56 protein-coding genes and 3 pseudogenes are annotated in these 57,671 nt (G+C 42.7%); 39 read left to right on the forward strand and 20 right to left on the reverse strand.

Annotated elements, in window-relative coordinates; genetic code table 11:
• Together CKO50_RS12280 and CKO50_RS12285 are read left to right on the forward strand one after the other, a co-directional pair.
• Positions 1-372, forward strand: a 372-nt coding sequence (locus CKO50_RS12280) for an integrase core domain-containing protein (protein WP_141240142.1), incomplete at its 5' end; no start/stop codon positions are given.
• A gap of 42 nt (positions 373-414) precedes the next feature.
• Positions 415-918: a hypothetical protein gene (locus CKO50_RS12285; RefSeq protein WP_095728390.1), complete on the forward strand. Its 504-nt coding sequence runs from the start codon at positions 415-417 to the stop codon at positions 916-918.
• A 94-nt stretch (positions 919-1,012) separates the two neighbouring features.
• On the opposite strand, the gene CKO50_RS12290 is transcribed toward CKO50_RS12285, so the two are convergent.
• From CKO50_RS12290 to CKO50_RS12300, 3 genes are all read right to left on the reverse strand, one after another.
• Positions 1,013-1,360, reverse strand: a complete 348-nt coding sequence (locus tag CKO50_RS12290; protein WP_045963633.1) for a RidA family protein — start codon at positions 1,358-1,360, stop codon at positions 1,013-1,015.
• 176 nt (positions 1,361-1,536) lie between these two features.
• Positions 1,537-2,262 carry an ABC transporter substrate-binding protein gene (locus CKO50_RS12295; protein WP_095728391.1) on the reverse strand — a complete coding sequence of 242 codons (726 nt, stop codon included), beginning with the start codon at positions 2,260-2,262 and terminating at the stop codon, positions 1,537-1,539.
• Positions 2,263-2,281: 19 nt separating this feature from the next.
• Positions 2,282-3,022, reverse strand: coding sequence for an ABC transporter substrate-binding protein (locus tag CKO50_RS12300; RefSeq protein ID WP_255229676.1), 741 nt, complete (start codon positions 3,020-3,022; stop codon positions 2,282-2,284).
• Between the two features lie 246 nt (positions 3,023-3,268).
• Between CKO50_RS12300 and CKO50_RS12305 the strand changes: the two genes are divergently transcribed.
• From CKO50_RS12305 to CKO50_RS24650, 8 genes and pseudogenes are all read left to right on the forward strand, one after another.
• A complete protein-coding gene (locus tag CKO50_RS12305) occupies positions 3,269-3,943 on the forward strand; it encodes a GntR family transcriptional regulator (protein ID WP_176474655.1) in 675 nt (224 codons plus the stop codon).
• Between the two features lie 14 nt (positions 3,944-3,957).
• Complete coding sequence (gene prpB / locus CKO50_RS12310) at positions 3,958-4,836, forward strand: methylisocitrate lyase (protein ID WP_095728393.1); 879 nt, start codon at positions 3,958-3,960, stop codon at positions 4,834-4,836.
• Positions 4,837-4,914: 78 nt separating this feature from the next.
• Positions 4,915-6,036, forward strand: coding sequence for a 2-methylcitrate synthase (gene prpC, locus CKO50_RS12315; RefSeq protein ID WP_095728394.1), 1,122 nt, complete (start codon positions 4,915-4,917; stop codon positions 6,034-6,036).
• 74 nt (positions 6,037-6,110) lie between these two features.
• Positions 6,111-8,705: a Fe/S-dependent 2-methylisocitrate dehydratase AcnD gene (gene acnD, locus CKO50_RS12320; protein WP_095728395.1), complete on the forward strand. Its 2,595-nt coding sequence runs from the start codon at positions 6,111-6,113 to the stop codon at positions 8,703-8,705.
• A 2-nt stretch (positions 8,706-8,707) separates the two neighbouring features.
• Complete coding sequence (gene prpF / locus CKO50_RS12325; RefSeq protein WP_095728396.1) at positions 8,708-9,889, forward strand: 2-methylaconitate cis-trans isomerase PrpF; 1,182 nt, start codon at positions 8,708-8,710, stop codon at positions 9,887-9,889.
• Between the two features lie 137 nt (positions 9,890-10,026).
• Positions 10,027-10,626 carry a LysE family translocator gene (locus CKO50_RS12330; RefSeq protein ID WP_255229677.1) on the forward strand — a complete coding sequence of 200 codons (600 nt, stop codon included), beginning with the start codon at positions 10,027-10,029 and terminating at the stop codon, positions 10,624-10,626.
• Between the two features lie 159 nt (positions 10,627-10,785).
• Positions 10,786-11,316: a GNAT family N-acetyltransferase gene (locus CKO50_RS12335; RefSeq protein WP_255229678.1), complete on the forward strand. Its 531-nt coding sequence runs from the start codon at positions 10,786-10,788 to the stop codon at positions 11,314-11,316.
• Positions 11,317-11,340: 24 nt separating this feature from the next.
• A pseudogene (locus CKO50_RS24650) lies at positions 11,341-11,603 on the forward strand (2OG-Fe(II) oxygenase); the annotation flags it as partial.
• Positions 11,604-11,859: 256 nt separating this feature from the next.
• Here the strand turns inward: CKO50_RS24650 and adhP are convergent.
• Together adhP and CKO50_RS25140 are read right to left on the reverse strand one after the other, a co-directional pair.
• Positions 11,860-12,873: an alcohol dehydrogenase AdhP gene (adhP, locus tag CKO50_RS12345; protein ID WP_095728399.1), complete on the reverse strand. Its 1,014-nt coding sequence runs from the start codon at positions 12,871-12,873 to the stop codon at positions 11,860-11,862.
• 144 nt (positions 12,874-13,017) lie between these two features.
• On the reverse strand, positions 13,018-13,122 hold the full coding sequence (locus CKO50_RS25140) for a GlyGly-CTERM sorting domain-containing protein (RefSeq protein WP_095728434.1): 105 nt from the start codon (positions 13,120-13,122) through the stop codon (positions 13,018-13,020).
• Between the two features lie 162 nt (positions 13,123-13,284).
• On the opposite strand from CKO50_RS25140, the gene CKO50_RS12355 reads away from it, so the two are divergent.
• The 13 genes from CKO50_RS12355 to CKO50_RS12415 all read left to right on the forward strand — a co-directional run bounded on the left by CKO50_RS12355 (position 13,285) and on the right by CKO50_RS12415 (position 25,828).
• Positions 13,285-14,574 (forward strand): class I SAM-dependent methyltransferase, encoded by a 1,290-nt coding sequence (locus tag CKO50_RS12355; protein ID WP_095728400.1) that lies wholly within the window; start codon positions 13,285-13,287, stop codon positions 14,572-14,574.
• A gap of 53 nt (positions 14,575-14,627) precedes the next feature.
• Complete coding sequence (locus CKO50_RS24655; protein WP_255229679.1) at positions 14,628-14,915, forward strand: hypothetical protein; 288 nt, start codon at positions 14,628-14,630, stop codon at positions 14,913-14,915.
• A gap of 102 nt (positions 14,916-15,017) precedes the next feature.
• Entirely contained in the window at positions 15,018-15,617 is a 600-nt protein-coding gene (locus CKO50_RS12365; RefSeq protein WP_095728401.1) for a Crp/Fnr family transcriptional regulator, read from the forward strand.
• A 71-nt stretch (positions 15,618-15,688) separates the two neighbouring features.
• Positions 15,689-16,135, forward strand: a complete 447-nt coding sequence (locus CKO50_RS12370; RefSeq protein ID WP_095728402.1) for an isoprenylcysteine carboxylmethyltransferase family protein — start codon at positions 15,689-15,691, stop codon at positions 16,133-16,135.
• 24 nt (positions 16,136-16,159) lie between these two features.
• Positions 16,160-16,321, forward strand: coding sequence for an I78 family peptidase inhibitor (locus tag CKO50_RS12375; protein ID WP_095728403.1), 162 nt, complete (start codon positions 16,160-16,162; stop codon positions 16,319-16,321).
• Positions 16,322-16,392: 71 nt separating this feature from the next.
• Entirely contained in the window at positions 16,393-16,677 is a 285-nt protein-coding gene (locus tag CKO50_RS12380; RefSeq protein WP_095728404.1) for a hypothetical protein, read from the forward strand.
• A gap of 20 nt (positions 16,678-16,697) precedes the next feature.
• Positions 16,698-16,901: a DUF1289 domain-containing protein gene (locus CKO50_RS12385; RefSeq protein ID WP_095728405.1), complete on the forward strand. Its 204-nt coding sequence runs from the start codon at positions 16,698-16,700 to the stop codon at positions 16,899-16,901.
• A gap of 200 nt (positions 16,902-17,101) precedes the next feature.
• Entirely contained in the window at positions 17,102-18,352 is a 1,251-nt protein-coding gene (locus tag CKO50_RS12390; RefSeq protein WP_095728406.1) for an efflux RND transporter periplasmic adaptor subunit, read from the forward strand.
• A 12-nt stretch (positions 18,353-18,364) separates the two neighbouring features.
• Positions 18,365-19,081, forward strand: a complete 717-nt coding sequence (locus tag CKO50_RS12395; protein WP_095728407.1) for an ABC transporter ATP-binding protein — start codon at positions 18,365-18,367, stop codon at positions 19,079-19,081.
• A 1-nt stretch (position 19,082) separates the two neighbouring features.
• Positions 19,083-21,479, forward strand: coding sequence for an ABC transporter permease (locus CKO50_RS12400; protein WP_095728408.1), 2,397 nt, complete (start codon positions 19,083-19,085; stop codon positions 21,477-21,479).
• A gap of 4 nt (positions 21,480-21,483) precedes the next feature.
• Positions 21,484-22,866: a sigma-54 dependent transcriptional regulator gene (locus CKO50_RS12405; protein ID WP_095728409.1), complete on the forward strand. Its 1,383-nt coding sequence runs from the start codon at positions 21,484-21,486 to the stop codon at positions 22,864-22,866.
• Between the two features lie 13 nt (positions 22,867-22,879).
• Positions 22,880-24,136 (forward strand): PAS domain-containing sensor histidine kinase, encoded by a 1,257-nt coding sequence (locus CKO50_RS12410; protein WP_095728410.1) that lies wholly within the window; start codon positions 22,880-22,882, stop codon positions 24,134-24,136.
• Between the two features lie 177 nt (positions 24,137-24,313).
• Entirely contained in the window at positions 24,314-25,828 is a 1,515-nt protein-coding gene (locus tag CKO50_RS12415; protein ID WP_095728411.1) for a cell surface receptor IPT/TIG domain-containing protein, read from the forward strand.
• A 317-nt stretch (positions 25,829-26,145) separates the two neighbouring features.
• Here CKO50_RS12415 and CKO50_RS12420 read toward each other — a convergent pair whose 3' ends face one another.
• From CKO50_RS12420 to CKO50_RS12435, 4 genes and pseudogenes are all read right to left on the reverse strand, one after another.
• The gene (locus CKO50_RS12420; RefSeq protein WP_095728412.1) at positions 26,146-26,715 is read right to left on the reverse strand and encodes a hypothetical protein; all 570 of its coding nucleotides are present in this window, start codon (positions 26,713-26,715) and stop codon (positions 26,146-26,148) included.
• Positions 26,716-27,227: 512 nt separating this feature from the next.
• Positions 27,228-29,257, reverse strand: a pseudogene (locus CKO50_RS12425) (prolyl oligopeptidase family serine peptidase).
• Between the two features lie 333 nt (positions 29,258-29,590).
• Positions 29,591-30,631 (reverse strand): methionine synthase, encoded by a 1,041-nt coding sequence (locus CKO50_RS12430; RefSeq protein WP_095728413.1) that lies wholly within the window; start codon positions 30,629-30,631, stop codon positions 29,591-29,593.
• Between the two features lie 28 nt (positions 30,632-30,659).
• Positions 30,660-31,637 (reverse strand): DUF1852 domain-containing protein, encoded by a 978-nt coding sequence (locus CKO50_RS12435; RefSeq protein ID WP_095728414.1) that lies wholly within the window; start codon positions 31,635-31,637, stop codon positions 30,660-30,662.
• Positions 31,638-32,102: 465 nt separating this feature from the next.
• On the opposite strand from CKO50_RS12435, the gene CKO50_RS12440 reads away from it, so the two are divergent.
• Positions 32,103-32,912 carry a sulfite exporter TauE/SafE family protein gene (locus tag CKO50_RS12440; RefSeq protein WP_095728415.1) on the forward strand — a complete coding sequence of 270 codons (810 nt, stop codon included), beginning with the start codon at positions 32,103-32,105 and terminating at the stop codon, positions 32,910-32,912.
• Between the two features lie 24 nt (positions 32,913-32,936).
• A pseudogene (locus CKO50_RS12445) lies at positions 32,937-33,239 on the forward strand (N-acetyltransferase family protein); the annotation flags it as partial.
• A 179-nt stretch (positions 33,240-33,418) separates the two neighbouring features.
• On the opposite strand, the gene CKO50_RS24660 reads toward CKO50_RS12445, so the two are convergent.
• The 3 genes from CKO50_RS24660 to CKO50_RS24670 are packed head-to-tail and all read right to left on the reverse strand — an operon-like array spanning position 33,419 to position 34,314.
• Positions 33,419-33,733: a LysR substrate-binding domain-containing protein gene (locus CKO50_RS24660; RefSeq protein ID WP_255229680.1), complete on the reverse strand. Its 315-nt coding sequence runs from the start codon at positions 33,731-33,733 to the stop codon at positions 33,419-33,421.
• Positions 33,727-34,050 carry a LysR family transcriptional regulator gene (locus CKO50_RS24665; RefSeq protein ID WP_255229682.1) on the reverse strand — a complete coding sequence of 108 codons (324 nt, stop codon included), beginning with the start codon at positions 34,048-34,050 and terminating at the stop codon, positions 33,727-33,729. Before CKO50_RS24665 ends, CKO50_RS24660 begins: the two co-directional genes overlap by 7 nt.
• Before the next feature lie 27 nt (positions 34,051-34,077).
• Positions 34,078-34,314 (reverse strand): hypothetical protein, encoded by a 237-nt coding sequence (locus tag CKO50_RS24670; RefSeq protein ID WP_255229683.1) that lies wholly within the window; start codon positions 34,312-34,314, stop codon positions 34,078-34,080.
• Positions 34,315-34,826: 512 nt separating this feature from the next.
• Between CKO50_RS24670 and CKO50_RS12460 the strand changes: the two genes are divergently transcribed.
• The 3 genes from CKO50_RS12460 (at position 34,827) to CKO50_RS12470 (ending at position 38,550) form a co-directional block, all read left to right on the forward strand.
• Positions 34,827-36,320, forward strand: a complete 1,494-nt coding sequence (locus CKO50_RS12460) for a serine hydrolase (protein WP_095728416.1) — start codon at positions 34,827-34,829, stop codon at positions 36,318-36,320.
• A gap of 123 nt (positions 36,321-36,443) precedes the next feature.
• Positions 36,444-37,424, forward strand: a complete 981-nt coding sequence (locus CKO50_RS12465; RefSeq protein ID WP_255229685.1) for an amidohydrolase — start codon at positions 36,444-36,446, stop codon at positions 37,422-37,424.
• A 127-nt stretch (positions 37,425-37,551) separates the two neighbouring features.
• Complete coding sequence (locus CKO50_RS12470) at positions 37,552-38,550, forward strand: LLM class flavin-dependent oxidoreductase (RefSeq protein WP_095728417.1); 999 nt, start codon at positions 37,552-37,554, stop codon at positions 38,548-38,550.
• Between the two features lie 109 nt (positions 38,551-38,659).
• Here CKO50_RS12470 and CKO50_RS12475 read toward each other — a convergent pair whose 3' ends face one another.
• Positions 38,660-38,842, reverse strand: a complete 183-nt coding sequence (locus tag CKO50_RS12475) for a hypothetical protein (protein ID WP_095728418.1) — start codon at positions 38,840-38,842, stop codon at positions 38,660-38,662.
• A gap of 369 nt (positions 38,843-39,211) precedes the next feature.
• On the opposite strand from CKO50_RS12475, the gene CKO50_RS12480 reads away from it, so the two are divergent.
• The 5 genes from CKO50_RS12480 to CKO50_RS12500 are packed head-to-tail and all read left to right on the forward strand — an operon-like array spanning position 39,212 to position 42,123.
• Complete coding sequence (locus tag CKO50_RS12480; protein WP_217989653.1) at positions 39,212-40,132, forward strand: polysaccharide deacetylase family protein; 921 nt, start codon at positions 39,212-39,214, stop codon at positions 40,130-40,132.
• A gap of 50 nt (positions 40,133-40,182) precedes the next feature.
• Positions 40,183-40,593 (forward strand): NUDIX hydrolase, encoded by a 411-nt coding sequence (locus tag CKO50_RS12485; RefSeq protein WP_095728420.1) that lies wholly within the window; start codon positions 40,183-40,185, stop codon positions 40,591-40,593.
• A gap of 20 nt (positions 40,594-40,613) precedes the next feature.
• Positions 40,614-41,054 carry a DUF2214 family protein gene (locus CKO50_RS12490; RefSeq protein WP_095728421.1) on the forward strand — a complete coding sequence of 147 codons (441 nt, stop codon included), beginning with the start codon at positions 40,614-40,616 and terminating at the stop codon, positions 41,052-41,054.
• On the forward strand, positions 41,051-41,467 hold the full coding sequence (locus CKO50_RS12495; RefSeq protein WP_010603775.1) for a VOC family protein: 417 nt from the start codon (positions 41,051-41,053) through the stop codon (positions 41,465-41,467). The genes CKO50_RS12490 and CKO50_RS12495 overlap by 4 nt, the downstream gene beginning before the upstream one ends.
• Positions 41,464-42,123, forward strand: a complete 660-nt coding sequence (locus CKO50_RS12500) for a YoaK family protein (RefSeq protein WP_095728422.1) — start codon at positions 41,464-41,466, stop codon at positions 42,121-42,123. Before CKO50_RS12495 ends, CKO50_RS12500 begins: the two co-directional genes overlap by 4 nt.
• 123 nt (positions 42,124-42,246) lie before the next feature.
• Here the strand turns inward: CKO50_RS12500 and CKO50_RS23710 are convergent, their stop codons facing one another.
• Positions 42,247-42,435: a hypothetical protein gene (locus CKO50_RS23710; protein ID WP_141240143.1), complete on the reverse strand. Its 189-nt coding sequence runs from the start codon at positions 42,433-42,435 to the stop codon at positions 42,247-42,249.
• A gap of 208 nt (positions 42,436-42,643) precedes the next feature.
• Between CKO50_RS23710 and CKO50_RS12505 the strand changes: the two genes are divergently transcribed.
• Both CKO50_RS12505 and CKO50_RS12510 read left to right on the forward strand, forming a co-directional pair.
• Positions 42,644-43,780 carry an MFS transporter gene (locus CKO50_RS12505; RefSeq protein WP_095728423.1) on the forward strand — a complete coding sequence of 379 codons (1,137 nt, stop codon included), beginning with the start codon at positions 42,644-42,646 and terminating at the stop codon, positions 43,778-43,780.
• Between the two features lie 491 nt (positions 43,781-44,271).
• Entirely contained in the window at positions 44,272-45,312 is a 1,041-nt protein-coding gene (locus tag CKO50_RS12510; RefSeq protein ID WP_255229688.1) for a ChuX/HutX family heme-like substrate-binding protein, read from the forward strand.
• A 149-nt stretch (positions 45,313-45,461) separates the two neighbouring features.
• On the opposite strand, the gene CKO50_RS12515 is transcribed toward CKO50_RS12510, so the two are convergent.
• The 5 genes from CKO50_RS12515 to CKO50_RS12540 all read right to left on the reverse strand — a co-directional run bounded on the left by CKO50_RS12515 (position 45,462) and on the right by CKO50_RS12540 (position 49,990).
• Complete coding sequence (locus tag CKO50_RS12515) at positions 45,462-46,343, reverse strand: NAD(P)-dependent oxidoreductase (RefSeq protein WP_095728424.1); 882 nt, start codon at positions 46,341-46,343, stop codon at positions 45,462-45,464.
• Between the two features lie 107 nt (positions 46,344-46,450).
• Entirely contained in the window at positions 46,451-47,389 is a 939-nt protein-coding gene (locus tag CKO50_RS12520) for a DMT family transporter (RefSeq protein WP_095728425.1), read from the reverse strand.
• A 99-nt stretch (positions 47,390-47,488) separates the two neighbouring features.
• Positions 47,489-48,196: an AraC family transcriptional regulator gene (locus tag CKO50_RS12525; RefSeq protein ID WP_039496473.1), complete on the reverse strand. Its 708-nt coding sequence runs from the start codon at positions 48,194-48,196 to the stop codon at positions 47,489-47,491.
• 649 nt (positions 48,197-48,845) lie between these two features.
• Positions 48,846-49,337, reverse strand: a complete 492-nt coding sequence (locus tag CKO50_RS12535) for a hypothetical protein (protein WP_095728427.1) — start codon at positions 49,335-49,337, stop codon at positions 48,846-48,848.
• Between the two features lie 509 nt (positions 49,338-49,846).
• A complete protein-coding gene (locus CKO50_RS12540) occupies positions 49,847-49,990 on the reverse strand; it encodes a hypothetical protein (RefSeq protein WP_255229690.1) in 144 nt (47 codons plus the stop codon).
• A 305-nt stretch (positions 49,991-50,295) separates the two neighbouring features.
• Between CKO50_RS12540 and CKO50_RS12545 the strand changes: the two genes are divergently transcribed.
• From CKO50_RS12545 to CKO50_RS12560, 4 genes are all read left to right on the forward strand, one after another.
• On the forward strand, positions 50,296-50,538 hold the full coding sequence (locus CKO50_RS12545; protein ID WP_255229691.1) for a helix-turn-helix transcriptional regulator: 243 nt from the start codon (positions 50,296-50,298) through the stop codon (positions 50,536-50,538).
• Positions 50,531-51,772 (forward strand): type II toxin-antitoxin system HipA family toxin, encoded by a 1,242-nt coding sequence (locus tag CKO50_RS12550; protein WP_095728429.1) that lies wholly within the window; start codon positions 50,531-50,533, stop codon positions 51,770-51,772. Before CKO50_RS12545 ends, CKO50_RS12550 begins: the two co-directional genes overlap by 8 nt.
• A 326-nt stretch (positions 51,773-52,098) precedes the next feature.
• A complete protein-coding gene (locus tag CKO50_RS12555) occupies positions 52,099-54,210 on the forward strand; it encodes a TonB-dependent siderophore receptor (protein WP_095728430.1) in 2,112 nt (703 codons plus the stop codon).
• Between the two features lie 117 nt (positions 54,211-54,327).
• Positions 54,328-55,494: a DUF1624 domain-containing protein gene (locus tag CKO50_RS12560; RefSeq protein ID WP_095728431.1), complete on the forward strand. Its 1,167-nt coding sequence runs from the start codon at positions 54,328-54,330 to the stop codon at positions 55,492-55,494.
• 149 nt (positions 55,495-55,643) lie between these two features.
• Here CKO50_RS12560 and CKO50_RS12565 read toward each other — a convergent pair whose 3' ends face one another.
• Entirely contained in the window at positions 55,644-56,282 is a 639-nt protein-coding gene (locus CKO50_RS12565; RefSeq protein WP_095728432.1) for an EcsC family protein, read from the reverse strand.
• Between the last annotated feature and the right edge of the window lie 1,389 nt (positions 56,283-57,671).

Here is a 57,671-nt window from a genome sequence, read left to right on the forward strand (position 1 = left end):
GCGATTGAGGTCGATACAAGCTTAACTTCTGAACGAGTTATTAGAACGCTACAACAAATTATTGCTTGGCGCGGTAAACCAAAGCAGATTAGAGTGGACAATGGCCCAGAATTTACTTCAACGGCACTCGAAGATTGGGCAATGAAAAATGACATCAAGTTGGAATTTATAGAGCCAGGCAGTCCTTACCAGAATGGTTTTGTGGAAAGGTTTAACCGAAGTTACCGTGAAGAAGTGCTCGATTTATACTTGTTTGAGTCGCTGCAAGAAGTACGTGAAATCACTGATGAGTGGTTAGATATTTATAATTATGAGCGACCTCATGATTCACTAGGCGATATGACACCAATTGGTTATCTTGAGGCTGCATAGAATTCTACGAAATAGCTGTACTAAATTGGGTGGAGTTACAGAATGGTCGATAAGCATAACGCGGAGAACTTTTATAAGAATCTATCGAGTGAGTTAGGCGGTGAACTTGTATCTACAGAGCCTAGTAAGACCTATTATCTTGATGAGAGGCAAACTAATCGCTTTGGCCTAATTGGATTGATCGGTACTGGTGTTGGCATTATCGTTCCATTCATTCTTGTAGCTGCTATGTTGATGGTGGCCTTGTATATAATCAGAACAAAAATGGAAGTAGTACAAATTTTTGATAAGCACGTAGAAATTAAAAAAATTCCGGGTGCTAATAAACTTTTCATTAAAAAAGACGATTTTACGCACTTTCAACACGATGAATCTGCGATCCGCTTTACCTATATCACTGACAACGGAGAGAAAAAGTCCCAAGAAATTCCTTTGATGTTTATTCAAGAGGATAAACGTCAAGAGCTTGTTGAACAGTTGCAAAGTGTTGTGCATACAAGTGCGAATTACGCCGAACAAACGATGGAAGAAGTTGCTCAGTCGTAAGTTAGCAAGCAAGATAATCACTCTCAGATTTACTTATGCAAGTCTGAGAGTGAAATTCATCGGCTTCAATTTACGCCTGGTTTATCATGGTCTGTTATAGCTCCGCAGCGACCACTGAAATCTCAACAAGCAATGCATCACGAGCCATGCTCGCTTCTACACAAGCGCGAGCTGGTGCATAACCTTCAGGCACCCATGCATCCCACACTTCGTTCATTTCTGCAAAATATTTCATGTCTTTAATATAAATTGTCGCAGAAAGAATGTGTTTACGGTCGCTACCTGCTTGAATAAGTAGCTCATCAACTTTCTCAAGCATGGTTTCAGTTTGTTCCTTAATTCCTTGCTCGGCGTCCTTACACACTTGGCCACATAAATAAATAGTACCATTATGTTTTACAATACGGCTCATTCGTTGTTTGGTGTCAATTCGTTCAATCACTGTTTTTCCTTTCAAATCGTTACTGTAATCGGCAGGTTTAGGCTGAAATGTTATCTCTTTTTAATAAGATGAGCTACTTGCTTGGTATTGGCTTTTATGAAAAGTAACGACGGTTAAGTGCTCTAATACAAGGTAAGATACGTGAGAGTATTTTGAATTAAAGCAATTGGGTTTAGCTAGGGCTCTAATACCTTACGGTAAGCTTCTGTTTTACTTATCTTAGTAAATGCACTACGTAGTTTCTCAACGATGGCTAAAGGAAGCTGGTTATTCGTTGCAAGGTAACCTTTTACTGAGAGTGCTTCCACATCGTATAAAAAGGCAAAGTGGTCGGCTGGAAGGTTAAGCTCCGCGGCCATAGTTTTGATATAACGCGGGTCATCAATCACTAAATCAACACGATTTGCGACGAGTAATTCATATGACTTTTCGATGTCGCTGGTTTGAACAAAGTTAAACCCAAGTGCTTTTAGTGTGCCTTCTGCGATATCACCACGCTGAACCGCTATTTTGTATTGTTTGGCATCCTCAAGTGATTGGATTTTAATGTCCTCACGGTAGCGATTGGTAACAAACCCTAAATGAAATACGGCAACAGGGCCAATCCAATGAAAACTGTCTTCTCTCGCCGGGGTCTTTGCGATGCTATAAATTAAGGTATATTTGTCATGCTGTGCTAATTTAAAAGCTCTAGCCCAAGGGTAAATTGAAAACTGTCCCTCGAGCTCAGCTGCTTTTAAAATCGCTTTGACCAGATCAGTACTTGAGCCTGCAACTTGGTGGTTTTCTATGGTTTGATTGGGTGGAGAAAGTTCCGTAACAATCTGTAATTTCGCCCATAACGGCAACGGGCTAATCAGCAAAATAAACAGTAGTAGACGTCCAACAACAGCATTCGTCATTACCAAACAACTCCACACGTTAATGCGTTAATCTATATTTAGCATAGATGGATTTTATTTTTCCGTCATTAACCATTCGTCGCAAGGCGATATTTATTTCCGTTTGTAACTCAGTTAGATGAGGCTGCAAGCGCATATGTACGGGTAATCGGCTTATTTCATAGCAAGACTGAAATTTGCGATACTTTGGTTGTTGTGAAATATAGTAGTCTGCTGTCACCGAACCAATCATGATGTAGTCTAAACGCTCATGTTCAAGCTGTGCTAGCAGTTCTTTCTCCGATACATTTTCATAAACCACTATCTTGCCTTCGCCTAAGTGCGCTTCAAAATTATCGTAACGATATCCTCTTACTTTGCCGACTAACGCGCCATAGAACTGCTCGGGCTCATGCTTGCCTACACAGCGAGATTGATACCCAAGCAGCACCTCCGTTGAGAAAGCATAGTCGATGCTATAGATCCCAGGGACGTCCGCTTCAGCCCGCCACGCTTTATTGATCCCAGGTTCAATATCTATTTTTCCTTGGCCGAAATAGCGCTGTCCTCTGGCGACAGAGAGCGGCATAAACTCAAATTGGTGTGAAGTCAGTTTTGCCAACTCTTGAAAAATGTCGACAAAAATACCCTTGGGTTTTCCCTGCTCTTCAAAATAGTAGGGAGGATTGGCACCGTGATAGACTAATACGGTATAGGTGTTCGCCTGCGCTAATCCGGTAACTAACAACAGGGTAAGCATTACTAATTGAAAACACCGCATCGCAATCTTCAGGCTAAAGTAAAGGTATCTTCATAATATGCATGATTTTTGGGCGATGCAATTAATCCTTTCCTGATACCGTATCGAGATAAATACATCAGGCTGATTATTTGTCACAAGCTATAAATATGGTGAATACTACCTATATTGAAAATTGTCGACAATTTGTGGCGAGGCTGGTTGACGTGCGCGTCAACCAGCACTATATTGTCTACAACTTAAATTACAAAGACTGGCTAACTAATGATGAGCTTTTTTGACGAGCAAGCGGTTACTTCTTCTGATAAAGCATTCTTTCGTATGCGTAAGGAAATTGTAGAAGGGGAAATAGCGGCAGGTTCTAAGCTCAGCGAAATGGAATTGTCGACAAAGTATGAAGTCAGCAGAGCGGTTGTTCGTGAGGCAATTAACCGCTTGGAGTCATGTCACCTTGTTGAGCGTAAAGCTAACGTAGGGGCGCGCGTTGTTACTCTCACACCGGAAGGGTTAATGGAGCTTTATCAGATCCGCGAAGCACTCGAAGGTATGGCGGCAAGGCTTGCAGCGCAGCACATGACTGACACTGAAATTCAAGACTTAGAAGGTTTGTTGTCGAGTCAATTCGATGAAGTCAAAAACCAACATTCTTATTATCAAGAAGCGGGCGATCTCGATTTTCATTACCGCATTATTCTTGGCAGTAAAAATGCGAGTCTTATCTCTATGCTAGTCAATGGACTTTACCACTTGGTACGTATGTATCGTGTGCAGTTAGGGATGGCCGGTCCCCGCGTCACCACGGCATTTGACGAGCATAAACATATCGTTCGGGCGATCAGTAACCGCGACCCAGAACTGGCAGAAATACTGATGCGTCGACATATTCAATATTCTAAAAATAATATCGCAACCAAGTTAGCAAGCAATCAATCACACTTTTAAGAGAGAACATCATCATGAGCGCAGGAAAAAAATTTCGTGAAGCACTAAAAGTCAATAAACCGCTTCAAATCGTCGGCACTATCAATGCATATAGCGCGATGATGGCAAAGAAAATCGGTCATCAAGCTATCTATCTTTCTGGTGGTGGCGTCGCTAATGCATCTTATGGTTTACCTGACTTAGGAATGACATCTCTAAATGATGTAATTGCAGATGTAAGTCGCATTACCTCGGCTTGTGATCTACCTTTAATGGTCGACATTGATACTGGATGGGGCGGCGCTTTCAATATTGCAAAAACCATCCGAGATATGGAAAAAGCAGGTGCCGCTGCAGTACATATGGAAGATCAAGTAGCGCAAAAACGCTGTGGTCACCGTCCAAATAAAGAAATCGTGTCGACCGAAGAAATGGTTGACCGTATTAAAGCAGCAGTTGATGCGCGCACCGATCCTGACTTTTTCATTATGGCAAGAACAGATTCGTTTGCACAAGAAGGGCTAGAAGCGGCAATTGAGCGTGCAAAAGCCTATGTCGCGGCAGGCGCTGATGGCATTTTTGCAGAAGCGGTACAAACTGAAGAACACTATCGCGCATTCAGCGAAGCACTTGATGTGCCCATCCTCGCGAATATCACTGAGTTTGGTAAGACAGAACTTTGGAACAAAGCTGAGCTGGGTGAGTGGGGCGTAGATATGGTGCTTTACCCATTGAGTGCGTTCAGAGCGATGAACAAAGCGGCGGAGCTGGTGTATCAGTCTATTTTAGAAAATGGGGACCAGAAAGCGGTACTCGATACCATGCAAACCCGAATGGATTTGTATGATTACCTTGGCTATCACGATTATGAGCAAAAGCTCGATGCATTATTCGCCGAAGGTAAAAATAAGTAAAAAATTAAAGCTGTTGAGGGTTGCTCAGCAGCACAAAATATCAATACCCAGCAGGTAAAAAATTCAGGAGACAATAATATGGCTAAAGTACTAAGTGGCGCGGGCCTTCGTGGTCAAGTGGCAGGAAAAACAGCACTCTCAACGGTAGGTAAGTCGGGCTCAGGTTTGACTTATCGCGGCTACGATGTAAAGGATCTAGCTGAAAATTGTCAGTTTGAAGAGGTAGCTCACCTTATCCTTAAAGGTAACTTACCAAATCAAGCTGAACTAGACGCTTATAAAAGCGAGCTAAAAGCGATGCGCGGTTTGCCGCAGGCGTTAAAAGAGGTATTAGAACGTATTCCTGCTGATGCACACCCAATGGACGTATTACGTACGGGTTGTTCAATGCTTGGCAATCTTGAAGGTGAAGCAAGCTTTGATGAGCAAGGTAAAGTAACCGATCGCATGCTGGCAAGTTTCCCAAGCATTATTTGTTATTGGTATCGCTTTAGCCATGATGGCGTTCGTATCGATGTAGAGACGGATGACGATTCAATCGGTGCACATTTCTTACACTTATTGCACGGCGAAAAACCAAGTGAGCTATATGAGCGTGTGATGCACGTATCACTTATCCTTTATGCAGAGCATGAGTTTAACGCATCAACCTTTACAGCGCGTGTTTGTGCCTCAACGCTTTCTGACATGCACTCATGTATTACTGGTGCGATTGGTTCTCTACGTGGTCCACTTCACGGTGGCGCAAACGAAGCGGCAATGGAAATGATTGAGCGCTTTGAATCTGCGGATCACGCAGAGCAAGAAATGATGGGTATGCTTGAGCGTAAAGAAAAGATCATGGGCTTTGGTCACGCTATCTATTCAGAATGTGACCCTCGTAACGAAATCATCAAACGTTGGTCTGAAAAACTAGCAGCAGATGTGGGTGACACGGTACTTTACCCTGTGTCTGTACGCTGTGAAGAAGTCATGTGGCGCGAGAAAAAACTATTCTGTAATGCCGATTTCTTCCATGCATCAGCTTATAACTTCATGAAGATCCCAACTAAATTGTTCACACCAATCTTTGTTATGTCACGCTTAACAGGTTGGGCTGCACACGTTATGGAGCAGCGCGCAGATAACCGTATCATTCGTCCATCGGCGGAATACACTGGTGAGGAGCTACGCCCAGTTCCTGCCATTTCTGAGCGTTAATCGAACACTGTTCGAACCTATTCTGGCGGTCACCATGGCCGCCTGTTCTCCGTCACAGATTGTTGGAAGTTGTTATGAATACTCAATTCCGTAAACGTTTACCTGATTCTGAGCTTTGCTATTACGATACAAAAGAAGCGGTAGAAGCTATTAAACCAGGTAGCTACGAGACTTTACCTTATACTTCACGCGTTCTTGCTGAAAACTTAGTACGCCGCGCTGAGCCTGAAAAACTCAATGATTATCTTGAACAGATCATCGAGCGTCGTCGCGATTTGGACTTCCCGTGGTTTCCTGCTCGCGTGGTTTGCCATGATATTTTGGGCCAAACAGCACTAGTCGACCTTGCGGGTTTACGTGATGCTATCGCTGAAAAAGGCGGCGATCCGGCTAAAGTCAACCCAGTCGTACCGACTCAACTGATTGTGGATCACAGCTTGGCTGTAGAGCACGCCGGTTATGAAGAAGATGCATTTGAGAAAAACCGCGCGATTGAAGACCGTCGAAATGACGACCGTTTTCACTTTATCAACTGGACCAAAACGGCATTTAAAAACGTTGATGTGATCCCGCCAGGCAACGGTATTTTGCACCAAATCAATTTGGAAAAAATGTCGCCAGTTATTCAAGCGCGCGACGGTGTTGCTTTCCCTGATACGCTTGTTGGCACCGACAGCCACACGCCACACGTTGATGCACTCGGTGTTATTGCCGTTGGTGTGGGTGGCCTTGAAGCAGAAAGCGTGATGCTTGGCCGTGCTTCATACATGCGATTGCCGGATATTGTTGGTGTTGAAATCATTGGCAAACGCCAACCAGGGATCACCGCAACGGATATCGTCCTGGCGATCACTGAGTTTTTGCGTAAAGAACGGGTAGTTTCTAGCTACTTAGAATTCTTTGGTGAAGGTACGCAAGATCTTAATTTAGGTGACCGTGCGACAATTTCAAACATGACACCAGAGTATGGTGCAACCGCGGCCATGTTCTACATCGATGAGCAAACCATTGATTACTTGAAGCTCACCGGCCGTGATGACGAGCAAATCAAGTTGGTGGAAAAATACGCTAAGCTAACAGGGCTTTGGGCTGATTCTTTACAAAACGTACAGTACGAGCGTGTACTTAAGTTCGATTTGTCGACGGTGACGCGTAATATTGCCGGTCCTTCAAATCCCCATCGCCGAGTTGCAACTAACGACCTTGCTAATCAAGGTATCGTTAAAGAGATTGAAGCGCCAAAAGATGGCTTGATGCCAGATGGCGCGGTGATCATCGCTGCTATCACCAGCTGTACGAATACCAGTAATCCACGCAACGTAGTTGCTGCTGGCTTGCTCGCACGTAATGCCAATAAATTAGGTCTTGCTCGTAAACCTTGGGTGAAAACGTCTTTTGCACCGGGATCAAAAGCGGTACGTTCTTATATGGAAGAGGCAAAGCTCCTACCTGAGCTTGAACAGCTCGGTTTTGGTGTTGTAGCCTTTGCTTGTACGACTTGTAATGGCATGAGTGGCGCACTTGATCCAAAAATTCAACAAGAAGTGATTGACCGTGATTTATACTCAACGGCAGTGTTATCGGGTAACCGTAACTTTGACGGTCGAATTCACCCTTACGCAAAACAAGCCTTCTTAGCTTCACCACCGTTGGTTGTGGCTTATGCAATTGCAGGCACCGTGCGCTTTGATATTGAAAATGGTGTTTTAGGTCGCGATCAAGAGGGCAATCCGGTCACGCTTAAAGATATCTGGCCAAGCGATGAAGAAATCGATGCGGTGATCAAAGAAAGTGTTAAACCAGAGCAGTTCCGCGCCGTTTATGAGCCAATGTTTGACCTCACGGTAGACTATGGTGAAGACAACGACCCACTTTATCAGTGGCGTCCAACGAGTACCTATATTCGTCGCCCTCCTTATTGGGAAGGGGCACTCGCGAGCGAGCGTACCATGAGAGGCATGCGTCCATTAGCGATTTTAGGTGACAACATCACGACTGACCATTTATCGCCATCGAATGCGATTTTAGCAAGCAGTGCGGCGGGTGAATATCTGGCCAAAATGGGCTTACCAGAGGAAGATTTCAACTCATACGCGACACACCGAGGTGATCACTTAACGGCGCAGCGTGCGACATTCGCCAACCCCAAACTGTTAAACGAAATGGTGGTAGAAAACGGTGAAGTAGTACAAGGGTCACTGGCGCGTGTTGAGCCTGAAGGCAAAGTCACCAGAATGTGGGAAGCCATCGAAACCTATATGGAGCGTAAACAACCGCTGATCATCGTTGCTGGCGCAGATTACGGCCAAGGTTCGTCTCGTGACTGGGCTGCAAAAGGTGTTCGATTAGCTGGAGTTGAAGTTATCGCAGCGGAAGGCTTTGAACGTATTCACCGTACCAACTTAATCGGTATGGGAGTATTACCGCTTGAGTTTAAAGCGGGCACGACCCGTAAAACGCTTGAACTTGACGGTACAGAAACCTATGACGTTGAGGGTGAACCGGCACCAGGCGCTACTTTAACTCTTGTGATTAATCGTCAAAGTGGTGAGCGTGTAGAGGTGCCTGTGACTTGTCGATTAGATACCTTTGAAGAAGTATCTATTTACTCTGCTGGCGGCGTGTTACAACGCTTTGCTCAAGACTTCCTCGAAGCGGAAGGCGTATAAACATGAGTCAATTTAAGCCGCAAATTAAAATTCCCGCCACTTATATGCGTGGCGGCACCTCTAAAGGGGTGTTCTTTAATTTAACAGATTTACCCGAGTACGCGCAGCAACCGGGTGAAGCGCGAGATAACTTGCTGCTACGTGTGATTGGCAGCCCAGATCCCTATGGTAAACATACCGATGGCATGGGCGGTGCAACTTCCAGTACCAGTAAAACGGTGATCTTAAGTAAAAGCGACAAAGCCGACCATGACGTGAATTATCTTTTTGGTCAGGTTGCTATCGACAAACCATTTATTGATTGGAGCGGAAACTGTGGCAATTTAACTGCTGCGGTGGGCGCATTTGCAATCAGCAATGGCTTAGTCGACGCGAATAAAGTGCCAGTGAACGGTGTTGCTGTCGTTAAAATCTGGCAGGCAAATATTAGCAAAACCATAGTGGCGCATGTTCCAATCAGAAATGGAGAAGTGCAAGAGACGGGCGACTTTGAACTGGATGGCGTAACTTTCCCAGCAGCAGAAGTGGTGGTTGAGTTTATGGATCCAAGCGACCCAGATGTTGATATGTTTCCGTCGGGCAATCTCGTCGATACGTTAACTGTGCCTGATGAAGGCACCTTTGAAGTGACCATGATAAGTGCCGGGATCCCAACGCTTTTCTTCCGTGCTTCTGATTTAGGTTATGAAGGTACAGAGTTACAAGATGCGATTAATGGAGACTCAGCTGCACTAGAGCGATTTGAAAAGATCCGTGCTTATGGCGCAGTTAAAATGGGTTTAATAGGTCATATTGACGAAGCGAAAGTTCGCCAACATACCCCAAAAATTGCCTTCGTTGCACCTGCTAAATCTTATGCAGCATCGAGCGGTAAAGCAGTGGAAGCCAATACCATCGACTTAAACGTTCGCGCCTTATCTATGGGTAAGTTGCACCATGCGATGATGGGAACTGCTGCTGTGGCGATAGCAACCGCGGCGGCAATTTCTGGCACCCTAGTTAACGAAGCAGCAGGTGGCGGTGATCTTAATTCCGTGACTTTTGGACACCCATCAGGCACCTTAAAAGTTGGCGCGGAAGCACTGCAGGAGTCTGGCCGCTGGCAAGCCAAAAAAGCCGTCATGAGCCGCAGCGCTCGCGTGCTAATGGAAGGCCGAGNTCCCAGAGGCGTAGCGCCATACTAAATTAAAGGCTCTGTTCTCAAGAGCCTTATTCTCTACATAATAAAACTCCCGAGTTGTTGCTTGGTCTTGAAGGTGTGCCTGCCATTCGGCTTCTTCTTTGATTTCCACCATGCAGACTTGTAATTCATAAGGACGATATGATGTTTGAAGCTTTACTTTCTGTGGCAATCACAACCGCGGTGTTACTTGGCTCACCCGGTCCCGCGCCACTAGCACTGGCTGCGACGGGGGCGAGTCAAGGTGTTAAAAAAGGTTTCCCGTTTTTAGCTGGTATTTTGGCAGGATTGCTTGTCGCGGTGATCTTCGCAGCCACTGGGGTTGCAGGGTTACTGGTGAGTCAGCCCCAAGTGACGCTCGTGCTTAAATGGCTTGCAGCCGCCTACTTAATTTACGTCGCCTATAAAATTGCAGCAAATAACGCTGCACTTGGCAGTGCAGGTGTGCAGCTACCGAGCTTTAAAGATGGGTTTATTCTTAACCTCCTCAATCCCAAAGCCTATGCGGCTTGTATCGCTATTTTTGCGACGGCTTCGGTGCCAGCAAGTTCAAACCTAGTTGCTACGCTACTTGCCGCTAGCGTGTGCTACGTGGTGGCGATAGGGGTTGACACGATGTGGTTGGTATTAGGTGGTGTGATTTTTAAAACACTGAATGATGAGACTGTACTCAAGCGGATCCGAGTTGGTTTTGCGTTGACTTTGGTTGTGCTTGTTCTTTACGGCTTATTTGTTGTTTGAGTTTAATGGGAAGTCACAGGCATAGCTTTTAGACTTGAATAGGTGTGATAATTTGAGTCACGCATTAGTCACTCAGAAAAGCCAATAATCGTCCCATCAGGTGAAAGTAACGTCCCCATAAGTGATATCCGTGTTGAATTTTCGGACTCAGCGTTTGCTTTGAGAACGTTAAGAGCGGGTGAATATCAACGATTGGAGGGTCTGTTTTCGCTCAGGTATGGTGATGAATATGAGGCTCAAGAATTATTACAGTTACGACAACAAAGAGTGCTAGTACCTTTTTTACAAGCAGCTGAAGATAAATCAAAGCACTGTATTTGTGTTCGACAAACTCAAACGCGCGAAATGCTTGGCATGATCTTAATTACAGTCGATGACTCAGCGGCCAAAAAAGTATTGGTAGAAGAGAGTTGGGTTATCCACGATACTCTGTTCGACAAGGTGTTTGGTTTATTCGTGACAGAGTATTTGAATACGCTAGGCTTCGCTTTGGTTGAATTTAGAGTCAACGAGCGTAATGATTTAGTACGCCGGTTGGTTGAGCAACTTGGTGCGCACTTTGATGGCATATTACGTCGCGCAGGTGTTTATCGGAACGAGTGCTTCAACCTTGCTGTGTACTCTATTTCTCAGGAAGAGTGGCAGTGTGTTGTTCCTCTGTATTCTATTTACAAAGCGCTGCCGCAATAATAATGAAGCTTAGAGTGTGCATTGATGGAAAGTAAACCAACGTATGTTCGTTGGCAACTTGGCAGGCAACAGTCGGGTTATCAAAAATGTTACTCGTAACCGCGATGTGGCCAGTTAAGTTTGATATGTATTTACTGAAGTTTCCGACTGGATGCGAAGTACCACCGCACACCGATAAAGTCGTTTCAGGGAAACATTTCAGGCTAAATATTGTGTTAAAGCGGGCGAAGTTAGGCGGTGAATTTAAGTGTAAAGATCCGCTCTATAGCAGTAGTCGCATTAAACTTTTGAACCTGAACTTGGGATAAGAAGTGAGTTAATTCACTAAAGTACCTAAGTTCAAAAGCGTAATATCACTCCAGCCAGAAGTTATTTCTTAATACAAGGTAAATTTGTGCGTCAATAGCTGGCCTATTGCAAGCAAATCTAATGCAGTAGTAAGGGATAACAGCTGCAAGAGAACAACTTGCTCTTGGCTTTTGTCACTTTGCCGAAGTAAGAAAGCAGCCAAATGGTTATCAAGTATTTGGCTGCTTGATGGGTCTAGTCGAAAGTAAGTACGATTCTGCCGTTAATGTCGCTATTGAGCATATCGTCAAATATATCGTTGATTTGCTCAAGTGGTTTGGTTTCAATAATGGCCTTTACTTTGCCCTCAGCGGCAAACTGCAAGCATTCAGTGAGGTCTTGACGGGTACCAACGATGCTACCAACAACACTAATACCTTTAAGAACGGTATCAAAGATAGGAATAGGCATTTCCTCCGGTGGTAGACCAACGAGTACGCAAGTACCACCTCGCTTCACGCTGTTAAATGACGTCGTAAATGCTGGTTTTGAGACCGCGGTACAAACTACGGCTTGGACTCCACCTAGCTTATTTTGCATCAACTTTGCGGGATCGTTGTGCTTAAAGTCGATACATAAATCGGCGCCAAGATCTTTTGCCAGTGCTAACTTTGATTCGCCAGTGTCAACCGCAACTACATTCAGCCCCATTGCTTTGGCGTATTGCACTGCTAAGTGACCAAGGCCCCCTACACCAATAATGGCAACCCATTCACCGGGTTTGGCTTTCGATACTTTTAGTGCTTTATAGGTGGTGACGCCCGCGCAGAATAGAGGTGCGGCATCGACAAATGACAAGCCTTCGGGGATTTTTACCACGTAGTTGGCATCGGCTTTACAGTACTGTGCGTAACCGCCGTCGACGGAATAGCCACTATTTAACTGCTCTGGGCATAAGTTTTCGTCGCCTTTTAGGCAGTGTTCACAATGACCGCAGGCGCTATGAAGCCAAGGTACACCCACTCTATCACCAACGGCTAGGTGTTTAACATCGTCTGCTTTTGCGATAACAATACCCACACCTTCGTGACCAGGCACTAGTGGTAATTTAGGCTTAACTGGCCAGTCACCATGGCAGGCGTGTAAGTCGGTGTGACAAACACCACAGGCGGCTATTTCAACGATGACCGATCCTTGAGTAAGTTGCGGTTTCTCAATTTCTTGAATTTCTAACGGTTGTTTAAATTGGTGCACTAACGCTGCTTTCATCTTTTTGCTCCTTGATTGAATCGATAGTAGCTTAGCAGCTATAACTAGAAACAATTTGATCCGAAACAATGAATAAGATGAGAGTAAACAAAAATGGCGAACACAATGCTCACATATCATTAATTAGTTATAAAAAGTAAGTAATTACTTTCTTCTACGCAACAGCGTAAGTGGTGCAGCTAATAATAACCAAAATAATGAACCACTAGAAGATTTTGGTGTTGGATCAGGTGTAGGTGCTGTCGAAATGGTGAATTAAGCGCTACTTTATATTGTTGATTCAAACTAGAAAAATGATCACGGTGAGTTGATTTAAGGTTTTTATTGCAAATATATACACTCTATCTTTAAATGATACTTTAATAAGAATAAGTACTTAACACGACAGCGTCTTATATCATGGGAAAGCATATGGATCTAAATAGCTTTAAAAGCAGGTGTTTAACAGGAATTTTTGCTGCAAATAAGGAATCTCCTGAACTGACAACGTTGTTTGATGAGTTCATCAAATTCTTTGGTAAATTGAGTGGCGTTGATACTCGGTTTGATATGAATGATTGGAGTAGTGTTCATACTGAATATGGTGTTGCTATTTCTCCTGTGCAGGCAGCTAAATGCTCTCAAGAACTGCGGCGCAGTTTGATTTTTATGCAAGGTGTAAAAGCAGCTATCGAAGATAAACTGAGTGAAGGTTTATCCGAAGTTCATATTTTATATGCGGGCACAGGCCCTTACGCCACGCTACTGCTTCCATTGTTAGCACTACATCCCAGCCTTCCTATAAGAGCTACTCTAATTGATATACACCCAGAAAATGTCGTCGCAGTGAAAAAATTAATTGATACTTTTGATGTCGAGCACTGCATCGAGCGGTTGATTTGTTGTGATGCATTAAAATGGCAGGATGAAGAAAAATGTAGCTTTGATATCGTGATTTCCGAGACGATGACGGCACTACTAAAAAGAGAGCCACAAGTTTGGATCTTCAAGCATCTATTTCCCTACCTCAAAGAAGACGGTATTTTGATCCCTGAGTCTATCGCGTTATCGGCAACATTAAATAGAAAAGGGAAGCAAATACACGTTGGAGAATTTTTTAACTTACAGAAATCTTCGGTACAGAAGCTCAGCCGTGGTGACGATACGCTATTACGTGGGGAGTTGATTATCCCAGATAGCCATCAGCCTGGAGATGGCTTTAAGTTGCAAACGGATATTATAGTTTATGGTCATTATGTGCTTGGTGAAAATGAATGCAGCCTCAATATTCCTTTCACTATTCCATGTGAAGCGACAAATTTGTCTGCTGGTGCTATTGTCAAATATGAGTACACCAATTATGAGTCTCCTGAGTTCGTATTTGATTTCCCAGCATCGCCGCGTTTTGTGCAAGATAATCACCTTGCACCCATAGATGAACAGGGGAAGCTTGGACTTGTTGGAATAAAAAGTGCTTTTCAGCATTCTCAGCTCATCAAGTATGGTAAGAATGTGGCAATGCCTGAAAATATTTGGTTATGTCAGCAAGCTTTATGTGAGGCTTGTGATATATCACTCCAAGATTGGCTATCGCAACTTTATCAGTCAGCTACATTAGAATTTTTTGAAGCATGGCTGATCGAGCAAGAATCGAGGTTACAGGATAACCTTTTCATTAATGAACTTAATTCAAAACTCTTACTTAACTACAAAAGCGAATGAGATGCCCACATTATTTCAAGGGGTTTTTTACACGACTTCCAGCTTTGAGCAAAATGAATAATGCGGATGATAATAAGGAGTTTATCTTGAGTAATTCGCTGCTTGCTCATCAGCGGTTATTTTCTGAACCCAACATACACTATTTAACAATCCAATCAGGCAGTGAAATAGTTGGCTTTATTATTTTAGTTGTTGAAGCAGAGCTGAAAAGTGTGAATTTCGCCGTATTGTGGTTGCTAAAAAGGATTGGGAATAAGACAAGTAGCGATAAAACTGATGGAAAAATACGTGTTAGAGAAGTTGCGTATAACGCACATTTGGCTAGATGTATTTGCAGCTAATACGCGAGCGAAGCACATATAGTAGGAGTTTGGAGATCAGCAGCTCGATGCGATGCCTTATGACAATAAAATCCTGTTACTATTCGAAAAGCACTTACACTAATGTCTAAATCAAATAACGAAAATTATCAAAAATGGTTAGCTGTATACGGGCGGCTAGTTGACTTCTCACTTGAGGATTGGCTACTTATGGCTCCGCATATTAAAATCGGTCATATCACAGCCGATACGATGCTATTCGAACAAGGTGAGAAAACCTCGAGTGTTTACTTCTTATTAGATGGATATGGACGTTATTTTTACCTAGATGAAAAGGGTAATGAACGGAATAAATCTCTGCTACAAAAGGGCGGGGCATTCTCATGTTTATCTTGTTACCTGGAAGCAAAGCCGAGTCCATTTTCAACGCAAGCGCTAACAGACTGTGTTATTGCCGAAATTCGCTATGCTGACTTAGTCACTGTATCTGAGCAAAACCTCAACTGGGGGCGGTTTGTACGCAAAATTTATGAACAGTTGGCGCTTAAAAAAGAGAAACGCGAAGCGGCGTTACTCCAGTTAAGTGCAAAGGAAAGGTACTTACGCTTTACCACAGAAAATCAAGCATTAAGCCGCTCGATTGCATTGCGCCATATCGCGATGTATCTCGGGATCACTGATGTATCGCTGTCGAGAATTAGAAAAGAGCTTGGCTTAACATAGGTTAAGGCGCAGCAACAGAATTCGCATTACCTTATCTCTACATTTTTGTCTTAATCGTAAGGAATAACATCATGAAAAAGCTACTGCCTCCTATTTTACTGTTTTTATTTGTCGTATTGATGCCTGTGGTGTGTTGGTTGACTGTTGCACCACATTTTATTTATTACCCTTTCAATCTGTTAGGGTTAGTACCGATTGCTTTGGGGTTTGTACTGGCCAAGTCGGGCAGCACGACATTTGCAAAGGAAGAAACCAATATTATGACTTTCAATAAGCCTGATAAATTGGTGGAGGCCGGGGTATTTCAATATACCCGCAACCCCATGTACCTAGGCTTTGTCATTGCATTACTAGGCTATGCTGTATTAATCGGTGGTGCACTCGAGTCATTTTTGTTTGTGATCGCTTTTTTACTTATTGCCGACAGATGGTACATTCGATTTGAAGAAAAGATGATGGAACAAACTTTTGGAGATGCCTATTTACGCTATCGAGGTAGAGTGCGTCGTTGGCTTTAAACTTCCAGTATAAATAAGGATAAAATGGTGCAAGATATTGATTATTCAAAATCTCTACAAACAATCGTTGGTAAAGTAATTAGAGTGTACCAATCTGGAGATATGCTGACCCAAGACCACCAACCTCAGCGATTCAATATTGAAGTAAACGATGCGCAACAGGTCGTGCGTATGTGGTGGGGATAGCCCCACCCAGTTTGTATATTGATTGACGAAGATGGTGTATTTCGTCCAATAAAATGACTAAAGGTATTAAAATGCACATTGGCCTAGTTAAGGTATTTTTTGTTTTAGCCACGTTCACGAGCCTAGCTGTCTATGCCGTTAGTTACGATGAAATAACAGATATTGAGGCGCTAGCGGTGCATTTTGGTGAGCTCACTTTTGAACAACATTTCTTAGAAGAAGACATGGAGTTCATTTGGTTTTACTTTAAGGATATTGACTATTCCTTTTTAGTTAATACCGAGACGGGAGAGGTCTGCCATCATTTTAAAGGCAAAAAGAGAGAGTCTTGTTTTCCGGCAAGCTATTTTGAGTAAATCTGTATGAAGGAGCAGCGATGTCACACTCTAGTTGTAATTTAGTCCAGTCCCCTTGCATCAGAAAGTGTTGTTTGGATGATAAAGATGTGTGCTTAGGCTGCTTTAGAACGTTGAATGAAATCACCTGCTGGACAAGTTACAGCGAAGATGAAAAGCGCAAAGTCTTAGCGCATTGTACGAGGCGCAAACAGCAACATGCTCAGAAATATAATAGGAATTGACGTCTCAATCATAACAAAGTAGAAGTCACTTAGCTTTTGTTTCGCTTTCGACACAGTTATTAAGGTGTTAGTGTCTCGACTTCGACACATATTTTATCGAACACAAACTTGGTCTTATTGTATTTTATTGATTTTAATATAAAAAATACTTGGCCTGAAATTTGATTCATCATCTGTATTCTCAAAGTGGAGTACAGAGTATGGATATAAAACTGGTGAAAACAAAGCGTATGCCGCTTAAGAAGCTCGCATTGCTTGTTATTGTGTTACTTGTAGTTGGTTTGGTGTTTTTTGCCAAAGCATATACCCAAAGTGCATCAAACGTGGTTTTCCAAGAAGAGTTAATCGTTGCTAAAGTCCAACAGGGCGAGTTTGAACTCAGTGTTAAGGGACTTGGCAGTCTTGCATTGGAAAAACGCCATTTGGTTACCAGTAGTAGTGGTGGCAAAGTGGTTGAAGTGTTGGTCAAACCGGGTGAAATGGTCACTCAAGGTACGCTACTTGCCCGGCTTGAAAACCCATCACTGCGCGAAGCGCTCATTCAAAAACATAGCCAACTTACTAAAATTTCAGCTCAGCATGAGGCTGAACTTGCAGAATTAAAGGCTAAAGTGCAAGAGACCCATACCGCACACCATGATGCTTTATTGGCTTATAAAGCCGACAAGATTCAGTGGCAGGCGCAAAAAACCTTAATAGAAAAGGGCAATAGCACTATCTCTATGCTTGATCATCAACGCAGCGAGTTTGCAATGCAGCGTAGTCAAAAGCAAGTGGAGTTACAGCAAGCTAGGGTTGCCACTCAGCAACAAGTGCAACAGGCAAAAGCCAAAGCGCAGCTGGCTGAGCAAGCAAGTCTACGTTCCGAAATAAAGCTACTTGAAGAGAATATTGCAGCACTTGATGTGCGCTCGCCAATTACTGGACAAATTCAGGATGTGCTGATTGAAGTGGGCATGCAATTGTCTAATACCAGCTCGGTTGCAGAGGTGGCAGATCCGCGTTTGCTAGTTGCTAAGATAAACATCGCAGAACTAGATGCACCGCATGTACAAGTTGGGCAGTCGGCTACAATCGATACTTACACTTCGCGTTTTAACGCCATCGTAAAACGCGTTTCCCCAAAAGTCACCAATAGCCAAGTTGAGGTAGAGCTGAGCATTGAAGGCACTTTGCCAAGAGAAGCCAGAGATAAACTCAACATTGAAGGGGTTATTGTAACGAGCCATAAGCCCGAAGCGATATTCGTCGCCATGCCAGCGAATGCTGTTGCAAATAATCAAGCGAGCGTGTTTGTTGTTGATGAACATCTTGCCACGAAAAAAACGGTTAAATTTGGTCAGCGTTCGGTAAACTACATCGAAGTGCTTGAAGGCCTTAATAAAAATCAAACTATCATTATTTCCGATATGGAAAAGTATACTCAAGATAGCCAGGTGCTAGTGCGTTAACAGGACATCATTATGAACTCAGTCATTCAACTTAATAACATCGAAAAGCGGTTTCAGACGGACGAAATTGCAACTCAAGCGCTAGACGGCATTAATCTCGTAGTAGAGCCCGGCGAGTTTGTGGCTATCACGGGACCTTCAGGGTGCGGCAAGTCAACGTTACTGTCAATTTTGGGCTTGATTGATGAGCCAAGTAACGGTGAGTACTTTATCAGTGGTAACCAAGCATTTAATTTAAGCTCGGACGAGCGTGCTCATATTCGTGCTAATCATATCGGTTTTATTTTTCAGGCTTTTAATCTTATCAGTGATTTAAACGTGCTCGAAAATGTCATGTTACCGCTGACTTATATCGGCGGCATGAGCCAAAAAGAAATGGAGCAAAAAGCCAAAGACGCGCTGGCGATGGTGGGATTAGAAAACCGCATCAATCATTTTCCTTCTCAGCTTTCAGGCGGTCAGCAGCAGCGTGCTGCTGTGGCAAGAGCCTTGATTAACTCCCCAGACCTCATTCTCGCCGATGAGCCGACCGGTAACTTGGACTCAAATAATGCGCAGCAAGTGCTAGGGTTATTAAGCGAGCTTCATGCTGCTGGTAAAACGATTTGTATGGTAACGCATGATATCGAATCTACGACTTACGCTAGCCGTGTTATCTCTATGCTAGATGGCACAATTTTAAGAGACAAAAAGCAGCTTGAGCACGCAAGCAAAGTCGTTGGAGCTTAGTATGGGATTACTTTTAGACTTTCGTTACGCACTGAGAAACATCGCCAAATCAATGCGCTTTACGTTATTGATGATGTTTATTATGGTTGGCAGTTTGACCATATCTTTGATTGGTTTTAACTATATTTATACGGTGGCATTTTCACATAGCCAAGTGGGTAGTGGCAGCCCAGAGATCAGGATCTTTAAGGTTCGTAACCCTATCAGCATGCAAAATCGCTTTGAATACAGCATGCTGCCACAACTACGAGAACTTGATGAAGTTAAACAACTTGAGGAGTGGCTTTATATTGCGCCAGCGAGTGTTTGGGTAAGTGACGCTGAGCGAGGCAATCATTATCGAGGCTCCTATGTTGATGAACGCTTTTTTCAGTTTCTGGACATTAAACCTGCACTTGGGCGATTTTATACTGCTGAGGACTTTGTGGGAGCTGCCCAAAATGTGGTCGTGATTTCAGACTATCTCTGGTTGCATCTATTTCAAGGTAGCAAAGACGTCATAGGGCGCACGATGGTCGTTGACCAAAAGTCTTACGAGATAATCGGTGTGATGCCCAAACACAATAACTTCCCGATATTTTCTAAACTTTGGCTGCCACTTAAAGGCAATAACACAGCACCTGCAGATGCCATCGATATTATTTATAAGATGCCAAACGAGGTGGTAGAGGCAAAGCTTGAGCAGCGTTTAAGTTTATTCTTCACTGATTATGCACAGCAGCGTATTAGCCAGTCAGAACTTGAGGTAGATAAAGCCGTTCGTGTTGAATCTATGACCTTGGTGGAATACAACACCGACGGTGAAGTAGTATTTATATTTACCCTGTTTATGGCCGGTATCGTACTTATTTTGCTTATTTCCTCAATCAATATTGGTAACCTACTTTTTGCCAAAATCATCGAGAGACAAAAAGAGTCGGCTATTCGGGCCGCGATTGGCGCGAAAAAATTAAGGGTGGTTCAGCAGCATGCTTGCGAGGGCTTGGTCTACTGCGTTAGCAGTTGGGTCGTGGCGCTATTATTAACAGATCTCGGCTTGCGAGCGCTGAACTTTTTTATGAATATGATGTTTGGTGGCAAAATGCCGTACTGGTGGTATTGGCAGCTAAATACAATCACCATTTTGGTGTCACTATTGCTGATAAGCTTCGTATTTGCTATTGCAGTGCTGTTACCTGCGGTGAAAACCGCTAACTTTAACATCAATGATGTACTGCGAGACGGCACACGAGGCGCAACCGGAAAACAAGCGGGATTGATGTCAAAACGCCTACTGTCTTTGCAGGTGACCTTAGTGAGCTTTATGCTGATGGCGTCGAGCACCATAGGCTATGTGATGTATTCTATGGCTGGAAATATTGACGGCGAGACACTCAAAGGGGTGTACTCAACTGAGCTGCAATTTCAAACTGAAAGCGAGTTTTCGAGTGATAAAGCGGTCGAAATGGCAAGCGCATTGGTTGTGGGAATGACATTGGATCCTGCCTTTAAAGAAGGGCGCGTGTATCAACGTGATATGGAGCTTGATGTGCTAACAAGCGAAGGTGAAGTTTATACCGATAAAATCATAAATATTGAAGCGGTATCTCATCTTTTTAAGCGCGAACTGCAAAGCGGCAGGAACTTCACGGCACAAGACAACACAGAAGCTGCGCCCGTAGTGATCATTAGCCAGTCTCTCGCACACGCGCTGTTTGGCAGTGAGGAAGTATTGGGGCACTCACTGATGTTACGTGATGCAAAATGGCCAAGCGCTAAAATAGTTGGTATTGCAGTGGATGAGATGAGCGTTGTTGCCAGCGATCGTCGTCATGAAGTCTATTTTAGCTTTCGACAGTATGCGCCAAGGGAAAACGCAATGGCGGTTAAGTTCATCACTGAATTGCCGCCAAGCCAAAGTTATGAAGCCTTCTATCGCGTGTTAGGTAGGCTCTCAAGTAAGCTCGAAACCAGCTATATTTTTGATCACTACGACAACCATCGCTCTATGATGGGAGCGTTCACCAGTATCATATATGTGTTTTTGCTTGTGGGTGGATTTGCTTTGACGCTTTCTTTAATTGGCATTTATGCCATGGGCCTGAGCAATATCAACAAATCTAGCTATGAAATAGGCATTCGCCGTGCGCTCGGTTCCAAAGATCGCCAGATCATGTTGTTATTTATCAAGAAGAATTTAACTCATACCGTTACAGGACTGACTATTTCTGCATTAATTTTCTATATCTTGTGTTATCTTGCTGTAGACTTTTTTCGCGGTATTGTGCCGTTTAGTGTTATGTTTGGTGCGGGTAGTATCACTTTACTACTGGTATTTGCTGCGGTATGTCTTGCGCTTTATATCCCGGTGAAACGCAGCATAAAAGTCCAACCTGCGGTTAGCTTAAGAATGGAATAATAATTTGAAAAAGGTGTTAATAGTAGACGACTCGCTTGATATTCAAGCGAGTCTGAAGTTTTTACTTGAGGATGAAGGCTACGCTTGTCACGGTGTGGTGACACCAGAGGCAGCATTTAATTATGTCAGTACACAGGAAGTGGACTTGGTGCTATTGGATATGAACTTTACCCAAGACACTACCAGTGGTAAAGAAGGACTGATGGCGATTGCTAAGCTTATTCAAATCGATCCGCTTTTACCTATTGTGGTGATGACTGGCTGGGCGACGTTAGACCTTGCTGTTGCAGCCCTCAAGCAAGGGGCGGCCGATTTCATTGAAAAGCCCTGGGATGATGAGCGCCTTGCTCATAGCATCAAAGTACAAATCGAGAAACGAGCTGACAGACAACATTTAGCGCGGCTATCTGCTGAAAACGAACGTCTTAAAAAGCCACAACAAACGATCAACTTTGTTACGCAAAGTGAGAAAAAGCAGCGTGTGCTGACACAGCTTACCCAGTTGGCACAAAGCGATATGAACATCTTGCTGACCGGTGAAAATGGCACAGGAAAGAGCTATTACGCGCAATATATACACGAGCACTCAAGTCGTGCTGGTGGCAGTTTTATCTCGATTAATATGGGAGCGGTGAGCGAAGATCTATTTAACTCTGAGTTATTTGGCCATAAAAAGGGGGCATTTACTGATGCGAAAGCAGATCGAGTGGGGGCATTTACACTCGCAAGTAATGGCTCGTTGTTTTTAGATGAAATTGCCAATTTATCTTTGCAGTCTCAAGCAAAATTGCTTCAAGTGCTAGAAGAGAGAAAGTACGCGGCGGTTGGCAGTCACAAAGTCTTGGACAATACTGCGAGGATTATTTCTGCTACTAACTGCCAACTAAGTGAAGCGATTGCCAATAGTCAGTTTCGCCAAGACTTATATTATCGATTAAATACTATAGAAGTAGAAATACCGCCATTAAGAGCGTGTCCAGAGGATATCTTGCCATTAGCAGAGCGCTTTTTAATGCGCTTTAGTCATGATTATAAAAAACCACCACCGAGTATTATGCCTTGTGCTGCTAAAGCGCTGAGTGTATATGACTTTCCAGGTAATGTGAGAGAGCTTAAGCATATGATGGAACGCGCGGTGTTTACTTGTTCAAACGCTCAGTTATTGGCCTGCGATTTGGCGCTCAACGCTACACCGCACTCAGCGTCGCAATCGATGAACACTGCTACTGTGAGCGCGCCAGAAAATCATGATTTAACGCTGGATGAAATTATTGAGCAAGCACTCTTTAAAAGACTGGAATTTCACGGTGGTAACGTATCAAAAGCGGCGAAGAGCTTGGGACTATCGCGCAGTGCGTGGTATCGCAAAATGGACAAATATGAGTAGGAGATAAGCAAACTTGTTTTATCGATTTGGACACTGGCTGTTAAGTGCATTACTACTCGTTATTGCTAACGTTCTGCTCCTTGTGCACAATTACCCGGTTGCACTCGTTATGTTGCTAGATTTGGTATTTGCGCTGTGTTTTGCACTGCTCACTTATAAATATAGCTCTACAAGACAAAACACCATTAATCTCATTGATACCTTGTTGATATCGCTTCGCCAAGGCGATTATGCCCTAAGAGCGGCACATGGCAAAGACGCACAATTATATTCAACGGTGGAACACTTAAATGCGCTTGCGCAAACCATGCAAGCCGATCAGCGAGCGCTGGCAGAGCAAAGCGACCTGCTAAAGCAAATTATTGAAAAGCTAGATTGTGCGCTTATCGTGTTTGACAAACAAAGCGTTGCATTCGCCAACAGCTACGCTGAGCGCACCTTTGTTGACTGCTACAAAGACGATGCTTGGCGCTGGTTTCAGTCATTACAAGCTCAGCAAAAACAAGGAAAGGTTTCGGTGATGCTAGAGGGGACTGAGCATGCTTTTTTGCTTGAACACGACAGCTGCTACATTGCCAACAAACCTCACACTTTACTGGTTTTGAAACAGCTCGATAGTATTTTATATCAACAAGAAAAAGACGCCTTACAGCGGTTTGTCCGTATTTTAAGTCACGAGATCAATAACACCTTAGCGCCGATCGGCACGGTAGCGCGCAGCCTTACCAAGCGCCTAAACGGTGAGTTAAATATAGAAAGGTTTAGCAGTGGACTGTCACTCATCAACGAGCGCGCCAATTACCTTAAATCTTTTATGGGTAACTATGCCTCCCTTGCCAAACTGCCTCCAGCGCATAAGCAAATTGTCGCGCTCAGTGAGTTTTGCGCTCAGCTACAAAGTATCTACACGCGACTAAAGGTAGAAAGCACAGCCGACCTGCTCGGTTTTTTTGATACGAGCCAAATCAAACAGGTGCTTTGCCACCTCATTAATAATGCCCAAGAAGCATGTACGCCTCCGCCAGAAGTCACACTCAGCATCACCCCCGATGCTGACAAATTAACATTCTCGGTCACAGACACTGGCCCCGGTTTCTCTAACCTAAACGAAGCCGCAGAAGCATTTTACACCACCAAAGCCGATGGCAACGGCATAGGCCTAATGCTCTCTCGTATCATTATTGAAAACCATGGCGGACAACTCAAACTAGGCAATAACCCAAGCGGTGGTGCAAAAGTCAGCTTTAGCGTAGAGCGTGGTGGAGGTTGAGTGCTGAAAGTAGCAAAGATAAAAGTAGCAAAGATAAAAGTAACAGACAGAAAGTAACAAAGACACCCAGCGTAATACATTCAAAATCATTAGTGAAAGAGTGCAAGTATGAAGCGGGTCGCAGGGTAAAACATTTGAAAGATTTTAATTAAAAAACAACATTAATAAGGATTGTTTATGATATCACGATGCATTTTATTGGCACTTGCACTGGTTAGTACAATTGTGTTTGCAACTCCACATAATGGCTCGCTTGACCCAGCTAAGGGAACTTGGCAAAACAAAGATGAAGATGGTGATGGTGTGTTAGACGAGCATGATGAGTTTCCATTCGATGGTCAACGCGCTCGTTATCCCGAAATCGTCGAGATTGAACCTAATGATAACCCTAGTAATGCGGTAAAAGTTGCGCATCAACTTCCGTTTAAAGTAAAAGGGGTTATTTCAAATGCGGGTGATAATGGTGATTTGTACCAGTTTAGCGCAAAAAAGGGCGACTATATCTCAGCTCGCATTATCTATAGCTCAGATAATTTTAAGCCCAAAGTGTATTTTTCTGAGCAAGGTGGTTTTGTGATCAACTCATCGCAGATCCATACACATAGCGCACTCAAAATGGCGCATATCCTGACTAAAATACCCCATGACGGAAAATTCAATTTGAGCGTCATTGATGATTTTTCGGGTGGCGCGCCGGACTATTCCTATGAAATTTACGTATTTAAAGATAATGACACCGACGGTATTGATGATCATGCAGAATATGCAATTGGTGTTGAACCAACTCGTATTGATACCGATAGAGACTCTATCCATGACTTCTATGAGTATTATGTAAAGCAAGGCGCTACACTCGATGAGGACAATAACGGGGTAATTAACTTATTAGACTTAGACAGTGATGGCGACGGCATTAGTGATGAGCGCGAAGGCTCAGGAAATGCAGATCAAGATGATAAATTAAACTTTTTGGATCTTGATTCTGATAATGACGGCATAGCGGATGCCGACGAAAAATTCAACGCGAAAGGATGGCCTGAAGACTCTGACAAAGACGGGGTTGAGGATTTTATCGATCTCGATAATGATGGCGACAAAGTGTTAGATATTTATGACGCCGAGCCGTATGAGCGAGTACGAGGCTTTAGATTAAGCGACTCACCAAGTGTACAAATATCCTCTCAAGCCGGTTATTACAATGGCTATTCATTACCTCGAATTTATCGTATCGGCGATAGTGTTGTATTTACTGGTGATGACTTTGCCGGGCTGGAGAACCCAAAAGTGGTTATCTATAACGGTGAAGAAATTTATAATATCGCGCCAACATCGCACACTAACTCAGAGCTAATCTTTGAGCTCAATCTACCATTTCGTAAATATAAGGCATTCATTTACACTCGAAATAAGCGTTCTAATGAAGTGCGATTAAGCCCATACAAAGCGGGCTCACCGTTAATATTTGGATATGCCTCAATCAAAGTTCAAGAAGGTGAGCAATATGAGCTTAAGGGAGTGGGGTTTGATGATAAAACCCGCATCATAATGGGAAATAAAACACTTGTTCCTTCAACTCATACACCATCTAGTCTTACATTTACGATACCAACTGGTATAACAAAAGGCATATTACAATTAACGAATAATGTTGGAACGAGCAATAAGGTTCGATATCGGGTGCAAGCACGCTGAAAAAATAAAGAACGATAGTAGACCAAAGAAGATTAAGACACCCACCTCAAAGATACAGCCAAAAATGGTGGATGTTTGTTGTGGGTGTCAGCCATTATCGTCACGCTAATAACAGCTTCTGATAGTGCTAAAGTGGCTCGCATACAACACACACCTAGTTAATTGGTGAGCTAATTGTACTGTGTGGATTTAGCTCACAAACGGCTCGTTGTGTCGTAATATTTCAGTATTTTTACATGCGGTTACACTAAACTAAAATTAGTGGAATGTTTCAAAATGAGGGAGATATCAGGTTGAACGTAAAATTGATTGTGTAGTTAGTCATAAGAATTACTTGCCAGCTTGCCTTTTAGTAGCTCCTTAAAAAGCCGCTCGCGTGAAATTCTAATCATGTATTCCAAGCTTCTGGGAAGTTCGTCATCCGGAATTGTCTGATAATCTTGGTAGGTATGTGTGAAAATTCCTTCAAAGTCATCAGCCATCCCGGAATTCATTCCAGCCGCTATCAGCGCCTTTTTATTGTCTTTGATTTCCTCTGCGATGGAGTAAGGGGCTAAACGTAAAGCTTGCATAAAAGCATCTTTGTCTCCCTCGTAGAAGTAGTAATTGCCTTGCATTGCTTCAAAGCAACGTTTGCTGTAGAAATCGAATACATTTTGAAGGTTGGCGAGAGCTATCTGCGCAGATATATGCACCCTATTTTTGTTTTCTTCTTGGGCGTGTGAAATAACTATCTGCGCGAACGTAATTAATAGGATCGAGGAAAGAAGTACAATTCCGAGCTTAGTAGGTCTGTGGCGCTCCTTGTTCCAACACTCATAAGAGCCAGCAAGAATACCAAGAACTGCCATTGCAAGAGGTAATGCGTACGCAAGAAAGCTGAACATAATGGTTAAAAATCCGAGTCTAAGAGCAACTTGGTCTGTTTATACATAAAGCCGTCTCTATTTCATACATTATATATTTATAGCACTTATTCAGCTTTATTGACTGCATATTTGGCACTAGCTCTGGCGAAACTATTGCCGCATCGCGCGGGTATGCTATGAGATCATCACCTTCTCTACACATTAACTCAGAACCTTCGCTAGCTATCTCCTTGGCATGGCGGGATCGAACTTTGAATTGACGACTATTGGTATTTTATGATCTGATTGCGCATCGCAATTTTTTAAGCCGTTACAATAAGCATCATCACACACTTAGAGAAATAACAAAGAGAGAGAAATAACAAACACCCACCACATTAATTTTAAGCGGAGCAAGCATACAAGATGAGACTAAGTGTTTTTATGTCTCTCTAAAATAGTGTCATTTTTCAGAGGGAGGGGTCTACAGGATACATGAGTAATGTGGCCTATAGACCTAAAGCTAGATTATCGAAATAAGTGAATTACGTTTACTTCTTGTACTTTTCAAACCAAGCGAGCGTATGCTCTATTTTGCTGATCATCCGAGAAGGACGGCCTGCAATTCCATGTGGCGCACCTGGAATTTTGACCAGTACAGAGTCAATTTTACGTAGCTTAAGTGCTTGGTAGAACTGTTCGGTTTCGGCCATTGGCGTGCGCAAGTCTTCTTCACCCGTCATTAGCATGGTTGGTGTGGTTACGTTGCCAACAAGCGAAAGCGGTGAGCGCTGCCAATAGNCATGTGCTCCCATGGCATACCCGGGAATTGCGTTGGAATTTGACCAAGGCCACTGTCAGCGGTAAGCACTTTACTCAGCCAGTTGATCACAGGCTTTACGACAACAGCAGCGTTGAAACGATTAGTTAAGCCAATCGCGTAGGCTGTTGCTATACCACCTGCAGAACCGCCAGCAATAAACAGATTATCTTTGTCGATAAAGCCTTTCTCAAGCATAGCGTCTACCCCTGAGTTATGATCGGCAAAGTCTTCTTTCGAGCTGTATTTGTACTTGAGCAACATCGCAAAGCGCTCGCCGTAAGAGCTGCTGCCTCTGTGATTGTCGTAAAATACCACATAACCTTCAGCGGCATAACGCTGTAATTCTGCTGAGAAATGGGGGCCGTAGGCTAAGTGTGGACCACCGTGAATTTCTAGTAGTAATGGATATTTTTTGTTTGGGTCAAAATTTGGTGGCGTAACATACCAGCCCTGAATTTTCTCCCCGTCGAACGACGAGCTATACGTGATCTCATGCACTTTACCAAGGGTTTTATGTGCAAGTAGGTCTTCGTTAAGGCGGGTTAATTGCGTTACTTTGCCTTTTCTTGTTGTGATAGCGATGTCTGCAGGGCGCTCACTCGAACCTTGCGTAAAGGCAATTTCTCCATCAAAGTTAGCGCTAAATTCACCGCTTAGATAAGGGCGACCAAGGGTTGTGCCTGAGAGCGTATCTGTGATGTCGGTAATTTTGCCTTTTGTGGTGATGCTCGCGAGCTTTCGCTTGCCGTGGTCATCGTAAGTCATCGCCAGTCTATCACTGCCAATCCAAGTTGGGTCTTGGATTGAGCGGTCGAAGTCTTTGGCAATCATGTGGGAGGTTTTGTCCTGCCAATCCATAATATTCAGTTTGCTATTACGGTAAGGGTTTAGCGCGTTCGATGCACTAAGATAAGCCAGTTGTTTACCATTTTCGGAAAAGCTAGGTGCGTACTCACGACCAGGAGCCGATGTAAGCTGGGTGATATTACGGTTAAAATCAACTTCGAATAAGTCGCCCTCTAGGCGCTTGTATTCCCAGTCTGCAATGCGGTTTGCTGAAAACACAATCGCCTTTGCGTCTGCTCGCCACGCAAGTTTCCCACTATGGTGATAATTACCAGAGGTTAATTGGCGTGGCGTACCGCCTTCACTCGGTAACACGAAGATCTGGCGATAGCCGGGTTTGATAAGGCCACTGCCATCAGCTTGATAGTAGGCTTTGTCGATAACAATGGCAGAATCGGACCACTTCGCGTCTTTTGGTTTTTCTGGCATCTTGGCAATGACTGCTGGCTTTTCTGCAACCTTTTGGCTAAAAGCCAGCCATTTGCCATCTGGTGACCAAGTTAAGCCACTGATCCCAGATTGCAACTGTGTAAGTAGTGCCGTACGGTTTTGAGCAAGATAATGCACATGAATTTGTGTGCTACCGGATACATTGCTCACAAAGGCGATTTTGCTACCATCTGGCGACCAACGAGGTTGGCTGTAATTGTTTTCATCAGAGAAGAGTGGCGATTGTGCGCCTGACTTAATATCGACCAGCCACAGGTTTTGTCGCTTAGCATCCTTCATTACATCATTGCTGTTACGCACATAAACAACTTGAGTACCATCTGGGGATATTTTCGGGTCGTTTGCATATTCCAGTTCAAAAATGTCTTTAGCCTGCAATCCCACCTCAGTCTGTGCAACTGTTGGCAATGCAACGCAAGTCAGTAAAGTGCAAATGATCGTCCGTTTCAATCCAAAAGGCATAATGCCACCCTCTATATAATTTTTTGTAGGGCTACATAGTTATTCAGGTGCAATTCAATGTCACCTAATACGCGATAGAACGAAATAAAAACTCGATGTGTCAAATGCATGGCGGAGAATACGACGGTTTTGTGCGCATGAAAATTGATAATGTTTGGAGTGGGTGTCCGTAAATTAGGTGTCCGTAAATTAGTCGCGTCCGTAAGTTATCTGAAAAAATGAGTGTTCACCAATAATGGCAAGCCGCCCAAGCTGCGCCACTATCATTCCTTGAAGGCGGCACATAATTTAGGTTTTATTTAGCAGCTAACATTGTTGTTAATTCAGTATTTATCAAGCTGATTTTTTGGCTAATAGCTCTTGGCGCACAAGTTCAGCCCCTGCGCTCAATGCAGCGAGCTTACCTCTTGCCACTTCACGAGAAAGTGGTGCCATACCGCAGTTAGTGCATGGGTAGAGTTTGTCGGCGTCAACAAACTCAAGCGCTTTGCGTAGCGTATTGGCAACTTCTTCTGGCGTTTCGATGGTGTTGGTTGCAACATCAATCGCACCAACCATCACTTTTTTACCACGGATCAACGCTAACAAGTCGATTGGCACGTGAGAGTTATGGCACTCTAAAGAGATGATATCGATATTGGATTTTTGTAGCTTAGGAAATGCCTCTTCATATTGACGCCATTCTGATCCTAAGGTCTTTTTCCAATCGGTGTTGGCTTTAATGCCGTAGCCGTAGCAGATATGCACTGCGGTTTCGCATTTGAGTCCTTCAATCGCACGTTCAAGCGCCGCAATGCCCCAGTCGTTGACCTCATCAAAGAATACATTAAACGCCGGTTCGTCGAATTGAATGATATCGACTCCAGCAGCTTCCAGCTCTTTGGCTTCTTGATTAAGGATCTTAGCAAATTCCCACGCTAGCTTTTCACGGCTTTTGTAGTGGCCATCATACAGCGTATCTATCATCGTCATCGGACCTGGCAATGCCCATTTGATAGGTTTGTCTGTTTGGCTGCGTAAAAACTTGGCATCTTCAACAAAAACAGACTTTTGGCGAGATACAGGGCCAACCACGGTTGGAACACTGGCATCATAGCGGTCGCGAATTTTTACCGTTTGACGCTTCTCAAAATCCACACCGCTTAGGTGTTCAATAAAAGTGGTTACAAAGTGCTGACGGGTTTGTTCGCCGTCACTCACGATATCAATCCCTGCAAGTCGTTGCTCTTGCAAAGCAATACGTAGCGCATCGTTTTTGCCATCAATAAGTTCGTCGCCCTCTAGTTTCCAAGGTGACCATAGGGTTTCTGGCTGAGCAAGCCAAGCGGGCTTAGGTAAACTGCCAGCAGTAGACGTTGGTAATAGTGTTTTCATAATAAATGCTGTTCCATATTCCCGTTGATTATAAAGCGTAATTTGCAGACCACTGTTCAAGCACGGTTTGGTAAGGCTTGATAAAATGCTCTTCGGCAAATCGACCTTGTGCAATCGCCAACTGGCTGCGCTCTTCGCGGTCATAAACAATCTGCGTTAATGAGTGGTCTAGGTTTTTCAAGTTTGGCTGATAGCATTTGCCCGCAACCGCATTGGCGTTGTAAATCTCGGGGCGGTAGATCTTTTGGAATGTTTCCATGGTGCTGATGGTGCTGATCAACTCCAGATTGGTGTAGTCATTCAGTAAGTCACCAAAGAAGTAAAAAGCCAAAGGTGCAACGCTATTTGGTGGCATAAAGTAGCGCACCTGTAAGCCCATCTTTTTGAAATATTGCTCAGTTAATGATGACTCATTTGGCTGATATTCAAAGCCAAGCACAGGGTGCTGATTTTCAGTGCGGTGATAGGTTTTGTTATCCGATACACTTAGGCAAATCACCGGTGGCTTACTAAAGTGACTATTGTAAGCTTCTGAATCGACAAAGTATTTAAATAGCTTACCGTGTAAGTCGCCAAAGTTAGCTGGGATGCTGAATTTAGGTTGATCTTTATTATGATCAAGCAATAGCACGCTAAAATCATAGTCACGTACGTAAGATGAGAAGTTGTTACCAACAATTCCCTCAATGCGTTCATTGGTTTTGTGGTCAACAATATTGGTTTTTAACACCTCAATTGACGGGAAAGTTTGCCCACTGCCTGCAATATCCATATCAACCGAGACTATCTCAAGCTCAACAGAATAGCGGTCGCCTTTTGGGTTATCCCAGTTAGCCAATGCGTTAAAGCGATTATCAATCATCTTTAGGGCATTGCGTAAGTTTTGTTGGCGGCTTTCGCCTCTTGCTAAGTTAGCAAAGTTGGTGGTGATCCGCGTGCTGTTTGACGGATGGTAATTCTCGTCAAGACGAATGCTCTTAATAGTGAAAGTAAACTCGTTATTCATGTTCTTCAGGTATCCAATTCTAATGCTAACGCGCTCGGTAATTACGTTTCACTGCGATAAACAGATATCCACGGGGACGCAGTGAGAGTGCCGAACATTAAGTGATGTGAGATTTATACGTGGATCATAAGATGAAGAAAAACGGTTTTATTTCACATAAAACATGAGTCTGATTCATGAGTTACAAAAATAGATGCCGCTTATTGAGTCGCATATGCAGAAAATATGAGCAATTGTAGAGTAAAACCCTTTGGAAATCCGAAAGTCTAGACTGCTAAATGTCTAAGTTGCATTTGTTTCAAGTAAAACGTGAGGAATATTCAAGGCTTATCTAAGTCAAAATCACCAATAGCAAAGCGTTATGTTGTTATACTCGCCAGCGCTTAGGTGGCAGAAAGGCTAAAAGCAACGCCCATATTGCTCACTTAGGTGATTGCGCCTCAATGAAAAGAAGAGATAAGTGGAATGAGTGAGTTGATATTGTTGTTTGTGTATTGTGCACTACTCGGTAGTGTTGTCGGCTTTTTAGCCGGGTTGTTAGGTATTGGTGGTGGGCTGGTTATTGTTCCGGTGCTGAGCAGTATTTTATTGTACTTTAACGTGTTACCACCGGAGCAAGTGGTCATAGCCGCCGTGGCGACATCGTTGGCATCCATTTTATTTACTTCTACCTCATCGGCAATCGCGCATCATAAAAATGGTAATGTACCGTGGGATTTAGCACCGTGGATAATGACGGGCGTTGCACTAGGCGCGCTGATCAGTGGTTTTTTGGCTGCGCTATTACCCGAAAACGCAGTGCGCATTGTATTTGCTGTAAGTGTGGTATTGATAGCAATAAAAATGTTTTATAGCAGCAAAAATGAGAGCACAACCCAAAGGCAGCTGCCAAATAAAGGCATACTTACGGTATTAACGACGATCACAGGTGGTTTATCTGCCATGATAGGCATTGGCGGTGGAGCGCTTTTGGTACCGCTGTTGACGTTTTTCTCTGTTGATATGAAAAAGGCCATAGGATGCGCTTCTGCATGTGGCATTGTTATCGCGCTCTTTGGTTCTGTTGGCTACATTAGCTCGGGCAGTGCGCACTTTGCACTTTCGGATGGTTTCGCCGGATTTGTTTATTTGCCAGCCCTGTTAGGAATTGTGTGCACGTCTTGGTTCACCGCTCCAATGGGGGCTAAAGCCACGCATCACTTGCCTGTTGCCACGATTAAAAAGGTATTTGCTGTGCTGCTGTTAGTGATGGCTGTGAATATGGTGGTGAATTAAAAAGCGAGCGCTGGTAATGAGTTCTTTTATTTGCGACAAAATGCGATGGGTCCGAGTAGCCACATATGTAACTGTGGTGACATGGTGTCGAGTTTGGCTCGCGGTAAAGGAGTTGCACGGCTGATGTGTGAACATTCCCCGCAGCAAGCGTTAGCGCTGGGGTTCGAAGCCATGCAATTTAATAGTGTGGTGTCGACTAATGAAGTGGCGATTAAATTATGGCAAAAGCTTGGCTTTACCATTATCGGCACCATTCCCAAGGCATATAAACACGGGAAACTGGGCTTGGTTGATAGCTATATAATGTACAAATGGTTGGCTGATTAAAGTGGACGGGCTCTAAACTAACGTTGCGAATGTTATTTTGCGCAGTCGATCAGTATTTGTTTACTGCACATAGTGCTCACTCGCTGGCGCACATTCAATTAAATTAGGGAAATGCCTTGCAATATCGTGGGCCCTTCTGATCATATCAAGCCCTTCGGATGCAGCCTGATGACGCAGCACTAAATCTTCAATTGATAGAGAAGTTGGGCGTTTGGATAGGGCGTATCAAGTAGCCAAGTCGGTCTTTCTGTTACGCTGGCGGCTATCCAAGAAAGGCTTTCACGCGTGCGATTATCGAGATGGTCTTTATGCATGAAGTAACCAAGTGAAATCGGAAATAGCCGGTGACCAATTAAGTGCTCATCCGGAGTGTGAGAAGCTCGGATCACGACATCGGCTTCTGATTTCTCTAGATCGGAAAGTGCATAGGTAGTATTAATCGACAGTGTGAGGTAAGGATTGTTTTGCTGAAACTCATGTAATTCGTCTAACAAGACAAACTGCAAAATTGCTGGGGGATAGATAAGTTTATTTGTTGCTTTAACTGCTTAACCGAAGTGTTAATTTGGCTTAAGTGAGGGGGCAAGGCAGGCTTCCATGTTTTCAGCGGCCCTGAGCAGCTACAGTCCCAATTCAAAAACGAGACTTTGCCTTGCGAAAGCATGCATATATTAAGACTAAAGCGTTGATTTAAAGCATGTAGCCTACGAGATACCGTCGTGTGGTTTACGCCTAGAACTTTGGCCGCACCTCTGAGTGTATTGGCACGCTTTAATGCAAGCAGTAATTGAAAGTCGTCCCAGTTTTCCATGCCTACAACACCAAAGTTTAGATGCAATTAAAGTAAAGTGTTTTTCACATCATGTACAGCGAACGCAGATATTTTCCATTCACCATCAACTAAATAGACGTAATAGCTTGCGCCTACTTTATTAAAAAGTGCGCCTGATTGGGTGTATCGCTCAGCGATGTTGCTCACTAACGCAATATTTTTATCAAGAAAATGAATACTGACTTCGCTCCACTTTACGTGACTGACACCTTCTTCCTTCAGGTGTGTTAGGAATACTTGCACCTATTTATTTGCGTTTGTGTGATCACGTTTGGCTTTGAACTTGATGACATTAACATAAGCGTATCTGTGTACAGTTGAGGACTGGTTGGTAAATCACCAGTTTGCAGATAATGGTTGTATTTACTCATGTAGCTGTCGAACAGTTTGTTGATTTTAGTTGTGTCCGTTTCTGTCACTAACTGGCTACTAAAAGTAAATAAAATAAACAGGATAGCGGTTCTCATAAGATATTGCTCCAAATCAGTTTTTTATGAGTCTGGCAGGCAAAAGCTGGTTTTATGTGGGTTATTATGTACTTGCTATGTTGCGCTTACGCACCGTCTGGAAGGCTTGTAAAGTGTATTTTGCGGTGTTCCGGAAGTGCTACAAGTCTTATAAGAATGTCCCACTTTCGATACACCATCAACGTAATGGTTGAAGAAATCTGTATTTAACCTATTGTTTTTTATCGTTATATATTTTGGCATGTAAGTTGATTGACTCTACATGTATAAAAACAACAAGGATTAATTATGAAAAAGTTTGTCTTGTCTGCCATTACTTCTACCGTATTAATGTTGAATAGCGTGAATGTGCAAAGCTTTGAAGATGACCGAGTACAATTGTTAGAAGCTTACTTTACACACTGCGAACAAATAAAGTTATGTAATGGCAGTGTCTTAGTTGCAGAAAATGACTCCATACTTTTCCAAAAAACGATGGGAGAGGTTAGTCACGCTAGTGAAGAGCAGCTAGGGACTCAACATCAGTTTGATATTGGTTCTATTTCAAAGCAGTTTACTGCTATCGCGATCATGATGCTTAAAGAGCAAGGCAAACTGAAATTTGAAGATCCCGTTTATTTATATATTCCTAACTTTCCATATAAAGATATTAAAATCAATCAGCTATTAAACCACACTTCTGGTGTGCCAGATATGATGCCTTATATCTCGGACTTATATCGTCAAGGAAAAGTGGACTCCAGCCTTGATCAAAGTTTTTTATTGAGTGTGCTGCTGAGTGAGCAACCAGCATTAATGTTTAAACCGGGTGAACAATTTAAATACAGTAATACTGGTTATGTTGTACTTGCAAAAGTCATTGAGTCAGTATCTAGAATGCCGTATAGCCTGTTTCTTCAACAGCAAGTATTTTCACCCCTTGGTATGCATTATACAGTTAGTCGAACCAAGTTGACGGAAAAGAAAATAACAACTCGTGCATATGGATTTCGTCGTCACTTAAATGACAAGAAGCGCGCCTTTGATCAAATTCCTTTCTTTGATGTCGAGGGGATGGGCGGGATCTATTCAACGACTCAGGACTTGTATAAGTGGCACTTAGCGTTAAGCAATAATAAACTTATTTCGAAGGAAACTTGGCTGCAAGCGCTGCAGCCGACTACAACATTAGACAACAACACCAAACAGTACGGTTATGGATTCATGTTAAAGGCTGATGCCTATGATCATCCAAAGTTTGGCCACAGTGGCCACTGGCGAGGTTTTAAGTCGATTTACAGCCATCAATTGGATGATAATAGAACGATTATTCTATTAACAAATAATGCTCAAGATGACGTTGTTGATGAGAATGAAAAAGCGGTAGAAGCCATTTTAGCGATGAAACCATACTCTCAAGTGAAACAACCTATTTCAGCAGTTCTTTATAAGATGTTTACCCAAGAGGAACTTGCTGAGGCGAGACGTCAATATAATCGCCTCAAGGCCGATAGGTATAACGATTATGATTTTTCAGAAGCGCAGTTGAATGACTTGGGATATGCGCTTTGGGGAGAAGAGAAAAATGCCGCTGCTATTGCTGCATTTGAGCTAAATGTTGAAGCATTCCCTGGTTCAGCCAATGGGTTAGATAGTCTCGCAGAGGCACTGATTGCCGATAATCAACTAAAACGTGCAAAGGCGATTTTAAAACAGGCAATGGTACTTGACCCTAACCTCGAATCTGCAAAGAAGCAACTAGCGAGTCTAGAAACGCCTGTAAGTACGAAAAATTCGCTGTAGTAACAGTTGTCTTGGCCAAATTGCTGCTGCTGGGTGAGCTATCATGATTCAGCAGCTAAGCGCATCATTTTATAGTTTAGTGAGCTTCAAACTGAACGTGAACTCAGTCTGACTAGAGGTTAGTTGCCAATTAGCTATGGCTTTGTTGAATATACTCAGCCTATGCTTTTAAGCCACGGAATAACATCTATTAGTGATGCTTGCGTATATTGGCAACGCGGCCAATTAGATACTTGGCAAAAACTACAAGCGGATGGTGTTTTGAAGATGCGAGTCAGCTTGGGCTTATGGGCTTATCCAGAAGCAAGTGATGAAAGCCAAATTAGAGCGCTTAAATCGTTTTATAATACGACGCCAAATAGCTTATTAAAAGTCGACCAAATAAAGTTTTACATGGATGGTATTTTGGTGAATACCACTGCGGCAATGAAAGAGCCTTATAAAGTAGATTGGCTTAAGCTCGATGGTAACCGTGGAGTGAATTATTTTACCCAAGCTCGATTAGAGAAATATATAAAAGCATTGGAGCCTAGTGGCTTTGACTTTAACATTCATGCAATTGGCGACAGAGGAATACATGAAGCATTAAATGCCATTGAAGCGGCCTCTAAAGGAGCTGCTCGGCATCGTCTTACACATGTAGAAGTGGTTGATCCTGAAGATTACAAGAGGTTTTCTGTGCTGGGTGTGATAGCAGATGCACAAGTCGCAGGAGAATTTACTCAACCGCATCATTGGCAAGAAATGCAACCACTGTTAGGCCGCGAGCGGGCTGATCATTTGGTTCCAATTAAAAGCCTAAGTGAAAATGGTGCGATGCTCACGCTGAGCAGCGATTGGAATGTGAGTACGCTCAATCCTTTTATCGGTATCGCGAATGCAGTTACTCGACAGCCTGAAGCAATCTCATTAGAACAAGCAATTGCGGCCTACACAATAAATGCTGCGTACGCGATGCGACAAGAAGACATTGTTGGAAGCCTTGAGGTTGGAAAGCTTGCTGACTTTATTGTGTTAGACCAAAATCTATTCAATATAACATTCGAAGAAATAAAAGCGACCAAAGTTATGCAAACGTGGATCCATGGAAATCAGGCTTTTTGACGTAAGGCTAATGGCTTGATTGTTCATAACCAGTCGAAAATCAGCAACAATGTAGTGCAGAATTTCAGATTGAAATGGGTGCTGCAACCCTTACTCTATGGTGTAACTCAAAGCGTTAAGGATTGTTATGACTTCACTTGCCAACATGCCATTTTCTTTGCTCGAATTAAGCCCAATGACAGAGCAAGATACCGTTTCACAAACCCTCGCCAACACCGTGACTTATGCGCAAAAAGCGGATGAACTTGGCTTTAAACGCTTTTGGATGGCTGAGCATCATAATATGCGTGGCATTGTCTGCGCAGCAACCTCCGTATTGATAGGACATATTGCCGGACACACTCGCAATATTCGGGTAGGGGCGGGTGGCGTGATGTTGCCAAACCATCCACCGTTAGTCGTCGCTGAGCAGTTTGGCACCTTAGAAAACCTCTATCCTGGACGCATTGATTTGGGATTAGGGCGCGCGCCTGGTAGCGATCCGATTACCAGCCGAGCACTGCGTCGCGATGACAGACGTGCAGAACAATTTGATGACGAAGTCGCGGAATTACAAACCTTGCTCGGGCCTTATGATGGTAAATCCCCGGTGCGCGCTATTCCGGGCGAAAACACCAAGGTACCAGTCTGGTTGCTTGGTTCGAGTCTTTATAGTGCCCAGCTCGCCGCAAAGCGAGGTTTACCTTATGCATTTGCGGGTCACTTTGCGCCACGATTCGTGCATGATGCTATTGCGCTTTATCGCCGCGATTTCCAACCATCAAAGGTGTTAGATAAACCTTATGTAATGCTTGGCTTACCAGTAGTTGCAGCCGATACCGACGAGCAAGCGCAGTATTTAGCTACTACGTCAAAGCAACGTATCCTAGCGTTGATGCGAGGTCAGGCGTTATGGTTGAAACCCCCCGTTGATTCGATGGAGGGTCTATGGAATGCCCAAGAGCAAATGCAAGTTGAAAGCTTTTTAGGCCTATCTGTGGTTGGAAGCCCCGCGACTATCCACCATAAACTCAGCATGATTAAACGTGAGTTAGCGGTCAATGAGTTTATTTTTACCAACGATTTATATGAGCTAAGTGATAGAAAACATGCACTTGAGATCTTGGCAAGCTTAACATCGTCTTAGTTGGTCCTCTGCAAGTAGCTTGGGTTACAGCGCTGATTTTAAAAACGATTATAGATAGGCCGCGGCAGCGGCCTTGTCAGTTTCTATACAAAAGTATAAAAATCGTACCTTACATGATCACACAAGGAAGGTTAACCGCAATAGATGCGCAATCTATACGGGTTCCGGCAGCTTGAGGGCGGTTGTTATACTCTTTGTTACCGCCAGCGATATTTGGTGTTTGAGCAAGATTAAGTTGTAGTGATTGAGATGAAAGCGATTTCAAACTTGATTTCTTTATCGTTAATTTCATTACTTATTCCTTAGTTGTCAGTATGTTCTAATAATTTTTTTACCCAGAGTTCCTGTAATGGGCAAACGTACATTTTCATAATTTTACAGCAATGTCAATTTTATGAGTTTATGTTTTTTTATTGTGATTCAATTGTTGGGTTTTGTATTTGATATGTATATGTTGAATAGCGCTGGACTCTTGAAAGCACTTTTTAGGATGAAAGCACTTTTTAGGACTTTTTAGGACACCCACTATATAAGAGCCTCGGTGCGTTCCATTTAGGGCGAAAACATCAAGCTACCTTAACGTAAAAGTAGGAGTGTGAAGGTAGTACTTAAGAGAATGTTTGCGGTACACTGCGAGTTAAAAATTTACAAGGAACGAAAGTTGAAAACGATTTGGTTGTGTACCTTTTCTCTACTTATTTTGCCTTTATATGTCGGGGCGAAAGAAATAGCGCTGACCTTTGATGACGCTCCATTGCCGGGGAGTGAGTTGATGTCAGGTGAGGAAAAAACAACGCGCATTATTACAGCATTAAAAGAAAATAAAGTGCCTGATGCGCTATTTTTTGTGACCACGAATAACATTAATTCTGAAGACGCCAAACTCAGGTTACAGCGCTATACGCAGGCTGGATTTCATCTTGCTAATCATAGCTATAGCCATCTTTCAGCCAACAAAACTGAGGTAAAAAACTACTTAATCGATTTTTATCAAGCACATTTGGCATTGCAAGATTTTGATAACGTGCTCAACTTTCACCGTTTTCCTTACCTTCATTATGGCGAAACTCATCAAGCTCGAACGACCATTTCAGAAAATCTGCAGCAATTAGCGCAAAAAATTGGGTATGTGACCGTGGATAACTTTGACTGGTATATCAACGCGGAGTTAGTTGCGGCGCATCGTCAAGGTAAGACTATCGATTATCAAAAATTAAAGCAGTTTTATGTGGAAACGTTATGGCAGAATATCGAATTTTATGACGAGATTGCCCTGCAGACGTTAGGGCGGTCTTCCAAGCATGTGTTGCTACTGCATGAGAATGAAACCGCGGCGCTGTTTTTAGGGGATCTTATTGCTTATATTCGGGCAAAAGGGTGGACAATCATTTCTCCACAGGAAGCGTATACGGACGATATTGCGAACCAGTATAACCCGAGTTTCAGCTTTACCAAGCAAGGTCGAGTTGCAGCAATTGCACATGCTAAAGGGGTTGATAAAAAGGCGCTCCGTCATGAAAATGAAAGCACTAAGGTACTAGAAGCTAAACTTGCTGAGCTTGGGGTGTTTAAATTACCCTGAATAATAAGTTCAGCGAGTCAATATTTGCAGTAACAGTTAAAGGAAAAATAATGGATCAAGTCGTACGCGTCGGGGTTGGCGTGGTAATAATGCACGATAATAAAATTTTGCTTGGTGAGCGCATTGGTGCTCATGGCGCACATACTTGGGCAACGCCGGGTGGCCATTTAGAGTATGGAGAGGACATTGAGGCATGCGCGATAAGAGAGGTGCATGAAGAAACGGGGCTACATGTTGTAAACGTTGAAAAGCTTGGTTTTACTAATGATTATTTTGCCAATGAGCAGAAACATTATGTCACGCTGTTTGTCATGGCAAGGTGCGATACTCATGATGCAGAAGTTAAAGAGCCAAATAAATGCAAACAATGGCAGTGGTTTTCGCTTGATGAATTGCCGCAGCCCCTATTTTTGCCTTTGGTGAACTTTTTAGAAGAAAATAACACACTTTATCAAGGCTAAAATAGCAATTGGGGCACAGCATGGAAGAAATAGTCGTTAGATATATTCACTTTCTCGGTATTTTATTTTTGGCATCGACGCTCGCGATTGAAAACGTGTTACTCTCTAAATCAATGAGTAGTCAGAGCATTAAGCGGTTAGCGGTAGTTGATGGCTTGTATGGTGTTAGTGCGCTGGTAACCCTTGGCGCAGGATTAACGCTATGGTTTGCAGTTGGCAAGCCCAGTGAGTTCTACACTAAAAATCCGATTTTCCATGCCAAAGTCGGACTATTTTTGTTAATCGCTTTGCTGTCTATCATTCCGACTGTGTTTTTATTGAAGCACCGTAATACAACAAAAGATAATTTATTTGTGCCCCAGCGTATTATCGTCATTAAAAGGCTAGAAATGCTGTTACTTTTAGTTTTACCGCTACTTGCTGCACTTATGGCAAGAGGCTACGGGTTGCTCTCATCATGAAACAAAATATTGTCAATATTGCGCTCGTCGTCAAAGACTACGATGAAGCCATCGACTTCTACGTCAATAAACTAGGTTTTGAATTAATAGAAGACACCTACCAACCCGAGCAAGATAAACGCTGGGTGGTGGTAGCACCGCCTAATTCACATGGTACTGCGTTACTACTTGCCAGAGCTTCTACGCCAGAGCAGCAGGAGTTTATTGGTGATCAAGCAGGTGGGCGGGTATTTTTATTTTTAAATACCGATGATTTCTGGCGTGATTATGAGCGCATGACATCTATTGGCATTCGGTTTATTCGCGAGCCGCAAGAGCAAGATTATGGCACGGTTGCTGTATTTGAAGATCTCTATGGCAACCGCTGGGACTTATTGCAGTTAAATCCTGATCATCCTATGGCAAAGAGGTGATCTCAAAGTTACCAAAATGGGTTGAGATCGGCGCTTTTATATTGGCGCTCGTCGCAGGATTTGTGAATGCAATCGGCCTACTTAGCTTTGAGCACCAATCCGTTTCTCATTTATCCGGCACTGCGACTATGCTCGGAACTAGTTTTTTAGGTGGCAGCCTTAAAGAAACCCTGCACTTATTTGGAGTGTTACTCGCGTTCTTGCTTGGCTCTGCACTTGCAGGGTTTTTGCTGCATGGCACCACGTTAAGGCTTGGCAAACATTACGATACCGCGTTGGTGATCGAAGCCATGTTGCTTACCGTGTCTCTCGTCTTACTGATGCAAGGCTCATTTTATGGTCATTTTTTTGCCTCCGCGGCTTGTGGACTACAAAACGCATTAGCCACCACGTACAGTGGAGCTGTGGTGAGGACAACCCATGTAACAGGAATATTCACCGACTCAGGGCTGATGATTGGGGCATTGTTTAGAGGCGAGCCTTTGGATACCAGAAAAACAAAACTGTTTGTGTTGATCATTTCAGGGTTTGTGGCAGGTGGCGTGTTGGGCGCTTGGCTTTATAACAAGTTTCACTTTCAGGCGCTGTGGTTACCTATAACCATCTGTTTGCTAATTGCTGGTGTTTACCGCTTTGCGCTTAGGGATAAGGGGTAGCACACCGTTGTGTTGACGTATCTTGGTTTGGATTATTGACTACTTAATCGACATCGTATAAATTGGCGCGCGATTTTAATTTGGATCTTTCCACGATGTTTTACATCCTATTTAAGAATTTTGTTAGAAGGCTTTGCTCCGCGCATTAACACGATGAAGTGTTGCTCGGAGCTTACTTTCTAAATCTTCATCAGAGACATTGGCGACTACTTGAATAAAGGTGGGCAGCGGCAGTGTATCTGATGATTGGAAAGACGAAGCCGGCGATGATACTTCATCGCCGGCTTTTTTGTGCCCGAAATTCAGTGGCACACGTTTTCGAAATTTTTTGAAACGGGAGGTCAGTATCACAGCCGATCTCCCGTTTTTTATGGATGTAATTTAATGAACTTGATTTTAAAAGGCCTGATAATGTCAGGCATTAACCTAAACAAAGACCAACTTAATATTGGCTTTATTTCTTATGCTTTGCTCATTAATAGCAAGGTAAACGTTTGCTGCGCAAAAAAGGGGTAATGAGATGTTATTGACTTTATTACTCGCCTTTATTGCGTTTTTAGTCGGGGCCGATGAGCTGATGCTTGGGCCTATTCTTGAGCCTATTGGACTCGAATTAGGTGTAAAGCCTGAGCGAGTTACACTGTTTATCACCACTTACAGCGTTGCCCTAGCTATTGTGGCTCCCTTATTTGGGGCGCTCTCAGATAAAGTAGGGCACCGAGCTATCATCTTGCCTGCAATCGTGGTTTTTGGTGGTGCCTCCATCGCGACAGGGCTTGTCACTTCATTTGAGTGGGGGTTGGTTGCTCGTGTGATCACAGGTATTGCCAGTGCTGGCATGCTACCGATTGCATTTGCCATCGCGGCAAGCTCAGGTGGAGATGCGCTCAAACGGATCGGTTGGGTGCAAGCAGGCTTAACTCTTGGCATGATCTCAAGTCCTGCGTTTGGCGCGTTTTTAACGCATTTAATGTCGTGGCGAGCGGCTTTTGTTGCACTCGGGATCGCCACTTGGGTTGTGGTGTTATTACTTACTGTAAACCGCCGTGCGATCCCAAATGACAAAGCTGTTGAAGGCACCAAGATATCAGTCAAGCTATGGCAAATCCCCGGTGTTGTTGGCGCGTTACTTAGCATGTGTATTGGTTTAGGTGGTGGTATTGGTTTGTTCAATTTGGTTGGGCAGCATTTAAGAGATACACAAGGACTGTCAGTGTGGTTTATTGGTGTACTGTATGCCTTATTAGGCTTAGTGAGTGTTGCTGGAAACCTGATGATGCCAAAACTCGCAACCCACTTTGAAAGTGGGCGGCAGGTCATGCGTGCGTCATTGGTCGTTTGCCTCATTGCCAGTAGCGGTCTTTATTGGTATCAAGGTATCTCTCTCATACCGTTATACTTTTTGATGACACTTTGGGCATTAGCTGGTGGCATTGGGGCTCCGGCATTACAGGCATATATTTCAGAACTTTCGCCTGCACATCGTGGTGTACTTATCTCACTGGCCATGAGCATGATGCACATTGGTGTGGCGATTTGGTCTGCCGTCGCGGGTTTTGCTTACAGCCTTGGTGCGGCTGCGATGGCGCTGCTTGCTATTATTTTGTTTAGTCTTGCCATTTTGTGTTTACGCCCCGTAAAAAGCGCATCAATTTAGGAGGTAACTAGTACCAATTAGTCTTAATACATGTTCAATTTTAAGGAGCAAATCTGACACTAACGGCGTTAAGAATTTCTCATTTAGAACAACTAAATAGCAAAACTTTCGCCTTGCCTACATGGATGTAGGCATCTTAGCGATAGCAGGACGCGTTAGCGGTGTTATCGACAAGATTCTCTCGCCTCAAAATTGGAAGCTGAATTAAGCGAGTTGGTATGCCAGCCTGCATATTCAATTGAACACGAGTGCTTTTGATTGAGTAGAAATGTTTTAATCTGTGTGGACTTTCATTAGACGAAATAAATTGCTAGTATCATTTTTGATATTAATTCTCATTTTCATTTGCTTTGGGTTTCATGGTATTTGCAAAGTTGGTACATGGTTTGATCGGATGATGTTGCGTCTATATATCTGAGCACGGTAAATCAACAACTTGTCTTCTTCCTTTGTCAAATGGGTGGTTAAGCTAGGTTCCTTGTGGAGGAAATATGGAACAACTTATTCAAGATTATAAAATGCTACTAATCGGAGAGCCTAACATTAGGCCCATTGTTGCGGCTATGCAGCTAGGTGTGAGTGAAGCTGAGTTGCTAAACGCACAGCTGGATGAGCCTGTTACGTCTCGAGTTACCAGATTAGATGAGCATAAAATCGCGGATTTATTAAAAGGATTTAAAAAGCTTGGAAAAGTGATGGCTTTGACTAGAAATGGCTCTGTGGTGAGCGAGATAACTGGTTTGTATGAAAAGCTCTATGTTACAGGGCACAGTAACAAACTTAGTGCCGTGGCCATCAATCCAGGAGGGATTGATCTGCGGCTTTTCTTGCACAAATGGAAAAGTGTATTTCTTGTTGAAACGGATAAGCATACTAGTTTTCAATTTTTCGATGAAAATGGTCGCGCTGTACATAAGGTATACATGACCGCAGACGCCGACTTTAACGAGTTTGTAAACCTTAAAGCACGCTACCAGTTAACGCATGGTCATGAGTTGGATGTAACGCCATTTGAAGTCCTAGATACTAATATTAAAGAGTTGAGTACTGCGCAACTAGATGATTTTAGGTCACAGTGGGGTGAGTTAAATGATGTCCATCATTTTCCAAAGCTTTTAGAGACATACAACCTTGAACGCTTGCAGGCCCTTGAACTCGTCGGCTCACCATGGAGTTTTGAGCTACAAAGCTTTAATCTTGCGGATATATTTCAGCAAGCAAAAACGTTTAAGCAGGAGATTATGGCATTTGTTGGCAACCAAGGTACCGTACAGATCTTCTCTGGAAAGGTTGAAAACCTCAAACAAGTTGGCCCTTGGTTTAACGTATTAGATCCTGAGTTTAACCTGCATGTAAAAGTTGACGAACTAACGCGCGCATTTGTAGTCAGAAAACCAACGGATAACGGCAATACTGTGGTCACTTCTATTGAGTTTTTTGATGCCAATCGCGAGACGGTATTAACGCTGTTTGGCCGCCGAATTGAAGGCAAAAAACAAACCGATGAGTGGCAGGGGNATGTGAGCGATTGATCCATAAAGGACGGGTTGCGGCGTAATACTTGAGCTATAGAAAAGCTATCTTCTACAATCAGCTATATTGAAAAGGGCTCAATAAACGAGCCTTTTGACTTTCTAATGTTAAACTCAGACACTTAAATCATTCACAAGTAAATTGCTTCCTAGCTTCGTTTTAAAACGGGTAGCACCTCTGCTATTTCGTTATCTAACATATCCAGCACACTAGCGAAGCTATGGCTTGGTAGCCAACCTAGCTCGTTTTGCCCTACGGAGGAATCATACACGCGGTCCAAGCGCGCTGGCAACGACCACCCTCTCTGCTCAAAAGCGGTAGCTATCTCAGGGCATTTTTCCTTGAGAACTGCACTTGCATTATTATAAAGGTGTTCGCAGTCATTGAGGCTAAATGGTGTAGAACCAGAGATAATGAAACGATTAAAACCGTTTAAGCGCTTAACTATGGCACATGAATGAGCATTAGCGACATCACGGACATCTATACCGCGAGTAAGGCGGTATATTGCCATTAAGTCTGCTGGCTCTGGAAAACACCTAGAGATTTGCAATACTGTAACCGGAAGGTCGAAAAGGTTTGAAATTTCATTAAGTTTGTTTTCTGCAAGTATTTTACTTTTATGGTAGATAGACTTAGGTTGAGGTTCGACCTGCTCCGTTATCCAACTAGTTGCACCTTCAGAAGATGAAGCGTAACCATAAAGTGCGGTTGTACTGGTAAAGACAAAGTGCTGAATTCCCGCTTTGATCCCAGCTAAGGCAAGCTGTTCGGTTGCATCGACATTGATCGCTAAAAACTCCTCATCAGCTAATAGTCCAACATGTGGAGCATGAAGTGCCGCCGTATGAACAACTGCATCCACTCCTTCAAGAGCTGTAGAAATTAACTCGCCATCGCAAATATCACCGATAAAGTCGACCGTTGAGCAAGGAGCTTTGTCCAAACCTACCACGTCATGATTCTTCATCAATTTGATATAAATAGCACGCCCGATTCTCCCCGCAGAGCCAGTTACCAATATTCTCATGCTTTGTGCCTTTTAATATTTGAAACTCGAAGCCGCCTATCAGAATATTATGAGGTATGCTGATTGTAATCATTCGAATTTATAAAAATAGCAGCTTCAAGACCATTTTATCGCTCAGTGCGGCTTTGAAGGCTGAAGCTAATGTTAATTTTTGTCAGATTAATGGATTGAACAATCAAGCAAAGTAAAACTAATAGTGCGCCCACCCAAGCTATTAATTTAAAACTTTCTCCCAGCAGCAAAACTGCCAATACTGTTGCCATTAAAGGTTCTAGCAAAGTTATCAGTGTTGCATTGCTTGCTTCAATAAATGTTAAGCCATATGCAAATAATAAATATCCCAGAAACATAGGAACAATTGCCATATAGAGTGAAATTGCGCTATTGGTGACGTTTAAAAACAAATTTTCACCTGTAAATAATAGAGAAGGTAACAGCAGAATTGCTGCTCCTCCGAACAGCCCCGATATGGCGGTTTTGGAGTCAATGCCTTTTTCTATAAAGGATCTTGCGACCCACGAATAGCACGCGTAAGTTAATCCAGCGATACATCCTAATATAATTCCTAAAGTATTTAGAAATAAATTAGATGTTTCGTCAGATGTAGGCTCTTTAGCGGTCGTTAGCAAAATGACACCAATCACACCAAATGTACAACTTATGCTCCATTTTTTTGAGAATGGTTTTTGATTAAAGAGACGCTCTAGAACGGCTGCAAATATAGGCGCAGTAGCTATTGATACAATAGTACCGATTGCAACGCCAGACAAATACATGGAGGAATAAAATGCCAGAGGGTATATTGCAACTGATAAAGTGCCAATAGCAAATAGACTCTTTCGTTTGATAAGCAGCCGATAGTTTACGAATAGACTGCGAATGTTGGTCAGTGCCATCATTAAGCCACCAACGCCCATCGAAAATGCGCCTATTGCTAGTGGACTTACATCGCTTGATAAGCTTGCAGCAGTACCTGTTGTTCCCCAAAGTAAACTGGCAATAACAACAGCTAAAATGCCTTTAATAGTTTCAGAACTAAGTAACATAATTACCTTACAGATTATCATTTGAGAGTTAGATAATATGTTATTAAATGGGTCTATTTTTGACTATTCGGACGGAATGCTTATCAATTTGGGCAGACATTAACTTTTGAAATTTTTGGGAGACAAGCCAAAATACTGTTTGAATTTACGGCTAAATGTCGATAAATCTTTATAACCAACTTTCTCGCCAACTATCTGTAGTGAGTAGTCTGTATGTGTCAGTAATGCTTGCGCTTTTTCCATTCTAAGTTGTGTTATATGCTCTAGCACAGTTGCGCCCAATTGCGCTTTAAATACTTTTTTAAATTGAGTAGGGCTTAAATAAGCGACTTCAGCCAGTGTCGTAATATTTAGTGGTTCGGCAATGTTTTCAGTAATGTAAAGCAGCACATTGTTAACTCTAGCATCCAGTTTAGGGAGCAAGTGCTGGCTTTCTAACAATACGTAAAATGTTTCATACATTGACTGCTCAATGAGTGGGTTAATTTGATTTTCTAATTGACTCTCAATAAAAAGTAGATAGGTTAGCAGAGGCTTATTTATCTCAAAAACAACCTGTTGCGATGAAATAAGATTGTTGGGTAGACAGCGCATATCAGCAACAATAAACCGTGCCTGGCGCTCTGCCGCAAACAAATGCTTCTCATTGGCACGAATAACTACGCACTCTCGCGGCGAGACCTTACCACTAAAATTGCCAACTTGTATGTTAATGACTCCTCGCAATGGCAAAACAACTTGATTGAACTCATGCGAGTGGGAAACCGGGTTTGCACTGTAAGAGCGAATGGATAATAGGTTTGGCATGCCAACTACAAATCAAATTGATAATTCATAGCAATTTAATCGGTATTTTACCTCGCGACAAGAGTTGGCTTACCTTTACACAAGTGTAGACACTAACGATTGATGGCAGATACCGACTATAGCATAGATGCAAATTGTGGTGGGTATCTGTGTTATTCTTTATTTTGTTAGCTATACCTGAATACATATGTTCGGCCAAGATACACTACATGTACAGTGGCTAAAATTGGTAGTAAATAGAAAATCAAGCCGTATTCGTTAGAGCTCAATAAGGTACAGGTTAAGATTATTGCAGCAATACCCGACATTATAAATAGCCGCATTTTTGCTGGTGCAATATAGACTTGTGTAGGGTTAAACAAATGCAAAACTAAACATATGAGTGCTGTAAGCCCTAAGCACCCGCCAATAGTAGGCAATAGATAAAACATTGCTTCAGGCTCAAACGGAGTAGGACTGAAGAAAATTGCAGGTACGAATATGAAACTCATAGCCAGCATAATAGTAGCTGGCCCAAAACATAGGATAACTTCGAACAATATTAGGAATCTAAATAATGGCTTCATCTTGGTATAGCTAAATCCCCAAAAAAATAAGTAAACTTAGTGTTGGTGGGCGATTAGTTCAGCAAATGGTATGACATGTTTTGTTATACAACTTTTAACTCATGAGTCCAATCTTTCCATGAAATCGATTTGCCCGGTAATGCTATTTTTGAGAAGGGCCACACTGTTCGAAGCCAGTTTAAGACAGTCTGATAAAGTATTTTTTCTAACGCAATACTATCATCTCGAATCCACAAGTAGACTTCGCAGTCATAATTTAGTGATCGGCTTGGATCTATATAAACAGAGCCTAGGCATTTTTCCTTTGAATTGTTAAATATGGAATATGCAAAAGCATCCCTTGATTCAAATTCTTGTTTATGAACCTTTAAGCTTTCTATATTTTCTTCGAGGGTCATATTAACTGTAGGCCACTCAGTTTCAGGGCCAAATAATCCTTGTAGCCTTTTTTGACTGGACATTACTGCTTCAAAGTCTAACTCAGCAACTTCTTCTTCAAGCACTCTGAAATGAAAATTTTCACTATCAAAAAACGTCGGAGGCTGGAACGATTCAGAAATAAAAGGATTGGGCATACTCAGGGCTATCCGTTGTTGTATAACAATTTAGTATTTATGCGACACGCAGTTTGTATTGCATAATCGCTGGTCGGACTGAGCCGCTACCTGCTCGGTGTGTCAGAGTTGGTTATGCTGTGGGCTTACTTAGAAAAAATAGACTTTTTGGAGGCTTTAGCGCTCCTAGCTAGTTTGAACAGCTAATCTATTATAAATTAAGCTTTCCCTGCATTGCTCAGCGTTTATTATGTGCTCATTACACCTAAATTTGGCGAGATAGGCAATTATATTTTTTATAAGTATAGAGGTTGCTAGCCTGAGTGATTAAGTGTGCCAAGTGGTTTATTTTATTTATAAAACTTAGATTTTTGCTCGTTCGTTCTGCTTTGAACATTGTTTACAACTTGCTTATAGTAAAATATGCTTTATTACATCTTAGATTTGCCAGCGCACACTTTATCCAAACTCAAGTGTTAATAGTATAATTAACACTCAGTGTTTTGATTTATAAAAGCTTTCTAACTTATCTAAAAAACCATACAGTTTTGGTTCATTTTGTCATAGTTATGGTTCAGTAAAACCTCTGGCTCATCTACAAATCGATACTGTAAAGCGACACTGATGTCGTCATTTTCAATCAGTAATGCGACGATATCTTTGGTAAATTCCATATGGCACTGAAAACCATATACTAGGTAACAAATAACGGTGGGGTCACCGCTAATACTCTAGAGTTCAATCGCCTTTTTCTCAATAGTTGGCACATTGGGCAACATGTCTTACTACCTCTTTTTCTATATCCGAAGGATGTCAGTCTTGCTTTAGTTTCTGCTACTATGATGGCAAATATCGGTGAGATACTCTGTATCTGCTATCATAATAGCAAAAAAATCATCATAGATGCTATAATTGATACTATAGTGACAGTTTTTTTGGGGCGTTTATGCTATCTCTTTATACCGCTTATGATATGCAAATGGAACTCAAAGAGTTTATCAAATCCGCTCGGAAAAAAGATAAACTCAGTGTTCAGAAGATGGCCGATCTCTCTGGCGTGCCTTATGCTACGATCCGAAAGTTTGAGTCATCTGGTAACATCTCATTGCGGCAGTTTCTTATGCTTTATGAGACTGTCGGTGACTTGAAAAAAATGAAAGAGCTGACAAAGTTATCTGAGCCTGAATATAAAACTATAGAGGATGTGCTTCGACATGCTTAAATCAGCCCTAACCGTAAAGCGAACGCTTAGCACAGGTGAAAAGGTAATTGTCGGCAAGCTCGCTGAAAATAGTAAGCACAGTTTCTTTCAATTTGATGAGACTTATTTAGGTGCTCACCCAACTTCCCTGGCTCCGTTCAATTTAGCGGCTGATACAAGCCTCCAAGCTGCACCTAGAGAGCCACATTACGGTATTCATGGGGTTTTTGGAGATAGCCTGCCTGATGGCTGGGGGCTTTATCTTATGGATCGTGTATTTAGGCTGCACGGTCATAACCCAAATGAAATTACCGCTATGGAGCGCTTGGCTTACCTAGGTGACAGGTGTATGGGGGCGTTGAGCTATGAGCCAGAATTAGATTTACTTGATGAGTCCAAGGAGTCGATTGATATCATTACTCTCGGACGAGCAGCGACTGAAGAGTTTGAAGGGACTGAATCTACTTTGCTCGAGCATTTGATGAAAACGGGTGGTTCGGGTGGTGCTAGGCCAAAAATGAACGTTACACGTTTATCGAATGGTGAATATACAACATTAGATAACGAACCGGGTACAAAGCTTATCGTCAAGCTGACATCTGAAAGGTTTGAGTTGAAGCACTCTGAGTCATTAGTCGAATATTGCTACATGCAGATGGCCCGTAATGTCGGCATTGAAGTTCCTGACTTTAATTTAATTGATGCGAGTAATGGCCGCTTTTGGCTAGAGCAGAAACGATTTGATTGTACTGAGCCAGGTGGTCGGATCCATATGATTTCAGCGTGTGGGTTGTTAGATGCACAGTTTCGAGAGCCCTCTTTAGACTACGTGGATTTAGTTAAAGCTACGCGTATCATGTGCAGTGTTACTGAGTCTCAAAAGCTTGTTAAGCGCTGCATTTTTAATTACCTAACGGTTAACCAAGATGATCACAGTAAGAACTTTAGCTTTCTGGCCAGTGACAACGATAACTGGACACTATCGCCTTTCTACGACATTGTTTATAGCCCCAGCCCTTACAAAGAGCATATGACGGCATTTGGCGGGGATGGCCGAACGCCAAAGCGCGCGCTAGACCAGTTAGCTGCTCAGTCTGGGTTATCTTCAAAGAAAGCGATTATGGTGATGGCTGAAGAAATCTTCGAAATAACTCGCTCGTTTCGCAACGAAGCCAAAAACTTAGGTTTGTCACATACGCTGATTAAGGAGATTGATAAGGATATAGTCGAAAAGTTTACTATTTTGACAGGGTAATGTGAGCCGAGAAAACTGTAATTTTTAACCTATCCGACTAAATTAACGTATAAAGTCCATGTGTACTGGAGAATAAATACTCAGTACGAGTATGAATGTGCAAAACTGCTAGGCACTTATACCGTTAATATTCCTTGTTAATCACACCGCTCAGAGCGAATTCAGATAAATACAGCTCAGTTTTATTAGCGAACACTCTCAAGCAAGTGAGAGCTTACGACCAAAAACACAAAAAAGCGTCAATTGACAATTTATCAAATAACAATAATTGTTTGTGATATGTTATAGTGTATCGAAATTTTCAATTCCAAAAAATAGAGATACCAGTGAACAAAAAATTACTACTCTCACTCATTTTGGTGGCTAATGGCACCACTGCGCAAGAATCAGCTTCAAATCATAGCCCAAGCAGGGAAATAGAACGTATAGAGATTAAACAGTTTCGGCAGCCCTATCGTGGTAATGTACCTTTAGTTCAAACGCCTCAAGCAGTTGATACTCTTAGTTCAGAACTGCTTGAAAGCGAAAGTATTACTCGCTTTATGGAAGCGTTAGAGCTCACACCGAGTGTTGTTAGGCAAAATAACTCTGGAGGCATGTTTGATAGCTTTGCTATCCGTGGTTTCTCGGGTGATGAAAATAATCCATCAGGTTATCTTGTCAATGGTTTTAATTCTCGAGGCTACAACGGCAATAGAAGTACAGCCAATATCGAAACCATTGAAGTCATGAAAGGTCCAGGCTCTGCGTTATATGGGCAAGGGGAGCCCGGTGGCACTATCAATATCATTACCAAAAAGCCTCAGTTCGAAGAGCAAGGTTATATTCAAGCAACGTTTGGTAATTACAGTAAAAAACAGTTTGAATTTGATTACACAAACTCAGCTACCAAAGAAACTGCTTATCGACTAAATGGCGCATATGAAGATTCAGACACACATAGGAACCATGTTTCAATCAAAAGCTTGCACTTATCGCCGTCGATACTGTGGAATATTTCTGATGACACGAGTCTGAGCTATGAAATGGAAGTACTCGATCAGAAAAAGCCGTTGGATAGAGGTGTGTATATTCTAAATAATAACTTTGATGACGTTAACACGGGCGCTTTTTACAGTGATATTCGTGATGGTGTGCACCAAGTTGAAGCCTTAGGTCATCAGTTAGTGTTAAATCATAAGGTAAGCGATGATTGGCACATACTCACTGGGTTTGCTTATCGAGATTCTTCATTTGAAGGTGTATCTTCAGATACTGAATTATCAGATGGACGACAGCTGATATACACAGACGCGAGCCTACTTTCTCGTCAAAGACGTGCTCGAGACTACCAGGCTTTGGATGTTTCTGCGCGCATTGAACTCAGTGGTGAAATTGAATTTGGCAGTGTAAAGCACAACATTCTAGTGGGCGTTGATCACTATAATTTTGACATTGATACTGACTATAAAGTATGGCGTACGGCATGGGGGTCGGGTGATACCACCTATAGCATTAACCCAAATAACCCAGACTACACGCAAACACAACCAGAACCTGTATTAAAAACGTTGACCGAAGAAAACCAAAAAGGTCTCGGTATTTATGCTCAAAACTTGATCGAACTGACCGGAAAATCGAAAGTATTAGTGGGTGTCCGTGTTGATAAATTTGAGCAAGATATTCTTAACCTTCGTAGTGATGAAGCGCAAAGCCAAAAGCAAACCGAGTTTACGCCACGCTTGGGTTTTATTTATAACGCGAATGACAAAGTTAATCTGTACACAAGTTACGCAGAAGGGTTTAGGCCAAACCCAGGTTTAGATTCTAATCGTAATGCGTTTGAACCAGAAGAAACTAAATCTTTTGAAATCGGCGCTAAATGGCAAGGTGTTGCGGATCGTTTCTCGGGTAGCATTGCACTTTTTGATGCGCAAAAAACCAATATGCTTACCGCTGAACCTGACACCGGCTTATCGGCAACCTTGGGTGAAGTAGAAAGCCAAGGTATTGAATTTCAATTAACGACTGAATTAACCGACGATACTGTGCTCGCGCTTGCTTATGCTTATACCGACGCAAAAACCGCAAATGATGTGATTAATGCAGACTGGGGCGTGCCTATTCCCAAAGGCTCACGTTTGATTAATGTTGCAGACCATATTGGTCATGTTTCACTAAAGCATTACACCACACTTTTAGGAAAAGAATCTTATCTTGGGGCAACCGTGAATTATGTGGGTGATCGTCTGGGCGAAACAACAGACGCAAACTTCATTTTGCCATCCTATACGCTAGTTAATTTATCGGCATCGGTTGAATTAAATGACAAGGTAAGTGTGAAACTGGACATCAACAACCTATTTGATAAGACCTATTTTGAAAACTCCTATCACAAACTATGGACCATGCCGGGATCACCTACAACATACAGCGCAAGTGTGAAGTATCAGTTTTGATCCCTAATACGAGCGTAAAGTCTTAGCATATTTTAAGTCTTCTGCTTGTCGAGAGAGTAACAGTCTGAGTCATTTTAATTGGACTGTTTTTTCGTTTTTAACACGAGAAAGAGTGTAATGAATAATCTTCAAAACAGTAAAACACGGTTGTCTTCTATCGATATACTGCGTGGCATCGTGATGTTATTTATGTTGGTTGACCATGTGAGAGAGCGGTTTTTCTTGCATGTACCAGTTCTTGATCCAATGGACATTCATACCACGAGTCCAGAGTTGTATTTTACCCGTTTAAGTGCCCATTTTTGTGCGCCTATTTTTGTCTTTTTGACAGGTTTATCGGCTTGGTTGTATGAAAACCCCGCAAGCAGTGCGAAGCGGTCGGCCCAGTCATTTCTTTTAAAGCGTGGCCTATTTTTAATTTTACTTGAAATGACACTGGTTAATTTTTCTTGGTTTGGCGCGTATCAAACACTGTACTTGCAAGTTATTTGGGCAATTGGCGTAAGTATGGTGGTATTGGCACTGATGGTCGCTTTACCTCGTAGTGTGATAGCAATATTGGGTGTAAGTATTGTGGCTGGTCATAATTTATTGTCGCCCATCGAGTTTGCACCGAACGAAATAGGCTATACCGTTTGGACGATTCTGCATGACCGAGGTTATTTAGTCGCAGATGCTGTTGTTAACGTAAAAGCGTCTTATCCGGTTTTACCTTGGATTGGCGTTATCTTGTGCGGCTATGCGGTAGGACCTTTATTTTCAGGCTCAGTGTCATCGCAAGCACGTAAAACCATTTTATTGCAAAGTGGGACAGCTCTGTTAACTGGTTTAGTGGTTTTAAGAGGGTTAAATCTATACGGAGAAACGCTTGATTGGTCTCAACAGGCAACAACACTTCTCACCACGATGGACTTTTTTAACTTTACTAAATACCCGCCATCTCTCGATTTTATTTTACTTACCTTGGGAGTTGGTGCATTCGTATTAGCGTTTTTAGAGACTAATGCGATCAGAGTATTAGAGCCGGTTCGAGTATTAGGGTCAGCGCCGATGTTTTTCTACATTACGCACCTATACGCACTACTTGTTCTTAGTATATTGGCACAATGGCTATTTGGTGCGAATCAGCACTATGGTAGCAGTCAAATTGCATATTTTGGCTTTTATCATGTTTGGCAGATATGGCTATTCGCAATGTTTTTAAGCGTGCTTTTATACCCATTATGTAAATGGTTTGCAGGTTATAAACGGAAAACATCAGCGCGATGGGTAAAGTATTTTTAAATATCAAAATACTGTTTAAGTTGTTGTTTTTAAAATAAACGAAGCGGATAACAGACACCCATCATTATATAGATGCGAATTGTGTCTGTGTAAGGCACCCAAAAGTGGGCGTAGGTTACGCCCGCATCAGCTGCTGGAGGCACGATTTTTTAGGTATACTCGCTATTGTTAACAAATGTATCCCTAGCAATATTACCAACTGTATTAGTCGCAATGGTGTCGAATGTTCCGCCGATTATACCACCAACCAATGGAACTGCTTTGCCTAGATTTATAACTCCTTTCTCTCCAAATTTGGTGAGAAGGCGAAACCCTACCTTTTGATTAATAGCCGTGATTGTCTTACCAGAAATATTTCTAATGGCGTTGGTTGTGAGCTTTGTACCAACGACAATACCCATATCTTTTAAAATATCTTTTCCAGCGTTACCAGTAAGGCAGGCATAAACGAGGGTTTTAACTCGATCATCGTGCAAGTCATGCCCGCCCATATGTGCGATAGCTGCAATCATCCTAACCTGAACATACATAACGCTAGTAATATTGGCTGGAATCGCTACAGGCATAGTCACAATTCCACCAAGGCCCGTTAAAAACCCAGACGTTCCTGCTTTAGTATTTTGCCAGCGAATTAACGAATTGACTTGGTTAATAAGATCATCATCACTAGCCAAATAATCTTCGGCTAACTCGCTTGCTGAATCTAAACCAGGCACGCCATTTACGGCTTTCTCATAAGCCCAATCTAAGGCTTGCATGATTTTACTTTCTGTAAGTTCTTTTCCCATCTATTCTTCCTTTTACCTGATGTCTCGCTTAATCAGCGTAAAATAGCAGGCTAAAATTAGCGTCTAAGGGGCGTAAGTCTGCTATTTTTTTGGTCCTATTTAGTGAAAGTGTGTGATATTTTTGGAAACTTCTCTCCGAAGTTTAGCGGACAGCTAAACTTCAAGGCGATCAAACCTAAAGGAGAAAGTTCAAAGATATTTTATACTAATTTTCATCAATATAGTTGTGGAATATACCTTCATGCACACATTTTATATGTTTGTGTTCTTGATGAACTCGGTAACAAGGTTGTTCACCATAAAATAAAAGCCGATAAAGCTGAGTTATTTAAACTCTTTTTCCTATCTCGAAGGTATCGTTATTGGTGTTTAATAAATTAAATCACTGACACCCACCACCGGTTTGTGCAAATGGCAGATGCAGATAACAGAGAGTCACCATAACATAGTACAAATTATAGTAGGTGTCTGTGTTAGCCCTGTGGTGAGACCCACCCTTGAGAGCCTGTTAAACCGCAGGTGTATACAAATACCGCGTGGGAGAGAAGGCACAANGGGCGCGAATACATCAAAGAGGCCGAGGTAGCACCTCATCAAGAGCCCGGATATAAGCACGCAATCACACCAATAATGCTAAAAATGGCTTGTACAATTGGAGGAGTCCATATAAGGCGGTTCACCCGCCGAGAAGTATGTTTTTCAGGTGATGAGGGAGTGCCTTTTCTTTTGCGCAACGATTCTTTGGGCATCAAAGAATCGTAAGTCGTAGCCCTTGGATGGGCGTTGAAACCTGTTAGGAGGACGGGCTGACTTCACGATAAATTTCGAGTTACCAGCCGTTAGCAACATAAACCTCCATGTTTAATATTAAAGCACATCCATGCGCTCCTCGTTCATTCTTTTGAAACGACGCAAAAGAACGAACCAAGAAAACGTCGCCCCAACATCACACTTAATCCTCAAATCCTAAGCTGATGTATAATACCAATTGCACTAAGTCTCCAATTAATTTGAAGGGTGAAATACCATATTAGTGTAGTTAAAAATTTCTCATTTAGAACAACTAAATAGCAAAATTTTTGCCTTGCCTATATGGATATAGGTACCTTNNGGCGGTAGCAGGACGCGAGAGNTGGAGCTACTACAGCTATTTCTCCGCTTCAAATTGCTCATTTACCTAATACAATTGGTATCGCAACCACCTTGTAAGGCACGTCCCTGTGCCAGACAAGGCTTGGCCGACATCCTGTCGGCACATTGCATATCAGCTTATGCTTTTCGGGTGTGATGGAAGGGGAAATAAGTTGCTTGTGAGATCTTCTACGATTTTAGCAATGAAGCCGTTTGCAAGGGTTACAAAAACTATCAGCGTAGCCTCCTAGCTCACGA

Origin of the sequence: Pseudoalteromonas sp. HM-SA03 (assembly GCF_002289345.1) — a bacterium.
In the GTDB taxonomy this organism is placed as follows: Bacteria; Pseudomonadota; Gammaproteobacteria; order Enterobacterales; family Alteromonadaceae; genus Pseudoalteromonas.

What these genes read in the sequence shown, in the direction of transcription:
- CKO50_RS12285 (WP_095728390.1), top strand. Translation starts at nt 415, where the DNA reads ATGGTCGATAAGCATAACGCGGAGAACTTTTATAAGAATCTATCGAGT.
- CKO50_RS12295 (WP_095728391.1), bottom strand. Translation starts at nt 2,262, where the DNA reads ATGACGAATGCTGTTGTTGGACGTCTACTACTGTTTATTTTGCTGATT.
- CKO50_RS12300 (WP_255229676.1), bottom strand. Translation starts at nt 3,022, where the DNA reads ATGCGGTGTTTTCAATTAGTAATGCTTACCCTGTTGTTAGTTACCGGA.
- CKO50_RS12305 (WP_176474655.1), top strand. Translation starts at nt 3,269, where the DNA reads ATGAGCTTTTTTGACGAGCAAGCGGTTACTTCTTCTGATAAAGCATTC.
- prpB (WP_095728393.1), top strand. Translation starts at nt 3,958, where the DNA reads ATGAGCGCAGGAAAAAAATTTCGTGAAGCACTAAAAGTCAATAAACCG.
- prpC (WP_095728394.1), top strand. Translation starts at nt 4,915, where the DNA reads ATGGCTAAAGTACTAAGTGGCGCGGGCCTTCGTGGTCAAGTGGCAGGA.
- acnD (WP_095728395.1), top strand. Translation starts at nt 6,111, where the DNA reads ATGAATACTCAATTCCGTAAACGTTTACCTGATTCTGAGCTTTGCTAT.
- CKO50_RS12330 (WP_255229677.1), top strand. Translation starts at nt 10,027, where the DNA reads ATGATGTTTGAAGCTTTACTTTCTGTGGCAATCACAACCGCGGTGTTA.
- adhP (WP_095728399.1), bottom strand. Translation starts at nt 12,873, where the DNA reads ATGAAAGCAGCGTTAGTGCACCAATTTAAACAACCGTTAGAAATTCAA.
- CKO50_RS12355 (WP_095728400.1), top strand. Translation starts at nt 13,285, where the DNA reads ATGGATCTAAATAGCTTTAAAAGCAGGTGTTTAACAGGAATTTTTGCT.
- CKO50_RS24655 (WP_255229679.1), top strand. Translation starts at nt 14,628, where the DNA reads ATGAATAATGCGGATGATAATAAGGAGTTTATCTTGAGTAATTCGCTG.
- CKO50_RS12365 (WP_095728401.1), top strand. Translation starts at nt 15,018, where the DNA reads ATGTCTAAATCAAATAACGAAAATTATCAAAAATGGTTAGCTGTATAC.
- CKO50_RS12370 (WP_095728402.1), top strand. Translation starts at nt 15,689, where the DNA reads ATGAAAAAGCTACTGCCTCCTATTTTACTGTTTTTATTTGTCGTATTG.
- CKO50_RS12375 (WP_095728403.1), top strand. Translation starts at nt 16,160, where the DNA reads ATGGTGCAAGATATTGATTATTCAAAATCTCTACAAACAATCGTTGGT.
- CKO50_RS12380 (WP_095728404.1), top strand. Translation starts at nt 16,393, where the DNA reads ATGCACATTGGCCTAGTTAAGGTATTTTTTGTTTTAGCCACGTTCACG.
- CKO50_RS12385 (WP_095728405.1), top strand. Translation starts at nt 16,698, where the DNA reads ATGTCACACTCTAGTTGTAATTTAGTCCAGTCCCCTTGCATCAGAAAG.
- CKO50_RS12390 (WP_095728406.1), top strand. Translation starts at nt 17,102, where the DNA reads ATGGATATAAAACTGGTGAAAACAAAGCGTATGCCGCTTAAGAAGCTC.
- CKO50_RS12395 (WP_095728407.1), top strand. Translation starts at nt 18,365, where the DNA reads ATGAACTCAGTCATTCAACTTAATAACATCGAAAAGCGGTTTCAGACG.
- CKO50_RS12400 (WP_095728408.1), top strand. Translation starts at nt 19,083, where the DNA reads ATGGGATTACTTTTAGACTTTCGTTACGCACTGAGAAACATCGCCAAA.
- CKO50_RS12415 (WP_095728411.1), top strand. Translation starts at nt 24,314, where the DNA reads ATGATATCACGATGCATTTTATTGGCACTTGCACTGGTTAGTACAATT.
- CKO50_RS12420 (WP_095728412.1), bottom strand. Translation starts at nt 26,715, where the DNA reads ATGTTCAGCTTTCTTGCGTACGCATTACCTCTTGCAATGGCAGTTCTT.
- CKO50_RS12430 (WP_095728413.1), bottom strand. Translation starts at nt 30,631, where the DNA reads ATGAAAACACTATTACCAACGTCTACTGCTGGCAGTTTACCTAAGCCC.
- CKO50_RS12435 (WP_095728414.1), bottom strand. Translation starts at nt 31,637, where the DNA reads ATGAATAACGAGTTTACTTTCACTATTAAGAGCATTCGTCTTGACGAG.
- CKO50_RS12440 (WP_095728415.1), top strand. Translation starts at nt 32,103, where the DNA reads ATGAGTGAGTTGATATTGTTGTTTGTGTATTGTGCACTACTCGGTAGT.
- CKO50_RS24665 (WP_255229682.1), bottom strand. Translation starts at nt 34,050, where the DNA reads ATGGAAAACTGGGACGACTTTCAATTACTGCTTGCATTAAAGCGTGCC.
- CKO50_RS12460 (WP_095728416.1), top strand. Translation starts at nt 34,827, where the DNA reads ATGAAAAAGTTTGTCTTGTCTGCCATTACTTCTACCGTATTAATGTTG.
- CKO50_RS12470 (WP_095728417.1), top strand. Translation starts at nt 37,552, where the DNA reads ATGACTTCACTTGCCAACATGCCATTTTCTTTGCTCGAATTAAGCCCA.
- CKO50_RS12475 (WP_095728418.1), bottom strand. Translation starts at nt 38,842, where the DNA reads ATGAAATTAACGATAAAGAAATCAAGTTTGAAATCGCTTTCATCTCAA.
- CKO50_RS12485 (WP_095728420.1), top strand. Translation starts at nt 40,183, where the DNA reads ATGGATCAAGTCGTACGCGTCGGGGTTGGCGTGGTAATAATGCACGAT.
- CKO50_RS12490 (WP_095728421.1), top strand. Translation starts at nt 40,614, where the DNA reads ATGGAAGAAATAGTCGTTAGATATATTCACTTTCTCGGTATTTTATTT.
- CKO50_RS12495 (WP_010603775.1), top strand. Translation starts at nt 41,051, where the DNA reads ATGAAACAAAATATTGTCAATATTGCGCTCGTCGTCAAAGACTACGAT.
- CKO50_RS12505 (WP_095728423.1), top strand. Translation starts at nt 42,644, where the DNA reads ATGTTATTGACTTTATTACTCGCCTTTATTGCGTTTTTAGTCGGGGCC.
- CKO50_RS12515 (WP_095728424.1), bottom strand. Translation starts at nt 46,343, where the DNA reads ATGAGAATATTGGTAACTGGCTCTGCGGGGAGAATCGGGCGTGCTATT.
- CKO50_RS12520 (WP_095728425.1), bottom strand. Translation starts at nt 47,389, where the DNA reads ATGTTACTTAGTTCTGAAACTATTAAAGGCATTTTAGCTGTTGTTATT.
- CKO50_RS12525 (WP_039496473.1), bottom strand. Translation starts at nt 48,196, where the DNA reads ATGCCAAACCTATTATCCATTCGCTCTTACAGTGCAAACCCGGTTTCC.
- CKO50_RS12535 (WP_095728427.1), bottom strand. Translation starts at nt 49,337, where the DNA reads ATGCCCAATCCTTTTATTTCTGAATCGTTCCAGCCTCCGACGTTTTTT.
- CKO50_RS12540 (WP_255229690.1), bottom strand. Translation starts at nt 49,990, where the DNA reads ATGGAATTTACCAAAGATATCGTCGCATTACTGATTGAAAATGACGAC.
- CKO50_RS12545 (WP_255229691.1), top strand. Translation starts at nt 50,296, where the DNA reads ATGGAACTCAAAGAGTTTATCAAATCCGCTCGGAAAAAAGATAAACTC.
- CKO50_RS12550 (WP_095728429.1), top strand. Translation starts at nt 50,531, where the DNA reads ATGCTTAAATCAGCCCTAACCGTAAAGCGAACGCTTAGCACAGGTGAA.
- CKO50_RS12560 (WP_095728431.1), top strand. Translation starts at nt 54,328, where the DNA reads ATGAATAATCTTCAAAACAGTAAAACACGGTTGTCTTCTATCGATATA.
- CKO50_RS12565 (WP_095728432.1), bottom strand. Translation starts at nt 56,282, where the DNA reads ATGGGAAAAGAACTTACAGAAAGTAAAATCATGCAAGCCTTAGATTGG.